Source organism: Mesorhizobium kowhaii (assembly GCF_042431665.1).
In the GTDB taxonomy this organism is placed as follows: Bacteria; Pseudomonadota; Alphaproteobacteria; order Rhizobiales; family Rhizobiaceae; genus Mesorhizobium; species Mesorhizobium kowhaii.
In genome coordinates this window covers 227013-272042 of the sequence record NZ_JBHLYT010000013.1, presented here as the reverse complement: position 1 = coordinate 272042, position 45030 = coordinate 227013, and the positions used below count along the sequence as shown (strand labels likewise).

44 protein-coding genes (1 of these 44 cut by a window edge) are annotated in these 45030 nt (G+C 63.8%); 23 read left to right on the top strand and 21 right to left on the bottom strand.

Annotation, left to right across the window (positions count from 1 at the left end; all coding sequences use genetic code 11):
* The coding region (locus tag ACFFNA_RS13425; RefSeq protein ID WP_378918851.1) for a TRAP transporter substrate-binding protein at positions 1–536 on the bottom strand (536 nt) is incomplete at its 3' end.
* Between the two features lie 265 nt (positions 537–801).
* Here ACFFNA_RS13425 and ACFFNA_RS13420 point away from each other — a divergent pair.
* Complete coding sequence (locus ACFFNA_RS13420) at positions 802–1575, top strand: gamma-glutamyl-gamma-aminobutyrate hydrolase family protein (RefSeq protein WP_378918872.1); 774 nt, start codon at positions 802–804, stop codon at positions 1573–1575.
* Here the strand turns inward: ACFFNA_RS13420 and ACFFNA_RS13415 are convergent, their stop codons facing one another.
* The 6 genes from ACFFNA_RS13415 to ACFFNA_RS13390 all read right to left on the bottom strand — a co-directional run bounded on the left by ACFFNA_RS13415 (position 1576) and on the right by ACFFNA_RS13390 (position 6423).
* Complete coding sequence (locus ACFFNA_RS13415; RefSeq protein ID WP_378918849.1) at positions 1576–1980, bottom strand: hypothetical protein; 405 nt, start codon at positions 1978–1980, stop codon at positions 1576–1578.
* 121 nt (positions 1981–2101) lie between these two features.
* Positions 2102–2689: a hypothetical protein gene (locus ACFFNA_RS13410; RefSeq protein ID WP_378918847.1), complete on the bottom strand. Its 588-nt coding sequence runs from the start codon at positions 2687–2689 to the stop codon at positions 2102–2104.
* Between the two features lie 16 nt (positions 2690–2705).
* Positions 2706–3689, bottom strand: coding sequence for a 2-hydroxyacid dehydrogenase (locus ACFFNA_RS13405; RefSeq protein WP_378918845.1), 984 nt, complete (start codon positions 3687–3689; stop codon positions 2706–2708).
* Positions 3686–4708, bottom strand: coding sequence for a LacI family DNA-binding transcriptional regulator (locus ACFFNA_RS13400; protein ID WP_378918870.1), 1023 nt, complete (start codon positions 4706–4708; stop codon positions 3686–3688). Before ACFFNA_RS13400 ends, ACFFNA_RS13405 begins: the two co-directional genes overlap by 4 nt.
* Before the next feature lie 66 nt (positions 4709–4774).
* Positions 4775–5659 carry a DMT family transporter gene (locus tag ACFFNA_RS13395; protein ID WP_378918843.1) on the bottom strand — a complete coding sequence of 295 codons (885 nt, stop codon included), beginning with the start codon at positions 5657–5659 and terminating at the stop codon, positions 4775–4777.
* A gap of 356 nt (positions 5660–6015) precedes the next feature.
* Positions 6016–6423: a PTH2-like family protein gene (locus ACFFNA_RS13390; protein ID WP_378918841.1), complete on the bottom strand. Its 408-nt coding sequence runs from the start codon at positions 6421–6423 to the stop codon at positions 6016–6018.
* 49 nt (positions 6424–6472) lie between these two features.
* Between ACFFNA_RS13390 and ACFFNA_RS13385 the strand changes: the two genes are divergently transcribed.
* On the top strand, positions 6473–7342 hold the full coding sequence (locus ACFFNA_RS13385) for an AraC family transcriptional regulator (protein ID WP_378918839.1): 870 nt from the start codon (positions 6473–6475) through the stop codon (positions 7340–7342).
* A 24-nt stretch (positions 7343–7366) separates the two neighbouring features.
* On the opposite strand, the gene ACFFNA_RS13380 is transcribed toward ACFFNA_RS13385, so the two are convergent.
* Both ACFFNA_RS13380 and ACFFNA_RS13375 read right to left on the bottom strand, forming a co-directional pair.
* The gene (locus ACFFNA_RS13380) at positions 7367–7837 is read right to left on the bottom strand and encodes a MarR family winged helix-turn-helix transcriptional regulator (protein WP_378918837.1); all 471 of its coding nucleotides are present in this window, start codon (positions 7835–7837) and stop codon (positions 7367–7369) included.
* 217 nt (positions 7838–8054) lie between these two features.
* On the bottom strand, positions 8055–8801 hold the full coding sequence (locus tag ACFFNA_RS13375; RefSeq protein WP_378918835.1) for an intradiol ring-cleavage dioxygenase: 747 nt from the start codon (positions 8799–8801) through the stop codon (positions 8055–8057).
* A 198-nt stretch (positions 8802–8999) separates the two neighbouring features.
* Between ACFFNA_RS13375 and ACFFNA_RS13370 the strand changes: the two genes are divergently transcribed.
* Both ACFFNA_RS13370 and ACFFNA_RS13365 read left to right on the top strand, forming a co-directional pair.
* Positions 9000–10055 (top strand): CobW family GTP-binding protein, encoded by a 1056-nt coding sequence (locus ACFFNA_RS13370; RefSeq protein ID WP_378918833.1) that lies wholly within the window; start codon positions 9000–9002, stop codon positions 10053–10055.
* Positions 10056–10338: 283 nt separating this feature from the next.
* Positions 10339–11313 (top strand): WD40 repeat domain-containing protein, encoded by a 975-nt coding sequence (locus tag ACFFNA_RS13365; protein ID WP_378918831.1) that lies wholly within the window; start codon positions 10339–10341, stop codon positions 11311–11313.
* A 15-nt stretch (positions 11314–11328) separates the two neighbouring features.
* On the opposite strand, the gene ACFFNA_RS13360 is transcribed toward ACFFNA_RS13365, so the two are convergent.
* Positions 11329–11793 carry a hypothetical protein gene (locus ACFFNA_RS13360; RefSeq protein WP_378918829.1) on the bottom strand — a complete coding sequence of 155 codons (465 nt, stop codon included), beginning with the start codon at positions 11791–11793 and terminating at the stop codon, positions 11329–11331.
* 14 nt (positions 11794–11807) lie between these two features.
* Complete coding sequence (locus tag ACFFNA_RS13355; RefSeq protein WP_111544967.1) at positions 11808–12014, bottom strand: hypothetical protein; 207 nt, start codon at positions 12012–12014, stop codon at positions 11808–11810.
* Positions 12015–12180: 166 nt separating this feature from the next.
* Between ACFFNA_RS13355 and ACFFNA_RS13350 the strand changes: the two genes are divergently transcribed.
* Both ACFFNA_RS13350 and ACFFNA_RS13345 read left to right on the top strand, forming a co-directional pair.
* Complete coding sequence (locus ACFFNA_RS13350) at positions 12181–13566, top strand: aspartate aminotransferase family protein (protein WP_378918827.1); 1386 nt, start codon at positions 12181–12183, stop codon at positions 13564–13566.
* Positions 13567–13612: 46 nt separating this feature from the next.
* Complete coding sequence (locus ACFFNA_RS13345) at positions 13613–14998, top strand: glutamine synthetase family protein (RefSeq protein WP_378918825.1); 1386 nt, start codon at positions 13613–13615, stop codon at positions 14996–14998.
* A gap of 18 nt (positions 14999–15016) precedes the next feature.
* Here the strand turns inward: ACFFNA_RS13345 and ACFFNA_RS13340 are convergent, their stop codons facing one another.
* The 4 genes from ACFFNA_RS13340 to ACFFNA_RS13325 all read right to left on the bottom strand — a co-directional run bounded on the left by ACFFNA_RS13340 (position 15017) and on the right by ACFFNA_RS13325 (position 19519).
* Entirely contained in the window at positions 15017–16276 is a 1260-nt protein-coding gene (locus ACFFNA_RS13340; protein WP_378918823.1) for a glycerate kinase type-2 family protein, read from the bottom strand.
* The gene (locus ACFFNA_RS13335) at positions 16273–16776 is read right to left on the bottom strand and encodes a heme-degrading domain-containing protein (protein WP_378918821.1); all 504 of its coding nucleotides are present in this window, start codon (positions 16774–16776) and stop codon (positions 16273–16275) included. The genes ACFFNA_RS13340 and ACFFNA_RS13335 overlap by 4 nt, the downstream gene beginning before the upstream one ends.
* Positions 16777–16986: 210 nt before the next feature.
* On the bottom strand, positions 16987–18300 hold the full coding sequence (gene guaD / locus ACFFNA_RS13330; RefSeq protein ID WP_378918819.1) for a guanine deaminase: 1314 nt from the start codon (positions 18298–18300) through the stop codon (positions 16987–16989).
* A gap of 1 nt (position 18301) precedes the next feature.
* Positions 18302–19519 carry a urate hydroxylase PuuD gene (locus ACFFNA_RS13325; RefSeq protein ID WP_378918817.1) on the bottom strand — a complete coding sequence of 406 codons (1218 nt, stop codon included), beginning with the start codon at positions 19517–19519 and terminating at the stop codon, positions 18302–18304.
* Between the two features lie 138 nt (positions 19520–19657).
* Between ACFFNA_RS13325 and ACFFNA_RS13320 the strand changes: the two genes are divergently transcribed.
* From ACFFNA_RS13320 to ACFFNA_RS13310, 3 genes are all read left to right on the top strand, one after another.
* Positions 19658–20578, top strand: coding sequence for a LysR family transcriptional regulator (locus ACFFNA_RS13320; protein WP_111544973.1), 921 nt, complete (start codon positions 19658–19660; stop codon positions 20576–20578).
* Positions 20579–20700: 122 nt separating this feature from the next.
* A complete protein-coding gene (locus ACFFNA_RS13315) occupies positions 20701–21717 on the top strand; it encodes an LLM class flavin-dependent oxidoreductase (protein ID WP_378918814.1) in 1017 nt (338 codons plus the stop codon).
* Positions 21714–22985 carry an LLM class flavin-dependent oxidoreductase gene (locus ACFFNA_RS13310; protein ID WP_378918812.1) on the top strand — a complete coding sequence of 424 codons (1272 nt, stop codon included), beginning with the start codon at positions 21714–21716 and terminating at the stop codon, positions 22983–22985. Before ACFFNA_RS13315 ends, ACFFNA_RS13310 begins: the two co-directional genes overlap by 4 nt.
* A gap of 13 nt (positions 22986–22998) precedes the next feature.
* On the opposite strand, the gene xdhC is transcribed toward ACFFNA_RS13310, so the two are convergent.
* From xdhC to uraH, 4 genes are all read right to left on the bottom strand, one after another.
* A complete protein-coding gene (gene xdhC, locus ACFFNA_RS13305; RefSeq protein ID WP_378918810.1) occupies positions 22999–24018 on the bottom strand; it encodes a xanthine dehydrogenase accessory protein XdhC in 1020 nt (339 codons plus the stop codon).
* Between the two features lie 62 nt (positions 24019–24080).
* Positions 24081–26432: a xanthine dehydrogenase molybdopterin binding subunit gene (xdhB, locus tag ACFFNA_RS13300; protein ID WP_378918808.1), complete on the bottom strand. Its 2352-nt coding sequence runs from the start codon at positions 26430–26432 to the stop codon at positions 24081–24083.
* On the bottom strand, positions 26432–27913 hold the full coding sequence (gene xdhA / locus ACFFNA_RS13295) for a xanthine dehydrogenase small subunit (protein ID WP_378918806.1): 1482 nt from the start codon (positions 27911–27913) through the stop codon (positions 26432–26434). Before xdhA ends, xdhB begins: the two co-directional genes overlap by 1 nt.
* Positions 27914–27916: 3 nt before the next feature.
* Positions 27917–28291, bottom strand: a complete 375-nt coding sequence (gene uraH, locus ACFFNA_RS13290; protein WP_378918804.1) for a hydroxyisourate hydrolase — start codon at positions 28289–28291, stop codon at positions 27917–27919.
* 203 nt (positions 28292–28494) lie between these two features.
* On the opposite strand from uraH, the gene puuE reads away from it, so the two are divergent.
* The 13 genes from puuE to ACFFNA_RS13225 all read left to right on the top strand — a co-directional run bounded on the left by puuE (position 28495) and on the right by ACFFNA_RS13225 (position 43033).
* Positions 28495–29913 (top strand): allantoinase PuuE, encoded by a 1419-nt coding sequence (gene puuE / locus ACFFNA_RS13285; RefSeq protein ID WP_378918802.1) that lies wholly within the window; start codon positions 28495–28497, stop codon positions 29911–29913.
* 10 nt (positions 29914–29923) lie between these two features.
* Entirely contained in the window at positions 29924–30787 is an 864-nt protein-coding gene (locus tag ACFFNA_RS13280) for a bifunctional allantoicase/(S)-ureidoglycine aminohydrolase (RefSeq protein WP_378918800.1), read from the top strand.
* Positions 30784–31287 (top strand): ureidoglycolate lyase, encoded by a 504-nt coding sequence (locus ACFFNA_RS13275; RefSeq protein ID WP_378918798.1) that lies wholly within the window; start codon positions 30784–30786, stop codon positions 31285–31287. Before ACFFNA_RS13280 ends, ACFFNA_RS13275 begins: the two co-directional genes overlap by 4 nt.
* Positions 31287–31880 (top strand): nucleoside deaminase, encoded by a 594-nt coding sequence (locus ACFFNA_RS13270; RefSeq protein ID WP_378918796.1) that lies wholly within the window; start codon positions 31287–31289, stop codon positions 31878–31880. The genes ACFFNA_RS13275 and ACFFNA_RS13270 overlap by 1 nt, the downstream gene beginning before the upstream one ends.
* 82 nt (positions 31881–31962) lie before the next feature.
* Entirely contained in the window at positions 31963–33948 is a 1986-nt protein-coding gene (locus tag ACFFNA_RS13265) for a CocE/NonD family hydrolase (protein ID WP_378918794.1), read from the top strand.
* Between the two features lie 154 nt (positions 33949–34102).
* On the top strand, positions 34103–35689 hold the full coding sequence (locus ACFFNA_RS13260) for an ABC transporter substrate-binding protein (protein WP_378918792.1): 1587 nt from the start codon (positions 34103–34105) through the stop codon (positions 35687–35689).
* A 14-nt stretch (positions 35690–35703) separates the two neighbouring features.
* Positions 35704–36663, top strand: coding sequence for an ABC transporter permease (locus tag ACFFNA_RS13255; RefSeq protein ID WP_378918790.1), 960 nt, complete (start codon positions 35704–35706; stop codon positions 36661–36663).
* A 9-nt stretch (positions 36664–36672) separates the two neighbouring features.
* Complete coding sequence (locus ACFFNA_RS13250; protein ID WP_184873154.1) at positions 36673–37497, top strand: ABC transporter permease; 825 nt, start codon at positions 36673–36675, stop codon at positions 37495–37497.
* The gene (locus tag ACFFNA_RS13245) at positions 37497–39152 is read left to right on the top strand and encodes an ABC transporter ATP-binding protein (protein WP_378918787.1); all 1656 of its coding nucleotides are present in this window, start codon (positions 37497–37499) and stop codon (positions 39150–39152) included. Before ACFFNA_RS13250 ends, ACFFNA_RS13245 begins: the two co-directional genes overlap by 1 nt.
* Positions 39153–39273: 121 nt before the next feature.
* Positions 39274–40113, top strand: a complete 840-nt coding sequence (locus tag ACFFNA_RS13240) for an alkaline phosphatase family protein (protein ID WP_378918785.1) — start codon at positions 39274–39276, stop codon at positions 40111–40113.
* 259 nt (positions 40114–40372) lie between these two features.
* Entirely contained in the window at positions 40373–40936 is a 564-nt protein-coding gene (locus ACFFNA_RS13235) for a sigma-70 family RNA polymerase sigma factor (protein ID WP_111544989.1), read from the top strand.
* Positions 40933–41601 (top strand): anti-sigma factor, encoded by a 669-nt coding sequence (locus ACFFNA_RS13230; RefSeq protein WP_378918783.1) that lies wholly within the window; start codon positions 40933–40935, stop codon positions 41599–41601. Before ACFFNA_RS13235 ends, ACFFNA_RS13230 begins: the two co-directional genes overlap by 4 nt.
* Positions 41591–43033 carry a S8 family serine peptidase gene (locus ACFFNA_RS13225; protein ID WP_378918781.1) on the top strand — a complete coding sequence of 481 codons (1443 nt, stop codon included), beginning with the start codon at positions 41591–41593 and terminating at the stop codon, positions 43031–43033. The genes ACFFNA_RS13230 and ACFFNA_RS13225 overlap by 11 nt, the downstream gene beginning before the upstream one ends.
* A gap of 132 nt (positions 43034–43165) precedes the next feature.
* On the opposite strand, the gene ACFFNA_RS13220 is transcribed toward ACFFNA_RS13225, so the two are convergent.
* Complete coding sequence (locus tag ACFFNA_RS13220; RefSeq protein WP_378918779.1) at positions 43166–43666, bottom strand: DUF8737 domain-containing protein; 501 nt, start codon at positions 43664–43666, stop codon at positions 43166–43168.
* 135 nt (positions 43667–43801) lie between these two features.
* Between ACFFNA_RS13220 and ACFFNA_RS13215 the strand changes: the two genes are divergently transcribed.
* On the top strand, positions 43802–44710 hold the full coding sequence (locus tag ACFFNA_RS13215) for a LysR family transcriptional regulator (RefSeq protein WP_378918777.1): 909 nt from the start codon (positions 43802–43804) through the stop codon (positions 44708–44710).
* A gap of 38 nt (positions 44711–44748) precedes the next feature.
* On the opposite strand, the gene ACFFNA_RS13210 is transcribed toward ACFFNA_RS13215, so the two are convergent.
* Positions 44749–45030 carry the 3' portion of a substrate-binding domain-containing protein gene (locus ACFFNA_RS13210; protein ID WP_378918775.1) on the bottom strand. It continues 741 nt past the right edge of the window, so the window shows 282 of its 1023 coding nt (coding positions 742–1023); its start codon lies off the right edge, out of view — the gene reads right to left on this strand; it ends in the stop codon at positions 44749–44751.

Below are 45030 nucleotides of genomic sequence, written 5' to 3'. Positions count from 1 at the left end.
TTGAGGCCGGACAGGTCGGCGACGGTGTTGATCTCCTTGCGGAACCAGCCACCCATCTGCACGCCGGTGTTGCCGCCCGGCAGGCCGAAAAGGCCCTGCGTGGCGAGAAACTCGTTGAACAGGTCGATGCCGCCGCCATGATAGTGCCAGGCGTTCATGCCGCGCGCGTTGAGCGAAAAGGGAACCGCCGCACCGAGCGCCCATGTCGGGTCCTTGCCCCAGTAATAATATGCCACCGTGTGGCAGGCCTCGACCGTGCCGGCCGTGGTGGCGTCGGCGGCCTGCAGACCTGGCACGAGTTCGCCGGCGGCAAAGACCTGGATCTGGAAGTTGCCGTCGGTGGCTTCCGACAGCATCTTGGAGAACACTTCGGCGCCGCCATAGATGGTGTCGAGCGACTTGGGGAAGGACGAGGCAAGCCGCCACGTCACCTTGGGATTGGACTGGGCTATTGCCGGCGCCGCAAGCGTGGCCGCCGCCGCTGCAGCACCGACACCTGTAACACCAGCCTTGCGAATGAATGAACGACGATCCATGAAGTTCCTCCCTTTTGGACCAACAGACCCGACGTTCGGGAAATCCTCGCTCCCGTGTCGGTTCGCTCGAAACAATACACGGGCAAGAAGTCGAGTCCAGCACGGCGGCCCGATTTGACGGCGAAGCCCAGCTGCCCTGCAACTATAGTCTAACAGCCCGTTTCGTGGCCCATGCGACATGCTGAAACTTGTCATGGAAAAATACCGGCGGATCGCCTATTTTGTGGGCAGGATACCCTTTGCCCAGATGGAAAACAGAGCCAAAATGCATCAGCCGCTCGTCGCCATATCGACCGACGTCCGTCAGTTCGACAACTACACCTGGCATGCCGCCCCGCAGCAATATCTGGAGGCGGCGATTGCCGGCGCCGGCGTGTTCCCGGTGCTGGTGCCATCGTTCGGCGACAGGCTCGACTTCGACGAACTTCTGTCGTCGGTCGACGGCGTCATGGTCACCGGCTCGAAATCCAATGTGCATCCCTCGCTCTACGGCGGCGATGCCAGTGAGGCCAATGGCCCCTATGACCCGGCGCGCGACGCCACCACGCTGCCGCTGATCCGCAGGGCGGTGGAGCGCGGCGTGCCGCTGCTCGCCATCTGCCGCGGCATCCAGGAGATGAACGTGGCGCTTGGCGGCACGCTGGGCACCGAGATCCACGAGCGCGAGGGTTCGCTCGACCACCGCGCGCCGGTGAGCGACAAACAGGACGAACGCTTCGCCATCCACCAGACCATTTCGATCAAGCCCGGAAGCTGTCTGGCCGGCGTGTTCGGTGCCGGCGACATCAAGGTCAATTCGTTGCACCGCCAAGCGATCGACCGGCTCGGCCCGAAGCTGCAGATCGAGGCGGTCGCGAGCGACGGCACGGTCGAGGCGGTTTCGGTGCGCGACTCACGCGCCTTCGCCGTCGGCGTGCAGTGGCACCCGGAATATTGGGTCAAATCGGACAGCAACTCGGCCAAGATTTTCCGTGCCTTCGGCGATGCCGTGCGGCTGCACGCCGTGGCGAAAGCCGGTGCGCGTGCCGCGGCGGAATAATCAGTCAGCAGGCTTCACATCACCGGTGGCCGCCAGCGACAGCAATGGCGCGGCCGGGGCATAGGATTCGTAACCGTCGCCGTCCGCAACGGCGACGGTGACGATCGGATCGACGCCGTTGGCGCTGAAGGCGACCGTGCCGTCCTGTTCCTCCCGCCAGAACTTTGCCCGTTCGATGCCAGGCAGGAGCCGGCGACAGTTCGGCGCCACCGTCAACAGCGACAGGTCATCCGAAACCGACGCACCGCGCGTGACCGCGCACTTGCCTTCGTCGCCATTGGCCACCAGCCTGTAGCTATTGGACGGCGCGACCTCATCGGCGGCACTTTCACCACTGCCGTCAAGAAACAATTGAACGCCGCCAAACAGCGCGACGGCGGCGATCACCACGGAAAGCATTTTCATCATTCTTCATCCATGCACCTGGACAGGATGAAGAATGATTTCAAAGGGTTAAGCGGACGTTAATTAGTGTGGCAATGCAGAGCATCAATGGCTGCCGAGGACGAAAACGGAACTCGTCGGACTATTGCGGGACAGCCGGCGAATAGCGATCGGAAAGAAGCTTGAAGAGCCATTCGCGCTCGACATCGGTGGCGGCCGAAGCGAGATCGACTCGCTGGGCACCAGCGTCGACTGTCAGGCGGTTGCATGTATCGCCCTCGCGGAGTCTCAGCGATTTGAGCTGCGTCCGATCGATTTTGAGTTCGGTCCGTTTCGGAAACAGAGCGGACCATGCAGAGAATGACCTGGAGATGGGCATCTTGAAGGGCGGCATTCCCGGATCGTAGACGAGACCAGCGACCTCGAGCTTTATTATCTCAGGCACGGATCTCTGGAAAACCCGGCGAATGGACAGCATTGCGAACAGGCCTCCGACAGTCCATGCGCAAAGCCAGAATACGAGAAATGCCGTTCCGCCTCCAACAGGCATTGTCAGAAGCCGACGGGCGGCGGAAACCTCACCCACAGCCCAGCCGCCTAGCCAGAAAAGAATGAATACGCCTGCCAGATAGACTGTAGCGGGCGGTTTTGGATAGGGAATCGAAACGATCTGTTCCCGGCCACTGGTGACAACCGAGATCGTGGAATTTTCGGGCGGCTTCACAGCCATCGAGTTTGCCTTTTGGCTAGCCGGCAGCCTTCACATTCACAGTCTCCGGCACCGGCGTCAGCGGCCGGCGCTCGGTAAACCAGGACACCAGATTGTCGACGCACAGATCCGCCATGGCGCGGCGTGTATGGTCCGAGGCCGAGCCGACGTGCGGCAACAGCGAGGTGTTCGGTGCGTCGAGCAGCGCCTTGGGCACGTTCGGTTCGTCGGCAAAGACATCGAGGCCGGCAGCGGCGATGGTGCCGTTGGCAAGCGCTGCCGCGAGCGCTGCCTCGTCGACCGTGCTGCCGCGGCCGATGTTAACGAAGACGCCGTTGGCGCCAAGCGCCGACAGGACTTCGGCATTGACCGTCTTCTCCGTCGAGGCGCCGCCGGGCGCCACCGAAATCAGCGTGTCGACCGCTTCGGCAAGGCCCTTCAGCGTCGGATGGTACTGGTAGCCCAAGCCTTCGACCTGGCGCCGGTTGTGATAGGCGACCGGCAAACCGAAGACTTCCAGCCGCCGGGCGATGGCCAGCCCGATGCGACCCATGCCGAAAATGCCGGCCTTGCGCCCACGCAAGGTCAGCCGGCTCAGCGGATAGTTGCCCTTGCGCAGCCAGCTGCCGTCACGCAGCCAGGTTTCGGCGCGCGGCAGGTCGCGGACGGCGTTGATCAGCAGCCCGATCGCGGTGTCGGCAACCTCTTCGGTCAACACGTCGGGCGTGTTGGTGACCATGATGTTTTTCGCGGCCGCATGGCCGACATCGACCGAATCATAGCCGACGCCGAAGGAGGCGATGAGTTCGAGGTTGGGCAATGCATCCATCATCGCCGCATTGATGCCGGCGAACGAAGCGATGCCGCGCACGTTGCTGCGCATCTCGTCAGTGACCAGCGCCGGATCGGCTCGTTCAATCCTGACCCGGTTGAAGGTGTGGTCTATGCGCTCAATCGCATGATCGTTGAAATCGCCCGGCACCAGGATGGCGACGGTCTGCAATTGTTCGGCCTTGGTCATGCACGCTCCACCGGCTTGCCGGTCGACTGGCGCACATGCAGTTCCGGCTTGATCAGTTCCTGTGACGGCCGCACCGTCTGCCCGTTCAACTTGTCCAGCAGCGCGCTGGCAGCGCGGCGTCCGACCTCGCGCTGGCCGTTCCAGACCGTGGTCAGCGCCGGCGTCGCGATCGCCGCCTCTTCGAGATCGTCATAGCCGGTGACCGAGATATCGACGCCCGGCACCAAGCCGGCGCGCGCGATGCCGTTCATCAGGCCGATGGCGACAAGGTCGTTCCAGCAGCAGGCGGCCGTGGGCTTGTCCTTCAGCGCCAGGAACTGCCCGGCGGCCTCGAAGCCGGCCTGCTTGGTGCGCGGGCCGGCGATGCGCCAGGACGGCCCGACCTCCAGCCCGGCCGCCTCCATGGCGTTGACATAGCCCTGGTATCGATCGCGGCCGGTCGAGGTCTGGTCGGTGCCGCCGATCATGGCGATGCGCTTGTGGCCGAGCGAGATCAGATGGTTGGTGGCGAGCCCGGTGCCATAGGCGTCGTCGCCGCGAAAGACCGGCACGTCGGCGCCCTCGACCGTGCGTGCGATCAACACCGCCGGCAGGCCGTTCTCCTCGGCCATCAGGATGTCGGAAGCCGGCGTGCCGATGGCCGGCGACATGATGACGCCGTCAGCGCCGAGCTGCAGCAGCGTATCGATGAAGGTGCGCTGCTTTTCGAGCTGGTCATAGTGGTTGGACAGGATGAAGGTCTGCCGGCTGCGGTCGAGCTCGCTTTCGATCGAGCGCAGGATCTCGGCAAAGAACGGGTTCATGATGTCGTGGACGACGACGCCGACGATGCCCGAACGCGAGGTGCGCAGGCTGGCGGCGCGTCGGTTGTAGATATAGCCGATGGCGCGCGCATGTTCCTTGATGCGGTCGCGTGTGGCGCCGGCGACCAGCGGGCTGTCGCGCAGCGCCAGTGACACCGTGGCCGTGGACACGCCGAGCGCATCCGCGATCGTCGAAAGCTTGATTTTCTGTGCCAGCGACCTGTGCTCCCCGACCGGCCTAAACAGTTTAAAGGCGGCGTTATGCCATCGATCGGCAGCAAATCAAAGTTTTTTTGCCAACGCCTCCGCTTCGACATCCGAGGCCGCGCGGCTCTGCAGCCGAAGCCGGTGCTCGCGATGAACGATGTAGAGGCCGCTGGCGACGATGATGGCGGCGCCGACCAGTGTCCAACGGTCGGGAAACTGCTTGAAGACGATCCAGCCTGAAATGATCATCCACACCATCTGCGAATAGGGATAGGGCGCCAATGCGGTGGTCGTCGCCAGCCGATAGGCCTGGACCAGCAGCCAGTGACCGACGCCGCCGAACACGCCAAGCATGAGCAGCACGAACCAGTGCCAGCCATCATGCGGCAGGGAGAACGAAAACGGCAGCAAGGGCAAAAGCAGCACCGCCGGCGCCAGTGCCGAGAACAGGATGAGGCTTTCCGACGTCTCGCTCGCCGACATGCGGCGCGTCATGATGACGTAGAAGCAGTTCGACAGCATCGAGCCGAGCGCAAAGAGATGCCCGATGCCGAAAACGCCGACACCTGGCCGGGTGATGATCAGAACCCCGGCGAAGGCCGCCAGGATCGCCAGCCAGCGCCGCCAGCCGGCCCATTCGCCAAGCAGCGGGCCGGCAAGTGCTGTGATCACCATCGGGCCGAAGAAATAGATAGAGGTGGTTTCGGCCAGTTGCAGGGAGCGCAGCGCCAGGATGTTGAACATGGTCGAGCCGAACAGGAACAGACCGCGCAGGACATGCGCCGGCAGGTTGACCGGGCGAAACCGCACCGGTTGGCGCCAGCCGCGCAGCAGCGTGCCGACCAGCACGACATGTACGGCAAAGCGCACCCAGGCGACGATGAGCACTGAAACGCCGGCCAGGACGAGATATTTGCTGCTGGTATCGAGAAAGGTGAAGAAGACGTAGGTGGAAAGCATGCAGAGGATCGCCACCAGGGGCGTTGCGCTTTCTGGATGTCTTTGGGGAGCACTCACTTGCAGGCCGGGTGGGAAGCTGGGCTGAAGCCCACCTTTGCGGGAAATGTCGCTTGGCGGCAAGCCAATTGTCGGCTGCCGCCGCGCCAAAGCCGGCTGGCACAACAACAGCCGCCGGCAGGCTTAGTCCTTGGGGCCAAGGTGTGTTGAGATTCAGGCCGAGCCGGAGTCGAAGACGGGCGCGAAGCGACCAAACAAGGTGGCTTTCGAGAACCGGAGCGGAGCGTACTTAAAGTACGTGAGCACCGGAAGCGCAGGACGCCGGTTGCAGGCCGGCATCAGCTGAATATCAACGCACCTTAGGCGTGCATGCGGGCACCCTTGGTGATCTTGTCGACCACCTTCTTCTCGGCGCGAAGCGCGATACCGACCACCTTGGCGTCATCCGGTGCGAATTCGGCGAAGACGGCACGGTTGGCCGCGTCGTGGCCGGTCGCGAACATCTCCTCGACATAGAGCGAGGTCGTCACCCCGCGCTCCAGCGTACGCCGGTGGATCGTGCCCAGCGCCGCCTGGTCGGCGGACAGCACGATGACCGGCTGGATCGACAGCGGATTGTAGAGATTGCCGGCGCGATCGCGATAGGGTTCGCCGATAATGTCCCGAAACTGGGCGACGATGCCGCTGGTCAGGAAGGCGGTGACGTTGAGTTTCTGCCAGACCGGCAGATCCTCCCTGAGCACGATTGCAAATTTCGTGTCGAACATGAGACATTGACCATTCGAGCTGTGCCCCAATGCGAGGCTGAAGGAGAAGATGTCACACGATCTAAACAGCCAGGCCTTCGAGGGTCTTGGACGTTTGTGCGTTGACGCGGCGGAGAACTGCATCATCTCCGCCTCCGACCCTGCCGGCATGGAGCGGATCGAGGCGCGGTTCCATGGCAGCGCCTTCGACCTGCATCGCCACGACACCTATGCGATCGGGGTGACGCTGCACGGCGTGCAGAGGTTTCGCTACCTCGGCGCGACGCGCCACAGCCTGCCTGGCCAGATCATCGTGCTGCATCCCGACGAATTGCATGACGGCGGCGCCGGCACCGAGGACGGCCTGCGCTACAGGATGCTCTATCTGGAACCGTCGCTGATGCTCGACTGCCTTGGCGGCGCGTCGCTGCCGTTCGTCAGGGACGGCGTGCTGACCGACGACAGCTTCTGCGCAACGCTGCTTTCGGCACTGGGGCCGCTGGAAGAGCAACTTGACGAGCTGTTCGTTGCCGACTTCCTCGCGCGGCTGATGCAAAGCCTGACCCGGCATGCCGGCCAGCCGGCGAAGCCGATGGCCAGAACGGCATGGCGGGCGGCTACGCTGGCGCGCGACTATCTTACGGAGAACTTCGGCCACCCGGTGCGTTCGGGCGAATTGGAAGCGATCACCGGGCTCGACCGCTATGCCTTGTCACGGCATTTCCGCGCCGCCTTCTGCACCAGCCCGCATCGCTTCCTGGTGATGCGCCGGCTTCAGAGCGCGCGGCGGATGATCGCCGCCGGCGAGCCCCTGGCGCAGATCGCCATCGAGGCCGGCTTCAGCGACCAAAGCCATTTTATCAGGCAATTCAAGAAGGCGTTCGGCATGACGCCGGGGCGCTGGTCGTCACTGATCCAAGGCACTGCCGCGGCGGCTTGATCGCCTGCCGCCGAAAAGTGGCGATCAGTCGTCGGTCTCGGCGTCGTCGTCGATCAACACCAATTCCCCGTTCGAGAGGTTGGCCTCGATGCGGGCAAGCAGCTTGAACAGCGCCTTCTGGTCCTTCTTGTCGAGGCCCTTCAGCGCCTGCTTTTCGGTCTTCTTCACCGATTTCTCGATGGCGTGGATGATGTCGCGGCCGGTGTCGGTGAGGAAAATATGAGCCTGGCGAGCATCGGCCGACGAGGCGCGCTTTTCCAGAAAACCCTGCGCCTGCAGCCGGTTGATGGTCTTGGTGATGGTCGGCGGGCGCACGCCGAGGCGTCCGGCGAGATTGCCCGGCGTCTGGCCGTCTTCACGGTCGAGCGCCAGCATGATCTGATCCTGGCCGGCATAGAAGCCGTGCGCCAGAAGCCGCGCCGCGAGCGCAGTTCTTGCCAGCCTTGCCGCCGAATGCAGCCGGCTCATTGTTGCAGTCTTGTCCGCCTTGGCCATGGTCATCCCTCTTCGGCCGTACCGGTGCGGTCAGCATAGACGCAGCCGGCCGGTTGGCAATCGACGATCAAAAAGATTCCGGCGCTCCAAACAGCTTTGCCGGCAAGCATTGCGGTGTCCGCCGTGGCTAATGCCAGATGTTTATTTCAGTTAGATGACAAACGACTTTCCGCGACCGGAGTTTTCGTTGCGGACGACGTGCGTGAGGGAATGTCGCTCAACCGGGCTTCACCGCGACGATCATCAGCGCCTGATAGGCATCCTCCACCTCGCGCAGTGCTGCCTGCGAGAGCGGTCCGGCCTGCCTGGCGATGCCGTCGCTGGCGTTCGAGGTGTCGCGCTTGCCGGGCCGATCATTGTATGGCGCGACAGTGGTGAAGATCTGCTCGCTGAGACTGTCGGGGAAGAACAACTGGCCGGTCATCACCGAACTGTCGTCGGGGAAGACCTTGAAATGGATATGGGTGGTGCGGCCGCGATACCAGCCGGGATAGATGGTGGCGAAGGAAACGATGCCGCTGGCATCGGTCTTCTGCCAGCCGCGCAGGAAGGTCTGGCCCGACGTGTCGACATCGCGGCCGTCACCTTGTCCCGGGTAGCCCGAATAGGCACCTTGCGCGTCGCAATGCCAGATGTCGACGCGGGCGCCGGCAAGCGGGCGGCAGGCCGCGTCGACAACCTGCAGCCTTACGGTGAGGGCAAGGCCCTTCTTGCCTTCGGTGACATCGGCACGTTCGAGTTTCGGGTCGAAATAGAACGGCCCTTCCGTCACCTCAGGTGTGATGGCGCAGACGCCCGCGCCGGTTTCGAACAGGGCCAGCCCGGCATAGGACGAGGCCTTGCCGGCCGAAGACTGGGTAGCGATTGCCGCGGCCGGCAGGAAGGCACCACCGCCGGCGGTCACCGCGATCAAGCCGAGTGCCTTGCGCCGGCTCAAGGAGAAGGAGGATGGCTTGCCGGACATATCGTGCCTCTCGAATTGGCCTCCCGCGTCCTGATCTAGGCTGCGATGGCGGCTCTCGCCAATGAAAATCCGGTAATGTCGGCAAGCCGGTTTGGCCCATCGGTTTGCCTCGTGCAAAAGCCCGGCACACATCCTATATGGAGCCGACAATCCCTTTTTCGAAGCCTTTTTCAAGGCGCAGATTCTTCGAGGCAAGCCATGAGCGACGCACTGACGCAGATCCCCGTAACCGTTCTCACCGGCTATCTCGGCGCCGGCAAGACGACGCTGCTCAATCGCATCCTGTCGGAAAGCCACGGCAAGCGTTATGCCGTCATCGTCAACGAGTTCGGCGAAATCGGCATCGACAACGAATTGATCGTGGAATCCGACGAGGAAATCTACGAGATGAACAATGGCTGCGTCTGCTGCACGGTGCGCGGCGACTTGATCCGTGTCGTCGAGGGGCTGATGCGCCGGCCCGGCCGTTTCGACGCCATCGTGGTCGAGACCACCGGCCTCGCCGATCCGGTGCCGGTGGCGCAGACCTTCTTCATGGACGACGATGTGCGTTCCAAGACCAGGCTCGACGCGGTGGTGACGCTGGTCGACGCCAAGCATCTGCCGCTGCGACTCAAGGATTCCAGGGAAGCCGAGGATCAGATCGCCTTCGCCGATGTCGTCGTGCTCAACAAGACCGACCTCGTCACCCCGGAAGAGCTCGCCAAGGTCGAAGCGACGATCCGCGCCATCAATCCGGCGGCGAAGATCCATCGCACGACACGAGCCGGCGTCGCCCTTTCAGAAGTGCTCGACCGCGGCGCCTTTGACCTGTCCAGAGCGCTGGAAAACGATCCGCATTTCCTCGAGGCGCATGACGATCACGATCATCATGACCACGATCACGATGGCCACGATCACCATGATCATGACGGGCACGACCACCATCATCACGCGCATCCTTCCGACATCCATGACGTGACGGTGCAGTCGGTGTCGCTGCGCGGCGGCGAAATGGACCCGAAGAAATTCTTCCCGTGGATCGAGAAGATCACCCAGATGGAAGGCCCCAATATCCTGCGGCTGAAGGGCATCATCGCGCTCAAGGGCGACGACGAGCGCTATGTCATCCAGGGCGTGCACATGATCATCGAGGGCGACCACCAGCGCGCCTGGAAGGACGGCGAGAAGCATGAGAGCCGGCTGGTCTTCATCGGCCGCGAACTCGACGCCGAGCGGCTGAAAAAGAGCTTCGACGCCTGCCAGGCTGCCTGATTTCGCCGTCCTTCTCCCTTCTCCCCCTTGTGGGAGAAGGTGGATTGGCGCGCAGCGCCAAGACGGTTGAGGGATGCTGGACGGAATGCAGGCGGTGCCAAGCTGGAACACCCCTCATCCGACCGAGCTTCGCTCGGCCACCTTCTCCCACAAGGGGGGAGAAGAAGAAGCCGCGCTGGCGCCCTCTTCTCTCCTTACGACGCTCCGAAGCACGGGTTGAGACCTATGGCCCAACCCCGTAAGGGTGAGTCGTAAGCAGAATCTCAAATGGAAATAGTCTCCCATGCCGACCGTCGCCCCGCTTGATCTCGAAGGCCATTGCATCGCCGCCGTCTTCCTCGGCGACGTGCCGCATTTCGCGATGGCCGACGGCGCCGTCCATCGGCTCGACTATGGTCACAAGACGGTGCAAGCCAATGACGGGCTGCTCGCCGCCTTCCACGATGCGGCCAATGACCGGCTGATCACCGGCGGCGAGGATGGCAAGGTGTTTGCCGTGAAAGCAGGCAGCGAGGCCACGGAACTGGCCAGTTCGGCCAGGAAGTGGATCACAAGCGTCGCTGCCGGACCGCAGGGCGCCATCGCCTATGCGACGGGCAAGACCGCCTTCGTGCGCTTCGCCGACGGCAAGGTCAGGGAATTTACCCATCCGCGTTCGGTCGAGGGGCTGGCGTTCTCGCCCAAGGGCATGCGCTTCGGCGTTGCCCGCTACAATGGCGCGACGCTGCATTTTCCGGCCGCCGAGGGCAAGCCGGTGGAGCTCGAATGGGCCGGCGCCCACACCGGCATCACCTTTTCGCCGGACGGCGCCTTCCTTGTCACCACCATGCAGGAAAACGCGCTGCATGGCTGGAAGCTCGCCGACGGCAAGCACATGCGCATGACCGGCTATCCCGGCAAGGTCAAAAGCCTGTCGTGGAGCGTGAAAGGCAAGTGGCTGGCGAGTTCCGGCGCGCCGGCGGCGATCGTCTGGCCGTTTTCGGGCAAGGACGGCCCGATGGGCAAAGCGCCGCTGGAACTCGGCACGCGCGGCAACGCCATGGTGACGGCGGTCGCCTGCCACCCGAGCCAGGATGTCGTCGCCGTCGGCTATGATGACGGCATGGTGATGGCGGTGCGCTTCGCGGACGCCAAGGAAGTGCTGTTGCGGCGACCAGGCAAGGGCGCGATCACCTCGATGATGTGGGACAAGGAAGAACGCCGCGTCGCCTTTGGCAGTGCGGCCGGCGATTGCGGTGTCATCGACATCACCGCGTAGTTTCAAAACAGCGGGTCACTCGGCGCCGCAGGAAACCTTGCCGGTCAGTTCGGCCGGCTTGCCGTCCTTGTCCGCGTCGGCGGCATTGTCATAGATGGCAAGCCTGTACTGTCCGTCATAGACGCCTTCGTCGCTGGCCTTGGTCAGAATCGTCAGTTCGACATAGTTGTAGGCATTTGCGACCTGATGCTCGTTGTAGATGTTCAGCCGCAGCTCCTTGTTGTCGAGCCAGTACTGGGTGAGGTTGGAATCCTCGAACGTGGTCTTGCGCAGGTCGTCAGCGACGGGCCGCCCGAGAATTTCAAGGGTGCCGCTGAAATTGAAGGTCGGGCCGCCCATGCCTCTGGTGACGCCGGCACCGACGTCGAACTTCACCGCCGTATCGTCGACGTTGCACCAGATGCCGCCGGATGCGGAAGCGGCGACCACCGAGCCAAGCAGCGCCAGCGCCGACATTATCACTGTGAAAACAACCGCCATTGGTCAATCCTCGGTCAGGATAGGTCTTCCATATCAGGGTAGCTACGATATATCTCGGCAATGATATCCACTTCTATTTTTCCAACAGTTATCCCAATGGCCTTGTGCAGACGCCGCATCTCCTCGGTATCCCAATCACTAGTTAATTTGACAATCTCAAGAAGACGCCTCGTGACATCAATACTTATGTCCTTTGCCTGAAGCGCAAATTCCCTATCCATTTTATGCTCCCCGCATTTGCTTGGCCCGACACCGATCCGCATTGACGCCGAGCTCGCGGGCCGGGTCAAGCGCCGGCCGCAGATCCTGAACCAATCCAGCAGGCCTTTGCGGCCAATTGCGATTCATCACGTCGATTGACTAAGGTGGCGGACCAAAGGGGTTTTCATGCACAGCAGCGACAGTTCAAGGACGTCCATCGGCGGCATCGATCGCGGCCGTGTTGCCGATCTGCTGGAGATCGAGGCGGCAGCCTTCCGCAAGGCGCGGCCGAAATCGCAGGCGAAGGTCAGCAATGGCCTGCTGCCGGGCTTCTTCGGTGGCGTGCCGATGCACTGGATGAATGACTGGCCGACACCGTTTCCGATCCTGGTCGATAGCGCCAGGGGCGCCACGATCACCGATATCGACGGTATCAGGCTCGACGATTTCTGCCTCGGCGACACCGGCTCGATGTTCGGCCATTCGCCGCCGCCGGTGGCGCGCGCCATCCGCCGCCAGGCCGGACGCGGCCTGACCTATATGCTGCCCTCCGAAGACGCGCTGGCCATCGGCCCGCTGCTGCAGCAGCATTTCGGCCTGCCGTTCTGGCAGATCGCGACGACGGCGACCGACGCCAACCGCTTTGCGCTGCGGGTTGCCCGCGCCGTCACCGGGCGCGAAAAAATCCTGGTCTTCAACGGCTGCTATCACGGCTCGGTCGACGAGACGATGGTGCGGCTCGTCGACGGCAAGCCGGTCAACCGGCCGGGGCTGGCAGGCGAATTCCGCGACCTGACCCGCACCGCCAAGGTGATCGAGTTCAACGACGTCGCCGCACTGGAAGCCGCCCTCAAGGACAAGGAAGTCGCCTGCGTCATCGCCGAGCCGGTGCTGACCAATTCCTGCATGGTGCTGGCTGACCATGACTTCCACGACGCGCTGCGCAGGCTGACGCGCGAAGCCGGCACGCTGCTCCTGATCGACGAGACGCATACGATCTCGACCGGCCCGGGCGGCTACACCAGGAAATACGGCCTGGACCCGGACTTCTTCGTGCTAGGCAAGCCGATCGCCGGTGGTGTGCCGGCGAGCGTCTGGGGCATGAGCGACGATGTCGCCTCGCGCTACGCCGCCTACAACAGGGAGAAGGAGCCGGGGTATTCCGGCATGGGCACGACGCTCTCGGCCAATCCACTGCAGTTCGCTGCGATGCGCGCCACGCTTGAAGAGGTGATGACCGAGGAAAACTACGCCCGCATGGACCATCTGGCGCGGCGGCTCGATGCCGGGCTGACCGGCGTGATCGACCGCTACCGCTTGCCCTGGCATGTCGCCCGCGTCGGCGCCCGTGTCGAGTTCATCTGCGCGCCCGGCCCGCTGCGCAATGGCGCCGAGGCTGAGATGGCGCATGCGCCGGAACTGGAAGCTGCTATCCATGTCGCGCTGGTCAATCGCGGCGTGCTGATCGCGCCGTTCCACAATATGATGCTGATCTCGCCGGCGACCACCGGTGCCCAGGTCAGCCGGCTGATCACCGCCTTCGGCGCGGTTGCGGCAAAGCTTGCGGCATGAGACAAGCGGCTAACAAATGGGCGCGCCAAGCAAAGCCGGACAGATCATGACCTCACCTTCGGGCTCGACGCCCACCGAGGCGCAAGCCTTTCTCGACGCCCATCCCGAGATCGAAGCCTTCGATATCGTGCTGACCGACGCCAATGGCGTCGGCCGCGGCAAGATCGTGCGCCGGCATGAGCTGAAAAGCATCTTCGAGGGCGGCCGGCATATGCCGATCTCGATCCTCGGCCTCGACATCACCGGCGAGGATGTGCACGAAACCGGTTTGATCTGGACCACTGGCGACGGCGACCTCAGGGCATGGCCGATCCCCGGCACGCTGGTACCGCTCTACGGTACAAATCCACCGCGCGGCCAGCTGCTGATGGCGATGTATCACCTCGACGGCCAGCCAATGTCGTCGGATCCGCGACTGGCGCTGGCACGGCAGGTCGATATCCTCGCGGCCAAGGGTCTTTATCCCGCTGGCGCCTTCGAGCTGGAATTTTTTCTCCTGGCCAATGAGCGCGACGCCGACGGCAAGGTGCAGCCGGCGCGCGCCGTGCTCGACGGCCGTGTCTCGGGCAAGACCGAAGTCTATTCCGTCGACCATCTGCACGGCATGGAGCCGCTGTTCTCCGACATCTATGCGGCGGCCAAGGCACAAGGCATTCCGGCCGAGACGGTGATTTCCGAATATGCGCCCGGCCAGTACGAATTGACGCTGAACTACCGCAAGGACGTGATGCGGGCGGCCGACGATCTGGTCATGCTGAAGCGGCTGGTGCGGGCGCAGGCGCGCCGCCACGGCGTCACCGCCTGTTTCATGGCCAAGCCGATCGAGAAATATGCCGGCTCGGGCATGCATTTCCATGTCTCGCTGCAGGACAAGGCCGGCCGAAACGTCTTTGCCGAATCTGGCGGCGAGAGCTGGTCGCTGCCGCTGCTGCAGGGGCTCGGCGGCCTGATCCAGACAATGGCCGAATCGATGCTGGTGTTTGCGCCGCACGCCAATTCCTGGCGGCGCTTCGTCTCGCAATCCTATGCGCCGGTGGCGCCGACCTGGGGTGTCAACAACCGTTCGGTCGCACTGCGCGTGCCGGCGGGCGACGCGAAAAACCGGCGCATCGAGCACCGGCCATCGGGCGTCGACGCCAACCCCTACCTGATCGCCGCGACGGTGCTGGCCGCCATCATCAAGGGTCTCGACGAAGGTCTCGATCCCGGCCCCGAGACCACCGGCAACGGCTATGAAGCGGCGGTCACGCGCACGACCATGCCGGTTGATTGGCGCGCCGCCATCGAAGCAGCCAGGGCGTCGAGCTTCCTGAAAGGCGCGCTCGGCGAAGACCTGCACCGAACTTTCGTGGCGATCAAGCAATCCGAATACCTGCGCGTGGCGCGCACGGTCAGCGAACTGGATTATCACCTCTATCTGCACGAGGTGTGAGCCAGATCGCCGACAGGTTCAGCGGATCAGGATCGCCCTGAGATCGTTGACATTGGTTCCCGTCGGGCCGGGCACGAAAAGATCGCCGACGGCATAGAAGGCCGTCCAGGCATTGTTGCCCGCAAGCATCGCCTTGGCGTCCACACCCGCCGCCCTCATGCGCGACACGGTCGAGCCGTCGGCGAAGGCGCCGGCATTGTCCTCCGAACCGTCGATGCCATCGGTGTCGGCGGCCAGCGCGTGGATGCCGTCCACGCCGTTGATACCAATGGCGAAGGCGAGCAGGAATTCCGAGTTGCGGCCGCCTTTGCCCTTGGCGCGCAAGGTCACTGTTGTTTCGCCGCCGGACAGGATCAGCACCGGCTTGGGGAATGGCCGGTTGCGCATCGCCACTTCGCGCGCGATGGCCGCATGGACGCCGCCAACCTCGCGCGCCTCACCCTCGATGGCGTCGGAGAGGATGACGGCTTCGACGCCTTGCCGCTTGGCTTCCGCCGCCGCCGCTTCAAGCGACACGCCGGCCGAGGCGATCAGATGCACCTCATTGCGTGAAAAGCGCGGATCACCAGGGTTTGGTGCATCGGCGGCCGGCGCGTTGATATGCGCCATCACCGCAGCCGGCAGCTTCATGCCATAGGCTGCGATCGACGCCAGCGCGTCTTGGCGGCTGCCGGTATCCGGCACGGTCGGGCCGGAGGCGACCAGGGCAGGATTGTCGCCGGGAATATCGGAAACGACCAAGGACACCACCCTGGCCGGCCAGGCGGCGGCCGCCAGCCGGCCACCCTTGATGGTGGAAAGATGCTTGCGGATGGTGTTCATCGCCGCTATCGGCGCGCCTGAGGCGAGCAGCGCCTCATTGACGGCAATCTCGTCGGCCAGCGTCAGGCTACCGGCGGGCGACGGCAGCAGCGCCGAGCCGCCGCCGGAAATCAGCGCCACGACCAGATCGTCTGAGGTCAGCCCGTGGACCTTTGCGAGCAGGCGTTGCGAGGCTTCCAGGCCGGCCGCGTCCGGCACGGGATGCGCCGCCTCGATGATCTCGATGCGCTCGCAGGTCGCACCATAGCCGTAGCGGGTGACGACCAGCCCTTCGATCGGGCCGTCCCAGACCTTCTCGAAGGCCGCCGCCATCTGCGCCGAGCCTTTTCCGGCGCCGATGACGATGGTGCGGCCCTTGGGCTTCGCCGGCAAATGATCCCGGATGGTTCGCTCCGGATCGGCGGCGGCGACCGCGGCGTTGAAGATGGAGGTCAGGAAGGTCTTCGGATCGCTCATTTTGCTTCCGGCGGCAGCGCGAGCTCTCGCCCATTGATGCCCAAATGGTTGCACAGTGCCTCGACCACGACGCCATGATCCTGGCGCTCCGGCAGGCCGGAGACGGCGATCACACCAATGACGCCGGCGCCTTTGACCGTGACCGGGAAACCACCGCCGGCCAGCACATAATCAGCAATATCCAGCCCTTCGCCCATCTTGAAGGTGCGATCGGGGCGCTGCTGTTCCAGCACCATGCGGTAGGTGCTTTTCAAGAACCGCTTGACGACATTGATCTTGCGCCGCGCCCAGTCAGGATTGGAAGCGTTCGAACCCGGCATTGCGGCATAGAACAGCGGCCGGTCGAAGGTCCTGATGTCGACGATAACAGGCAGGTTCTCAGTCAGCGCCCGGTCACGGATGGCCGAACCGATCTTGAAGGCCACAGCCTCGTCGAAGGCGGGAAAGACAAGGATCTCTTCCTGTCTCTTGATCAGTGCGATGTCGTCAGCAACGGCCATGTCGTTCCCCTGTCAACTTCGCCGCACGCTTTGACCGATGGCCGCCGCCGGGTCAAGCGTCGCAGACGGAAGGTATGTTGAGATTCAGGTGAGGCCGAGTCGAAAATGGTGGCTTCCGAGAACCGGAGCGGAGCGTACTTGAAGTACGTGAGCACCGGAAGCGCACGGAGCCGCCATTTGCAGACCGGCATCGCCTGAATCTCAGCATGCCTAAATCGCCATATCGGTCTTGGCTGCCCGACCCGCGACATAGACCTCGCGCACGGCGCGATCGTCGCCCAGCGTCTGCAAGAGAAACAGTTCCTGCGCCAGCGTCTCGACCGTTTCCATCCTGAGCCGCATCGCCGGCGTCGGCCTGGCGTCGAGCACGACGATGTCGGCGTCGCTGCCTTCATCCAGCGTGCCGATCTTGTCCACCACCGACAGCGCTTCGGCATTGCCGCGCGTCATCTGCCAGAAGGACTGGAACGGATTGAGCTTCTCGCCGTTCAGCGCGATCACCTTGTAGCCCTCGTCCATAGTGCGCAGCATGGAATAGTTGGTGCCACCGCCGACATCGGTGGCAGCTGCCATCCGGAACGGCTTGTCGCGGCGGCGAAAGCGCTGATAGTCGAACAGGCCAGAGCCGAGGAATAGGTTCGAGGTCGGGCAGAACACCGCCACCGAGCCGCTGTCCGACAGCGCATCCGCCTCACGGTCCGACAGGTGGATGCAATGGCCGAACAGGCTCTTTTTCCCCAGCAGCCCGTAATGCTCGTAGACGTCGGTGTAGTCGCGCGACCACGGATAGAGTTCTTGCGTAAAGGCGATTTCGGCGTGGTTCTCCGACAGATGCGTCTGCATATGCAGGTCGGGATGTTCGCGGCACAGCGCGCCGGCCATCTCCATCTGCTGCGGCGACGAAGTGATGGCGAAGCGCGGCGTGATCGCATAGTGCTGGCGCCCCTTGCCGTGCCATTCCTTGATCAGCGCCTTGCTGTCGTCGTAGCCGGATTGCGGCGTGTCGAGCACGCCGGCGGGCGCATTGCGGTCCATCATCACCTTGCCGGCGATGTTGAGCATGTTGCGGTCATGCGATTCGGCAAAGAAGGCCTCGGCCGACGCCTTGTGCACCGAGCAGTAGGCGGCCACTGTCGTGGTGCCGTGGCGCACCATCTCGTCGAGGAACAGCCGCGCGATGCGGCGGCCGTGCTGAGCGTTGGCGAACTTCGTCTCTTCCGGAAAAGTGTAGGTGTTCAGCCAGTCGAGCAGTTCGGCGCCATAGGAGGCGATGATCTGCATCTGCGGGAAATGCACATGCGCGTCGATGAAGCCCGGCAGTAGCAGATGCGGCCGATGGTCGATCTTTTTTACTCCCTCGCCGGCCTGTTTCTCGACGTCGGCGTAGGCACCGGCGGCGACGATCCGGCCGTCGCGGATCAGCAGGCCGCCATCCTCCTCGTAGCGCCAGGCGGAGTGGTCATCGATGGTTTGCGGCCAGCGCACGAAGGACAGCGTGCGGCCGCGCAGAAGTGTCGAGGTCATGCTATTTCCCTGCGCCTTCGAACCAGGCCACCAGCAGCGCCCGTTCCTTGTCGGTAATCTGCGAGACGTTGGCCGGCGGCATGGCGTGGCTGCGACCGGCCTGCAGATAGATCTCGCGGGCATGGTTGGCGATGTCGGCGTCAGTGTCGAGCATCACGCCCTGAGGCGCGTGGTAGATGCCCTCATAGACCGGCTCCGCCGCGTGGCACATCGAGCAGCGGCCGAGCACCGTATCGCGCACGGCCGGGAAATGCACCGATGCGACGTAGATCTGGGCGGCGGCGGAAGTCTTGGGTTCGCCGGTCAGCACCTTGGGTGCGGTCGACAGCCAGATGATGATGATGAACAGCACAAGGGCGCCCAGCCAGGTCCAGGTCGGGTTGCCCTTGCGGGCATGAACGCTGTTGAAATAATGCCGGATCAGCACCCCGATGATGAACACCAGCGAGGCGATGACCCAGTTGAACTGCGTGCCAAACGCCAGCGGGTAGTGGTTCGACAGCATCAGGAACAGCACCGGCAGCGTCAGGTAGTTGTTGTGCAAGGAGCGCTGCTTGGCGATCTTGCCGTATTTCGGATCGGGCTTGCGGCCGGCGATCAGGTCGGCAACGACGATCTTCTGGTTGGGGATGATGACCATGAAGACGTTGGCCGACATGATCGTCGCGGTGATGGCGCCCAGATGCAAGAAAGCGGCACGGCCGGTAAACAAATGGGTGAGCCCCCAGGCGATGAACACCAGCACGCAGTAGAGCACCAGCATCAGGCCGGTGTCGCTTTTTCCCAGCGGCGAACGGCACAGAAGATCATAGACCACCCAGCCGACGCCGATCGTCGCCATAGACAGCAGGATGCCGACCGGCACCGACATTGGCAGCACATTGGGATCGATCAGGAACAGATCGGCTCCGGCATAGTAGACGACGCACAGCATGGCGAAGCCCGACAGCCAGGTGGCGTAGGATTCCCATTTGAACCAGGTCAGGTGCTCGGGCATCTCGGCCGGCGCCACCAGATATTTCTGGATGTGGTAGAAACCGCCGCCATGCACCTGCCATTCCTCGCCGAAGGCGCCGACGGGCATGCCCGGACGCTGGCGCAGGCCGAGATCGAGCGCCACGAAATAGAAAGACGAGCCGATCCAGGCGATGCCGGTGATGACATGCAGCCAGCGCACGGCGAAGCTCAGCCAGTCCCAGAAAATCGCGAAATCCATCATTGAAGTCGTCCCTGCCGATGACGCGACTTTACGGTGTCGCGCGCAAACGGAAAGAGGCGAGGTGTGCGATGACTTTCAAAAAAAAATGGAAAATACTACAGTCGTTGCACGCAGCTGGATGAAAGCCACGAAATCCGCATGGCCTATCTCGACAACATCGCCGTCTTCGTTCGCGTCGTCGAACTCGGCAATCTGTCGGCGGCCGGCCGCGACATGCGCATCTCGCCGGCGGTCGCCTCCAACCGCATCAAGGAGCTGGAGAAGCATCTTGGCGTGCGGCTGTTCAACCGCACCACACGGCAATTGATGCCGACCGAACATGGCACGGTTTTCTATTCGGGCGCCAAGCAGGTGCTGGAGGCGATCACCGAAGCGGAAGCCGCCGTTTCCGCGCTGTCCGGCCAACCGCGCGGCACCATCCGCGTTACTGCACCCTTGGGTCTCGGCCGCCGGCTCGTGGCCTCCGGCATTCCCGATTTCCACGACAAATACCCTGACATCGAGGTGCGGCTGAGGCTCTCTGACCACAATGTCGACATCATGAAGGAAGGCATCGACGTCGCCTTCCGGCTCGGCATCATCGAGGATTCCAGCCTCAGGATGCGCGGCATCATGGAATGCGAACGCGTGCTGGTGGCGGCGCCGAAATATCTGCAAGCGCGCGGCGAACCAATGGAGCCGCAGGAACTCATCGGCAAGAAGCACGACTGCCTGATGCTGCGTTACTCCGGCGCGCGCGAATATGTGTGGACGCTGCAGACCCCCACCGGCCCGCAGAAATTCGAGGTGCACGGACCCTACGACACCGACGATGGTGACGTGCTGACCGGATGGGCGCTGTCCGGGCGCGGCATCATCAACAAGCCGCGCTTCGAGGTCGAGCCGTTCATCCGTGACCAGCGGCTGAAGGTGATCCTGAGCAGCACGCCACCAACGCCGGTGCAATTCGCCGCCGTCTATCCGCACAAGAAGCTGCAGGACCCCAAGGTGCGGCTGCTGCTCGACTTCATGGCCGAGCGCTGCCAGCGCCTGATCAACGACCTGCTTGCTGGCAAATAGGGGCTGGCCGGAAAGTGATGGCTGGCCGGCAAGTGACCGGTAGTTGGCCCAGCGCCAGCGGTTGCCATCGCTGGATGAGGCGAACATAGTTCCGATGGTATTTCGTCTTGCAGGGACCATCGATGGACAGCGGCGCCACAATGCATCTTGCCGTTTCGCCGTTTCCGGGAACCACCTATCCATCGTCCGGGGCCGAGCCGGAATTCAGCCTTCTGGCGCGGTTTGTGCAAAAGGCCGAAGCGGCCGGGCTGGATATGGTAATTTTCGCCGATTCCGCGCCGGCGTCCGGCAGCGATGCTGCAAACAGGCAGATGCCCTTCGAAGCGACGACCTTGCTGGCCGCACTGGCCACGGTGACAAGCAGGATCGGCCTGGTCGCCGCGGCCTCGACGGTCGCTCACCAGCCCTACAATCTGGCCCGCCGTTTCGCCTCGCTCGACATCATCAGCCATGGCCGCGCCGGCTGGAACGCGACCATGGCGCAAGCGCCACGCGAAGCAGCCAATTTCAGCCGGCCGGACGGATTTTCCGGCGACGATTTTCGCCGCCGCACGGAGGAATATATCGGCATCGTTCAAGGTTTGTGGAACGGCTGGGATGCGGACGCGCTCAAGTTCGACAAGAGCGACGGACGCTTCCACGATCCCGAAAAGATGCACCTGCTCGACCACAAGGGCGAATTCTTTTCGGTGCGAGGACCGCTGAACGTAGCGCGGTCGCCGCAGGATGCGCCGGTGCTGGTGCTGTCCGGTCTATCAGACATGGATATTGCCGCCCGCACCGCCGATGTCATCCTGCTGGAGGACGGGCCACTCGAGAGCACGAAAGCCCGGTATGACGATCTCAAACGCTGCGTTGCTGCCTGCGGACGCGACCCGGGCGCCGTGAAGGTGCTGATGAATGTCTCGCCCGTCACCCATGGTACCGCCAAGCCGACCGTCGCCGACAGCATGGAAAAACAATTCCGGTCGAAAAGCTGTGACGGTTTCAACATGTTGATGCCGGCTCAGCTTTCGGCGCTCGACAATTTTGTCGATCTGGTTTTGCCGGCGCTGCGGCAGCGCGGCCTGTTTCGAGAAAGCTATCGCGGCGCGACGTTGCGCTCGCATCTCGGGCTGACGGTGGGAGGCGCAGCATGACCGCCGCTCCCCGCCAGATGAAGCTCGGCGCCTTCCTGTGGGCAACGGGCCACCATATCGCCGCCTGGCGCCATCCCAAGGCACATGTGACGGCCGGCATCGACATCGACCATTACATCCAGCTGGCGCGCATAGCGGAGGCAGCGAAGTTCGACATGATCTTCTGCGAGGACGCTGCCGGCCTGCGCGAAGCCAATGTCGGCGTCGCCAGCCAGACGTCGCGCTCGATCGGTTTCGAGCCGATCAGCCTGCTTTCGGCGCTGGCGGCCCAGACCAGCTACATCGGTCTCGTTTCGACGGCCTCGACAAGCTACAACGAGCCCTACGGACTGGCGCGGACCTTCCTGTCGCTCGACCATCTGAGCGGCGGCCGGGCCGGCTGGAACCTGGTCACCTCGGCCAGTCCCATCGAGGCCGCCAATTTCGGCTCAACCGGATTGCGCCCGCATGCCGATCGCTACGAGCGGGCACGTGAGTTCGCCGAGGTGGTCACGGGGCTTTGGCGCGGCAAGCCCGGCGGGGCTTCCGGTTCCGGTCATGATGGCCAGAGCTTTTCCGTGCGCGATGCGCTTGACCTGCCGCGTTCGCCGCAGGGCGCACCGGTGATGGTTCAGGCCGGCGCTTCGGATGTCGGACGCGACCTTGCCGCTCGCACCGCCGATGTGGTGTTCACGGCGGCGCAGACTTTCGAGGAAGCGAAGGCCTTCTACGACGATCTCAAGGGGCGTCTGGCGGCCTATGGACGCGAGCCGGACGACATCAAGATCATGCCCGGTGTCGCGCCCGTGGTGGCTGAAACCACGACGCAAGCTCAGGAAAAATACGAGGAGTTGCAGGAACTTATCCCCGACGATGTCGGCGTTGCACTGTTGTCCAGCTATCTCAGCATTTCCGATCTATGGCGCTATCCGATCGACGGGCCGCTGCCGGAACTGCCGCCCAGCGAAGGCATGCAGAGCCGGCAAGCGCTGGTCATCGAGCAGTCACGTCGCGACAACCTGTCCATCCGCCAGCTGGCGCGGCATTTCGCTGGCGCGCGTGGTCATTGGCGCATCGTCGGAACGGCGGCCCAGGTCGCCGACGAGTTGCAGGCGCGGTTCGAAGGCAGTGCGGCCGACGGCTTCAACGTCATGCCCTCATATTTCCCCGGCGAACTCGATGCCTTTGCCACGCTGGTCGTGCCGGAACTGCAGCGGCGTGGCCTTTTCCGCAAGGACTACGAGGGCCGCACGCTGCGCGACCATCTGGGCTTGAAACGACCGGTGTAGCCGTGACGTAAACTTAGCCGGCCATGGCCTTGCGGCGCGAGGCCTGGTTGGCGGTTGATGCTGCGGCGTACCCAACCAGCGCCGTCATGATCTCGGCGGCCGCGAGCGCTGCGATGACAGGCGGGCGCTTGTCCCTCACGGCATCGCCGCCGATCGGCGAGACGAGGCGGGCAAATTCCGCTTCGCTGCCGTCCGCCGATTTGAGGAACCAGTTCTTGAACGTCGCCTTCTTGGTCTTCGAGCCGATCATGCCGACATAGGCCGTGTCGTCACGCTTCAACGCTTCGGCGACGATCAGGAAGTCCAGCGCATGGTCATGGGTGAGTATGGCGAAAGCGCTGCCGGCGGGTGCATCGCGCACCATCGCCTCCGGTATCGGCGTCAACCGCGTCTCGACGGTTTCCGGCATGCCTTCCAGCGCCTCGGCCCGCGTCTCGATGACGACGGCGTGCACGGGAAGAAGGGCCACAGAGGAGGCTAGCGCCTGGCCGACATGGCCGCCGCCGAAGATATAGATATAAGGCAGTTCAGCCTCTTCGGTTTCCGCCGCTGCGATCAGCTCGGCTGCCAGCGGGCTATCAACGAGCCTGATCAACACTTCGACACGTCCGCCGCAGCATTGACCGATCTCGGGTCCTAGCGGCACGTCGAGGGTCGCGCAGACTTCGTCAACTTCGATGCGGGTCTCTTTGCCTTCCCGCTTGTGGGGAAGGTCGGACGACGAAGTCGTCCGGGGTGGGAGTTCTGGAAACGCCGCTCCCCCACCCCGTTTCGCCAACGCCGCTTCGCGGCGTCGGCTCACGGACCCTCCCCACAAGGGGGAGGGTGAAGACCCTAGCATCTGCCGTGCCTTGTCGATGGCCATATACTCGAGCTGGCCGCCACCGATCGTGCCAAAGATCGACGCTTGCGAGACGAGCATGAAGGCGCCCTTCTCGCGTGGCGTCGAGCCTTTGGTGCCGGCCACTTCGACTAGGGCAACCCGGCCGGCATTGCCAAGAAAGGCTTTCAGGCTTTGCGCTTTCGAGTTCATCTTTCGCGTTCCCTAATGGGAAATGTAGGCTTTTTCGGCCTGAATTGCACGTCTCGCCGGTGTCAGGCGCCCGCTTTGACCTCGTTCTTCAGCCGCTCGATCGCCATCAGTACCCGTTCCGGCGTTGCAGGCGCATCGAGACGCGGACAGATCCTGTGGTCGGCGACGCTGGCCACCGCGTCCGACAGCGCGTGCAGCACCGACATGCCGAGCGGGAACGGCGGTTCGCCGACCGCCTTGGAGCGATGGATCGTCGGCTCGCTGGTTTCCGGCCAGTCGGCCAGCGTCACGTTGAATTTCTTCGGTCGGTCCGAGGCGAGCGGGATCTTGTAGGTCGACGGCGCATGCGTGCGCAGCCGGCCATTGCCGTCCCACCAGAGTTCCTCGGTCGTCAGCCAGCCCATACCCTGGATGAAGCCGCCCTCGATCTGCCCGAGATCGATGGCGCGGTTCAGCGAGCGGCCGGTCTCGTGCAAGATGTCGGTGCGCTCGACCATGTATTCGCCGGTCAGCGTGTCGACCGAGACTTCCGAGCACGAGGCGCCATAGGCGAAGTAGTAGAAGGGGCGGCCTTCGCCCTTGTCGCGGTTCCAGTGGATCTTTGGCGTTTTGTAAAAGCCCGCCGCCGAAAGCTGGATACGGGCCATATAGGCCTGTTTGACGAGGTCAGCGAAGGCGATCTCCTGGTTGCCGATGCGCACCCGGTTGGGCAGGAACAGCACCTGGTCGCGCGGCACCTGATATTTTTCGGCGGCGAAATCGGTCAACCGATCCTTGATCTGGCGAGCGCCATTCTGCGCCGCCATGCCGTTGAGGTCAGAACCGGAGGACGCTGCCGTGGCCGAGGTGTTCGGCACCTTGCCGGTCGTCGTCGCGGTGATCTTCACCTGATCGAGATCGATCTGGAACTCTTCCGCCACCACCTGCGCCACCTTGACGTAGAGGCCCTGCCCCATCTCCGTGCCGCCATGGTTCAGATGCACCGAACCATCGGTGTAGACATGCACCAGCGCGCCGGCCTGATTGTAGTGCGTGGCCGTGAACGAGATGCCGAACTTGACCGGCGTCAGCGCCAGGCCACGCTTGATGAAACGGCTATTGGCATTGAAGGCCGATATCTCGCGCCGCCGCCGCGCATAGCTGGAGCTTTGCTCAAGCTCGGCAACGATGCGCTGGATGATGTTGTCCTCGACCGTCTGATGGTAGGGCGTGATATTGCGGTCGCTGGTGCCGTAAAAATTCTTCTTGCGGATTTCGAGCGGATCCTTGCCGACGGCGAAGGCAACTTCGTCGATGACGCGCTCGGCGCCGACCATGCCTTGTGGACCGCCGAAACCACGGAAGGCGGTGTTCGACACAGTGTTGGTGTAGAGCGGCGCCGACTGGGCATGCACCGCCGGCCAGAAATAGGTGTTGTCGCAGTGGAACAGCGCGCGATCGGTCACCGGACCTGACAGGTCCGAGGAGAACCCACAGCGCGCCGCGAACATGAAATCGATGCCGAGAATGTTGCCCTCGTCATCGAAGCCGACTTCGTAGTCTATGAGGAAGTCATGACGCTTGCCGGTGGCGATCATGTCGTCGTCGCGGTCGGGCCGGATTTTCACGGCGCGATGGTGCTTTTTCGCGGCGATGGCGGCCAATGCCGCAAACTGGTTGCCTTGCGTTTCCTTGCCGCCAAAGCCGCCGCCCATGCGGCGAATTTCCACCGTGATGGCGTTGCTCGGCACGCCGAGCGCATGGCTGACCATGTGCTGGACTTCGCTCGGATGCTGGGTCGAGGAATAGATGATGACATCCTGGTCCTCGCCGGGCACGGCCATGGCGATATGGCCTTCGAGATAGAAATGCTCCTGACCGCCGACGCGCATCTGCCCTTTGAGCTGGCGGGGTGCGGCCTTGATCGCTGCCGCGGCATCGCCGCGCTTCAGGGTCAGCGGCGGCGTGACCAGTTTGTCCTTCCGGGGATCAAGCTCGCCGATGTCGGTAACGAAAGCCAAATCCTTGTATTCGACCTTGGCCAACCTTGTGGCGCGGCGCGCTTGCTCGCGGGTTTCGGCAATGACGCAGAAGATCGGCTGGCCGTAGAATTGCACCTTGCCGTCGGCCAGCACCGGCTCGTCGTGACGGCCAGTCGGCGAAATATCGTTTTCGCCCGGCACATCCCTGGCCGTCAGCACGTCGACGACACCGGGGGCGGTGCGCACCGCCGACAGGTCCATGCTGGTGATGGTGGCATGGGTGGCAGCCGAAAGCCCAAGGCAGCCATGCAGCGTGCCGGCCGGTTCCGGCATATCATCGATATAGACGGCAGTGCCGTTGACATGCTTGTGGGCGGAATCGTGGCGCTGGTCGGTGGCGACGCCGCCGGTGATCTTTTCAGCCCTGGGATTGGGGGTGGCGTGCTTGTTCATCATGCCGCCTCATGCCTTGAAACCTGGATCGGCTCCCTGGTGCCGCTGGTCTCGGCGAAGAAGCGCAGCAACAGATTGCGCGCCGCCAGGGCGCGATACTCGGCCGAGGCTCGCATGTCGGTCAGCGGGGTGAAATCCTTGGCATATTCGGCCATCGCAGCCTCAACCGTCTGCTCGGTCCACGGCTTGCCGAGCAGCGCCTTTTCGACTGCCGACGCCCGCTTCGGCGTCGCCGCCATGCCGCCATAGGCGATGCGCACATCGGCGACCGTGCCATCCTTGGCCAGCGTCAGGAAGAAGGCGCCGAGGGCTGCCGTGATGTCCTCGTCGCGGCGCTTGGTGATCTTGTGGACGGCGAATTTCGTGCCCTTGGCGGGAACAGGAACGTGCACCGCCTCGACGAACTCGCCTGATAGCCGGTCCTGCTTGCCATAGGCAATGAAGAAGGTTTCCAGCGGGATCGTCCGCCGCTTCTTGCCCTTGCGCAGCGTCAGGCGCGCGCCGAGTGCGATCAAGGGCGGTGGCGTATCGCCGATCGGCGAACCATTGGCGATGTTGCCGCCGATGGTGCCCATGTTGCGCACCTGTTCGCCACCGATGCGGTCGAACAGCGGCCCCAGCGTCGGGATGCGCTTGGCGAGCATCGAGAACGCCTCGGTGTAGGTGACGCCGGCGCCGATGGTGATGACGCCATTGTCTTCGGCGATGGTGCAAAGCCCGTCGAGATCGCCGATGAAGATCGCCGGCGAAATATCGCGCATGTGCCTGGTCACCCACAGGCCGACATCGGTCGAGCCGGCGACGATGGTGGCGCCAGGCTCCTTGTCCAGCACGGCGGCGAAATCGTCGACGTTGGCCGGCACGACGAGCCGCTTCTTGCCGGCGCCGATCTCGACCCGCGCGCCGTCACGCATGGCCTCCAGCCTTGCCGTAATCGCCTTGCGTTCCACCGCCAGCGGGTCTTTCGTCGCCTTGCCGTAGCTGGAAATGGCGCGGGCCGCGCGCATGATCGCCTCGTAGCCGGTGCAGCGGCAGAGATTGCCTTGCAAAGCCTTTTCGATGGCTTCATTCGACGGGTCTGATGATTTCATCCACAGGCCATAGAGCGACATGACGAAGCCCGGCGTGCAGAAACCGCATTGCGAGCCATGGAAATCGACCATCGCCTGCTGCACCGGGTGCAACTGGCCGGGACGGCCGCGCAGATGCTCGACGGTCACGACATGGGTGCCGTCCAGCGAGCCGAGGAAGCGGATGCAGGCGTTGACGCTTTCATAGACCAGCCCACTGGACGAGAGCTTGCCGACCAGCACGGTGCAGGCGCCGCAATCGCCCTCGGCGCAGCCTTCCTTGGTGCCGCGCAGCGAACGGTCGAGCCGCAGCCAGTCGAGCAAGGTCGCGTCTGATGCCACCGATGAAAGCACGACATCGCTGCCATTGAGAATGAAACGGATCTCGTTGCGGATGCTGACCTTGGCCATGCTTCAGCTCCCCCTGTAGGTCGAGTAGCCATAGGGCGAGACCAGCAGCGGCACATGATAGTGCACCGGTTCAGCCATGCCGAAGCGGATCGGTATCAAGTCGAGAAAGGCCGGTTTCGGCAGGCTCAACCCCTGCTGGCGCAAATAGTCGCCCGCGGCAAAGAGCAGTTCGTATTCGCCGGTGCGGAATTCCGCGCCGGCAAGCAGCGGCGCATCACAACGGCCGTCGGCATTGGTGACAACGGTCTTCAGATGTATCCGCGCGTCGCGCTCGAGGTGATAGAGCGCGATCGACAGCCCCGCCGCCGGCTTGCCGGTCGCCGTGTCGAGGACATGGGTCGTCAGACGCCCGCCATCGCCTATCGACGTTTCTGCCACTGGCCGCCTCCCATTTCCAATGTGAACGAACTGGCCCGGTACAGTCGAACATTACTGATGAATTGTGCGCCAATTAAAGGCGATGCATAAGTCCCGGTCGAGCGGAGTGCGACAAAAACACTTTCAAAAATTTTCGGGGGAATGCGCAAGCAGCCCTTTCGGTATCCTGATCATACTTCGGGCAATGCCCCGCGGGAGGAACGATGCGTTATATCAGAGACATGCGCGGCTATGGAGCCAATCCGCCGGATCCGAAATGGCCGGGCGGTGCGCATGTCGCCGTTCAGTTCGTCGTCAACTATGAAGAGGGCGGCGAGAACTGCGTGCTGCACGGCGACAAGGCATCGGAAGCCTTCCTCTCGGAAATCGTCGGCGCCGCACCCTGGGTGGGCCAGCGCCACTGGAACATGGAATCGATCTACGAATACGGCGCCCGCGCCGGCTTCTGGCGGCTGCTCAGGCTGTTCACCGAGGCCGAGGTGCCGGTGACCTGCTATGGCGTCGCCTCAGCACTTGCGCGCTCGCCCGACCAGGTCACGGCGATGCAGGAAGCCGGCTGGGAAATCGCCTCGCACGGGCTGAGATGGATCGACTATCGCGACCACAGCGCCGAGGACGAGCGCCGCGACCTCGAAGCGGCGATCCGCCTGCATTATGAGGTGACGGGCGCACGCCCGACCGGCTGGTACACGGGCCGCACATCGATCAACACCGTGCGATTGGCGGCGCAAGAAGGCGGCTTCGCCTATGTGTCGGACACCTATGACGACGAACTGCCCTACTGGTTCGAGCATGAGGGCGGCACGCAGCTCATCATCCCCTACACGCTTGATGCCAACGACATGCGCTTCGCCACGCCGCAAGGGTTCAATTCGGGCGACCAGTTCTTTGCCTATCTGAAGGACAGTTTCGACACGCTCTATGCCGAGGGCGAGGCCGGCCGGCCGCGCATGATGAACATCGGCCTGCATTGCCGCCTCGTCGGGCGGCCAGGCCGGGTGGCGGCGCTGAAGCGCTTCGTCGACTATGTGAAGTCGCACGACAAGGTCTGGCTGGCACGGCGCATCGACATCGCCCGCCACTGGCAAGAGAACCATCCCTATCGGCCGGCGGCATTGCGCCCCTCGAAGATGGAATTCGAGACGTTCGTCCACACCTTCGGCGGCGTGTTCGAGCATTCGCCCTGGATCGCCGAACGCGCCTACGAGCTGGAGCTGGGTCCGGCGCATGACACGTCGGGCGGCCTGCACAACGCGCTCTGCCGTGTCTTCCGTTCCGCCAGCGAGACCGAGCGGCTCGGCGTGCTCAACGCCCATCCCGACCTTGCCGGCAAACTGGCCAAGGCCAAACGGCTGACGGCGGAATCGACCCGGGAACAGGCCTCGGCCGGCCTCGACGCTCTGACCGACAAGGAACGCGAACTGTTTTCCAAGCTCAATGCCGCCTACGTCACCACCTTCGGCTTTCCTTTCATCATCGCGGTGAAAGGCAAGACCAGGCAAGAGATCCTGGCGGAATTCGAGGCGCGCATCGGCAACAGCCGCGGCGTTGAATTCGAGACCGCCTGCAAACAGGTCGAGCGCATCGCGCTGCTCCGCCTCAAGGACATGCTTCCGCAATAGGTTTGAACCCATGGATACAATCAGGATGCCCGACCGAACCTACTACGTGCCGCATGGCGGCCACCCCGGCCAGAGCGAGCTTCTGACCGGCCGCGCCGTCTTCACCGAGGCCTATGCCGTCATCCCCAGGGGGGTGATGCAGGACATCGTCACCAGCGCCCTGCCATTCTGGGACAAGACCCGCGTCTGGATATTGTCGCGACCGCTGTCCGGCTTTGCCGAGACGTTTTCGCAATACATTGTCGAGGTTGCGCCTGGTGGCGGCAGCGAGCGGCCGGAACCCGATGCCGGCGCCGAGGGCGCCCTGTTCGTGGTCGAAGGCGAGTTGACCGTTCTGCTCGCCGGCAAGAAGCATGTGTTGCGGCCGGGCGGCTTCGCCTTCCTGCCGCCGGCCAGCGGCTGGACGGTTCGCAACGAGAGCAAGGCCGATGTCCGCTTCCACTGGATCCGCAAGGCTTACGAGGCGGTCGACGGTCTCGACGCGCCGGAAGCCTTCTTCACCAATGAACAGGAAATCGCGCCAACGCCGATGCCCGGCACCGAGGGCCGCTGGGCGACGACACGTTTCGTCGATCCGGCCGATTTGCGCCACGACATGCACATGACCATCGTCACACTGGAACCCGGCGCGGTCATTCCGTTCGCCGAGACCCATGTCATGGAGCACGGGCTCTATGTGCTGGAAGGCAAGGCGGTCTACCGCCTCAACCAGGACTGGGTCGAGGTCGAGGCCGGCGACTATATGTGGCTGCGCGCCTTCTGCCCGCAGGCCTGCTATGCCGGCGGCCCGGGCAAATTCCGCTATCTGCTCTACAAGGACGTCAACCGCCATGCCAAGCTCGGCGGCGCCGGCATTGCAAGGCGGACGCCGTGACCCGCATCATCGCGCGGCCGCTGACCCGCGAAAACTTTGCCGCCTTCGGCGACGTCATCGACATGCGCGGCGACAACCACTACCCGATCAATGGCGGCAAGGCCGAGCGCTACCACGATCTCGCCACGGCGCAAGCGACAGGGCCGAACGCCCGCGTGCTGATCTCGATGGTGCGCGGCACGCCTTACGAATTGCCGCTGAAGCTGACCATGGTCGAGCGCCATCCCTTCGGCAGCCAGGCCTTCATCCCGCTGTCGCCGCGGCCGTTCCTGGTCGTCGTCTGTCATGACGGAGATGAGGGGCCAAGCGAACCGCAAGCCTTCATCACCGCGCCCGGACAAGGCATCAACTATTCGCGCAACCTGTGGCATGGCGTGCTGACGCCGCTCGGTGAGGCGCAGGATTTCCTGATTGTCGACCGTGGCGGCGACGGCTCCAACCTCGAAGAATTCCATTTCTCGCACGCCTACGAGATCCATCTCCCCGACGAGAGCCTGTAATGACCGACATTTCGCTGATCGACCGCCTGCTCGACGTCATCGAGCACGACATCGTGCCGAAGACGGCAGCAGGCGTTGCTCTCGGCAACAAGCTGTTCGGCGCGGCGATCCTGCGCAAGGACGACCGTTCGCTGGTGCTGGCCGAAACCAACAACGAGATGGAAAACCCGCTCTGGCATGGCGAGGTGCACTGCCTGAAGCGCTTCTACGAAATGCCGAAGGCTGAGCGCGTCGATACCAAAGACGCCATCTTCATCGCCACGCACGAACCCTGCTCGCTCTGCCTGTCGGCGATCACCTGGACCGGCTTCGACAATTTCTACTATCTATTCAGCCATGAGGATTCGCGCGACAGCTTCGCCATCCCGCATGATCTGAAGATTCTGAAGGAGGTCTTCACCCTCGATCCCGGCGGCTACAATGCCGAGAACGCCTATTGGAAGAGCTTTTCGATCCGCCGATTGGTGCGCTCGCTGCCGGAGGCCGAACGCCAGCGCCTGGAGACGCGCATCGGCAATATCTCGGCACGCTATGACGAATTGTCCGGCGCCTACCAGGCGAGCAAGGGCGACAACGACATTCCGCTGAATTGACGCGGATTGACCAGCCGAATTCGTCGGCTGGCCCACGACGCGATCCCATCGGCTCCATCATCTGGCGATCCTGGAGTCCCGCATGAAAACCGTCACCGAATTTCCCCGCAAGGTCGTCGAATTTCCCGACATGGGCATCGTCATGCCCGATGGCTGCCGGCTGTCGGCGCGGGTGTGGATGCCGGAAGATGCCGGCGACGACCCGGTGCCGGCGATCCTCGAGCACCTGCCGTACCGCAAACGGGACGGCACCATCTTTCGCGATCAGCTGACGCATCCCTATTTCGCAGGCCACGGCTATGCGTCGATCCGCGTCGACATGCGCGGCAATGGCGATTCCGAAGGGCTGATGGACGACGAATATTCCGAGCAGGAATTGCAGGATGCCTGCGACGTCATCGCCTGGGCGGCATCGCAGCCCTGGTGCAACGGCAATGTCGGCATGATGGGCATTTCCTGGGGCGGCTTCAATTGCCTGCAGGTGGCGGCCAAGCAGCCGCCGGCGCTGAAGGCTGTCATCAGCCTGTGTTCGACCGTCGACCGCTATGCCGACGACATCCACTACAAGGGCGGCTGCCTGTTGATCGAGAACTTCGGCTGGGCCTCGACCATGCTGTCCTATTCGTCACGGCCGCCGGACCCGTTGCTGGCCGGCGACAACCGATGGCGCGATCTGTGGCTGACCCGGCTGGAGAACCAACCCTTCTTGGCACCGCTGTGGCTGAAGCACCAGCATCGCGACGCCTATTGGAAACGCGGCTCGATCTGCGAGGATTATTCCGCCATCCAGGCCGCGGTGCTGTCGATCGGCGGCTGGCATGACGGCTACCGCAACACGATCTCGCACCTCGTCACCAACATCCCGTCTACGGTGAAGGGCATCGTCGGGCCGTGGATCCACAAATACCCGCACTACGCCGCCCCCAAGCCCGCCATCGGCTTTCTTCAGGAAGCGTTGCGCTGGTGGGACCGCTGGCTGAAGGGCATCGACACCGGTGTCGAGGCCGATCCGGCCTACCGCGCCTATGTCATGGACAGTGTCCGCCCGGCGCGCTGGCATCCCGAACGGCCCGGCCGCTGGGTGGCGGAGCAGGAATGGCCGTCGTCCACCGTCAAGACGCAATCGATCGATCTTATCCCCGACGGCAGCAAGCCCTCTATCGTCGCCTCGCCGCAGAGCTGCGGCCTCGCCGGCGGCGAGTATTTTCCGTTCACCTTCGGCCCCGAATTGCCCGGCGACCAGCGCCCCGACGACGCTTTGTCGGTGTGTTTCGACCAGCCGGAACTCGGTGAGGCGATCGACATCGTCGGCGCGCCCGAAGTCGAGGTGCGGCTGTCGTCCGACCGCCCGCAGGCAAACATCGCGATCCGGCTGTGCGATGTGCATCCTGACGGCGCCTCGGAACTGATCTCCTATGGCGTGCTCAATCTGACACATCGCAATTCGCACGAATTCCCCGAAGCGCTGGTGCCGGGCGAAACCGTGTCGGCGCGCGTGGTGCTCGATCAATGCGCCTATCGCGTGCCGGCGAGCCACCATCTGCGCATTGCCGTGTCGAATGCCTATTGGCCGATGATCTGGCCATCGCCGGAACCGGTGCGGCTGGCCTTGTCGGCGGCGACGCTGGCCTTGCCGCTGCGCCCCTTGGCGAGGGGCAACGAAGTGACGTTCGCCGAGCCGGAAGGCGCCACTCCCTGGGCGACCGAGACGATCCGTGCCGCCAATTCCGGGCGTCATGTCGATCGCGATGAGAAGACCGGAATTGTGACGCTTTCCATAACGGATGATTTCGGCGAAGTGCGCGATCTTGCCCACGGCCTGGCCCATGGCAGCATTGCCCGCGAGACCTGGACGATCCATCCCGACGATCCCCTGTCAGCCTCGGGAAAGACGCACTGGACGCAGACCCTGTCGCGAAATGGATGGTCGGTGCGCACCGAAACATTAGCCGAAATGCGATCGGACGCGCAAAACTTCATCGTCAGCGCCAGAATCGAGGCCTATGAGGGCGAAACTCTCGTTTTCGAGCGTAATTTCGAGGAAAGGGTGCCGCGCGCGCTCCTTTGAGCACGGATTTCGTTGGTCCAAATGCGACGTACGATTTACGCCACGGCATGTCGCATTCGGTCTTGCTTACCGCTTTCCCTTGCGGTCATTATTCTCCTCACAAGAAACAAGAAAAACGACCGCAGAGTCGAACCAACAGAGTGAGGAACTCAACATGTCAAACGAACTGGAATTCCTTAGCCGGCGAGTCGCTTCCGGCAAACTGAGCCGCCGCGATTTTCTCGGTCGGGCGGCAGCGCTTGGCGTCACCGCGACCTTCGCCAACTCGCTGCTTTCAGGCGCGGCGCGCGCGGCAGGTCCGGTCAAGGGCGGCACGCTGAAGGCCGGCCTGGTCGGCGGCGAATCCACCAATAGCCTCGATCCGGCGCTGATGATGACGCAGGTGCCGTTCGCCTTCGGCAAGTGCTGGGGCGAAATGATCGTCGAGCTCTCCCCCGACGGCAAGCTCGAGAACCGCATCGCCGAGGAGATCGGCGCGTCGGACGACGCCAAGACCTGGACGCTGAAAATCCGTGACGGCGTCGAATTCCACAATGGCAAGACCGTGACCGCCGAAGACGTCGCCGCCACGCTCGAGCGCCATTCGGACGAGAAGTCCAAGTCCGGCGCGCTCGGCTACATGAAGGGCATCGAGACCATCAAGGCGAGCGGCAAGGAAGTCGTGCTGACGCTGAAGGAGGCCAACGCCGACCTACCCTACCTGCTCAGCGACTATCACCTGATCGTCCAGCCGAATGGCGGCAAGGACAAGCCGGATGCCGGCATCTCGGCCGGCCCGTACGTGGTCAAGACCAACGAGCCCGGCGTGCGCCATGGCGGCGAGCGCTTCGCCAACTACTGGCAGGGCGACAAGATGGGTCATGCCGACCAGATCGAAGTCATCGTCATCAACGATGCGACTGCCCGCACGGCGGCCCTGCAGGGCGGCCAGGTCAACATGATCAACCGCGTCGAGCCGAAGATCGTCGACCTGATCAAGCGCCTGCCGGGCGTCACCATCCGCAACCACGCGGGCCCTGGCCACTACGTCTTCATCATGCATTGCAACACGGCACCGTTCGACAACAGCGACCTGCGCATGGCACTAAAGCTGGCGATCGACCGCGAGGAAATGCTGGACAAGATCCTGCGCGGCTATGGCTCGCTCGGCAACGACTTCCCGATCAATTCGTCCTATCCGCTGTTCACCGAGATCGAGCAGCGCAAGTACGACCCCGACAAGGCCAAGTTCCACTTCAAGAAGTCGGGCCATGATGGCTCCGTCCTGCTGCGCACCTCGGATGTCGCCTTCCCCGGCGCCGTCGATGCAGCACAGCTCTACCAGCAGAGCGCGGCCAAGGCCGGCATCACGCTGGAGATCAAGCGCGAGCCGGGCGATGGCTACTGGAACGAAGTCTGGAACAAGCAGCCCTTCTGCGCCTCCTACTGGGGCGGCCGCTCGACGCAGGACCAGATGTATTCGACAGCCTATCTGTCGACGGCGGACTGGAACGACACGCGCTTCATCCGTCCGGACTTCGACAAGATGGTGCTGGCGGCGCGCGCCGAACTCGATGAGGCCAAGCGCAAGCAGATGTACCACGACATGGCCGTCATGGTGCGCGACGACGGTGGCCTGATCCTGCCGATGTTCAACCAGTTCATCGACGCGACCGGCGCCAAGGTCGATGGCTGGGTCGATGATCCGCATCAGGAATTGATGAACGGCTACGCCCTGGCGAAGTGCTGGCTGCAGGCCTGAGCCGGCTTGCGGATATGTCTTCACCCATCCTGAAACTAATTGCCCAGCGCATTGCGCTGGGCATCGTCCTGTTGCTGGCCGTTTCGGTCCTGATCTTCGCCGGCACCCAGATCCTGCCCGGCGACGTCGCACAAGCCATTCTCGGACAATCGGCAACACCGGAATCGCTCGCCAACCTGCGCGAGCAGCTGGGCCTCAACGACCCCGCCTATATCAGGTACTTCCACTGGCTCGGCGGCGTCCTGACCGGCGATCTCGGCACAGCCATGTCGAGCGGCCAGGATATCGCGACGTCGATCAAGGGCCGGCTGTGGAACACGCTGTTCCTCGCCTTCTGGGCGGCGATCGTCGCCGTGCCGCTGGCGATCATCCTCGGCCTGATCGCCGTGCGCTACCGCAATGGCTGGGTCGACAAGCTGATCTCCGGACTGGCGCTGGCCTCGACCTCGTTTCCCGAATTCTTCATCGGCTATGTGCTCGTCTATTTCTTCGCCGTGAAGTGGCAGATCTTCCCCGGCATTTCGACCGTCTATGACGGCATGCCGTTCGGCGAGCGCATGCAGGCGATCGCCTTGCCGGCGACGGCGCTGACCTTGGTGGTGCTGGCCCACATGATGCGCATGACGCGCGCGGCGATCCTCAACGTCATGCAGTCGGCCTATGTCGAGACGGCGGAACTGAAAGGCCTGTCGGCCTTCAACGTCATCCGCAGGCATGCCTTCCCCAACGCGATCGCGCCGATCATCAACGTCGTCATGCTCAATCTCGCCTATCTCATCGTCGGCGTCGTCGTGGTCGAGGTGATCTTCGTCTACCCGGGCATGGGGCAGTATCTCGTCGACCACGTCACCAAGCGCGACGTGCCGGTGGTGCAGGCGGTCGGCCTGATCTTCGCCGCCGTCTACATCAGCCTCAACATCATTGCGGACGTAGCGGCGATCGTTGCAAATCCGCGTCTCAGACATCCAAAGTAGGGGGCGGATATGCTCGATATCAAACGCATCCCCATCCCCGCGCTGATCGGCATCGTGCTGACGGCACTGTTCGTGTTGGCGGCGCTCTTCGCACCCTGGATCGCGCCGCACGGCAATGGCGAAATCGTCGGCGACGTCTGGGAACCGATGTCGGCAACGCACTGGCTGGGCACCGACAATCTCGGCCGCGATCTCCTGTCGCGCATGATCTACGGTGCCCGCATCACTCTGTTCATCGCGGTGCTCGCCACCGCGCTGTCGTTCTCGCTCGGCGCCATCCTCGGCTTCTCGGCGGCGGTGTTCGGCGGCTGGTTCGACACGCTTTTGTCGCGCCTCGTCGACCTCCTGATGTCGATCCCGACGCTGATCATGGCTCTCGTCGTGCTCTCCGTGCTGCCGACCAACCTGGTAACGCTGATCCTGGTGATGGGTGTTCTGGACTCGACCCGAGTTTATCGTCTGTCACGGGCTGTCGCCGTCGACATCAACGTCATGGACTATGTCGAAGCGGCGAAGCTGCGCGGCGAAGGCAGCGCCTGGATCATTTTCCGCGAGATCCTGCCCAACGCACTGTCGCCGCTGGTTTCGGAGCTCGGCCTGCGCTTCATCTATGCCGTGCTGTTCCTGTCGACGCTGTCGTTCCTCGGCCTTGGCGTCCAGCCGCCGGATGCTGACTGGGGCGGCATGGTCAAGGAAAACAAGGACGGCATCGTCTTCGGCATAGCCGCCGCGCTCATCCCGGCGGCGGCAATCGCCATGCTGGCGATTTCCGTCAACCTGGTCGCCGACTGGGTGCTCAACCGGACGACAAGCCTGAAGGGAGGACGCGGGTGATGGCTGACAGCAAAGCGAAACCTGGCCTGCTGCTCGACATCCGCAATCTGCGCATCGAGGCCACTGTCTTCCCGCCTGGCGAGCCGCCGAAGAACATCGTGCTGGTGCACGATGTCTCGCTGACGCTGGAGAAAGGCAAGGTGCTTGGCCTGATCGGCGAATCCGGCGCCGGCAAGTCGACCATCGGCCTGTCATCAATGGGCTATGGCCGCGGTGGTGTGCGCATCACCGGCGGCGAGGTGATCCTCAACGGTCGCGACATCCTCAAGGGCGGCAAGGACGGTTTCCGCAAGCTGCGCGGCCGAGAGGTCTGCTATGTCGCACAATCGGCGGCAGCCGCCTTCAACCCGGCGCACAGGCTTATGGACCAGGTGGTGGAAGCCACCCTGCTGCACGGGACGGCGACGCGTGCCGAGGCCGAGAAGCGCGCCGTTGCGCTGTTCAAGAAGCTCAGCCTGCCGAACCCCGAAACCATCGGCGAACGCTTTCCGCACCAGGTCTCGGGCGGCCAGCTGCAGCGCGTGATGACGGCGATGGCGCTTTGCTCCGAGCCGGACCTGATCGTCTTCGACGAACCGACCACGGCGCTCGACGTGACTACGCAGATCGACGTGCTGGCGGCGATCAAGGACGCCATTCGCGACACTCATGTGGCGGCGCTCTACATCACCCACGACCTTGCCGTTGTCGCCCAGGTCTCGGACGAGATCATGGTGCTGCGCCATGGCCGGCTGGTTGAATGGGGCGGCACCCGGCAGATCATCAAAGAGCCGCGCCAGGAATACACCAACGCGCTGGTGTCGGTGCATGAGATCGAGCACGCCGAGCAGAAGCCCGGCTCAACGCCGTTCCTGTCGGTGAAGAACGTCACCGCCGCCTATGGCCGCAGCCACATCAAGGTGCTGAAGAACGTCTCGGTCGACATCTATCCGGGCCAGACGCTGGCCGTGGTCGGCGAATCCGGCTCCGGCAAGTCGACGCTGGCGCGCGCCATCACCGGCCTCTTGCCGCCCGAGGAAGGAACCGTCACCTTCGACGGGCGCCCACTGGCAAACCGGCTGGCCGATCGGCCGAAGGAAGACCTTCGCCAGCTGCAGATGATCTACCAGATGGCCGACGTGGCGATGAATCCACGCCAGACCGTCGGCACCATCATCGGCCGGCCACTCGAATTCTATTTCGGCATACGCGGCCGCGAGCGCGACAAACGCGTCGCCGAACTGCTCGACAAGATCGAGATGGGCAAGGGCTTTTCCGACCGCTACCCGGCCGAGCTTTCCGGCGGCCAGAAGCAGCGCGTCTGCATCGCCCGCTCGCTCGCCGCCAAGCCGAAGCTGATCATCTGCGATGAGGTGACCTCGGCGCTCGATCCACTCGTGGCGCACGGCATCCTGAAGCTGCTGCTCGAGCTACAGAAGGAGGAGAACGTCGCCTATCTGTTCATCACCCATGACCTCGCCACGGTGAAGTCGATCGCCGATTCGATCGCGGTGATGTATCGCGGCGAAGTGGTGCGCTATGGCCCGAAGAGCAAGGTGCTGGCGCCGCCCTTCGACGCCTATACCGACCTTCTCCTGTCATCGGTCCCAGAGATGGAGATCGGCTGGCTGGAAAAGGCGATCAAGGGACGGCGCATGGCCAGCGCGGGGAATTAGAGCAATTCCAAGTGTGAAACGGTAATGCGCTAGGCGAATGCTGGCTGAACGCCTGACGAACCTGGCTGTCAGGCCCGGGAACTTATCCCTACCCCTGTGACAAGACTGCAAGGAGCCGCCCATGGCGCTCAAGACCAAATTTTTGCTGATCATCCTTGACGGCGTGCCCTACAGGAACTGGCGCCGGCTGATGGGCAATCTCGAAGGCTGGGTGCAATCGGGCGAGGCGAGCGTCTGGAAGATGCGCTCCGTGCTGCCGTCGACCTCGGCCTGCTGCTATGCCTCGATCCACACCGGGGTTTCGCCACAGGTGCACGGCATCCTGTCCAATAAGAACCGGTTCCGCGTCGAACAACCCGACATCTTCTCCGAAGTCAGCAAGGCCGGTGGCAAGACGGGTGCGGTGACCCATTCCTATTGGTCGGAATTCTTCCGCGCCCATCCGTTCGACCTGGTCGAGGACATGGAATTCGACGAGCCGGGCGGACCGATCACGCATGGCCGGTTCCACACCATGACCGGCTACAATCTTCGCAACCAGATGACGCCGAGCGACGTCGACCTGTTCGCGACGCTGACCATGCTGACCAGGCGCCACGGCATCGACTACGGCATCCTGCACACCTGCACGCTGGACTCGATGGGCCACCGCTTCGGCCATGACTGCCACGAGATGGACCATGCGGTCTATGCGATGGACGGCATGCTGGCCGCCTTCCTGCCGCGCTGGATCGAGGCCGGCTACGAGGTCATGGTCACCGCCGACCACGGCCAGACCGATCGCGGCCATCATGGCGGCCATGACGACGAGATGCAGGATTTCGCGCTGTATTATTTCGGCGCCGGCAAAGGCCCGCAGGCCGAGACGTTGCTCGACCAGCTGCAACTGGCGCCGACCATCTTGAGCCGCCTCGGCGTGCCCGTGCCGGCGACGATGAAGGCGAAGCCGTTTTTGAGTTGAGCGGGCGCCTTCCCTTCACGCTTGTGAGGAGGGTGGATTGTCGCGAGGCACCAGCGTCGCCCGCCCTACGCTATGGCTTCGGGCGTTCGTCACTTCAATCGACAAATCGTTGTCGATTGACCCGCCTTCGGCGCGACGTTCCTCACCTCTGGCAACCGCCCCGCTCTTGAGTTAGCCTCCGCAAATTCCTTGGCGGAGGATGAACCTTTTTGGACCGATCAGCGACAGAGCAGACAGGAGCCAGGCGGCTCGACCGGCTATGACGGCGACGGAGACCGATCGCGCGCTTGTCGACCGGGTCGCGAAGGGCGACCGTGCCGCCGTGCGGCTCCTGTTCATGCGTCACCACGCGCGGGTCTACCGCTTCGTGGCGCGCCAGACGGGATCGGAAATGATGGCTGACGATATCGCGAACGAGGTGTTTCTCGAACTGTGGCGGCAAGCGCCAGGCTTCGAGGGACGCTCCGAAGTCTCGACATGGCTGCTCGGCATCGCCCGGTTCAAGGCGCTGTCTTCGCTGCGCAAGAAGAAGGAAGACTGGATCGACGACGAGGCCGCCGCCGCGGTGCCCGACAGCGCCGACACGCCGGAAGTCGTCACCATGAAGGAAGACAAGGCTGCCGCCTTGCGGCGCTTCGTCGACGCCTTGCCGGAAGAGCACCGCACGGTGATCGATCTTGCCTATTATCATGGGCAGTCGGTGGGCGAGATCGGCGAGGTGCTCGGCATTCCGGTCGCGACCGTCAAGACCCGGATGTTCTACGCCCGCAAGAAACTCGGCGAGGCCCTCAAGGCCGCCGGTTACGACAGGGGCTGGCCATGAGCGCCGCTGAAAAGATGTCACGCCGCGACGAAATGGAAACGCTGTTGCCGTTCTATCTGAACGGCTCGCTGGAAGGCTCGGACCTGGAAGCCGTCGAGGAGTGGCTGGCCAGCGATCCGGCGGCGATGGCCGCCCTTGGCGAGGCCGAGGCCGAATTTTCCGGCACCACGGCCGCCAACGAAGCGATCCGCCCGCCGGCCGATGCGCTGAGCCGCTTCGCCAGGGCGTTCGACGCCGAAGCCGGGCCAGCCCGCGCGCCGGCAAACTCGTCTTGGCTGGCGCAGGCCTGGGGCCGCTTCATGGCGGTGCCGGCCGGTGTCGCCTGGGCTGCGGCCGCGGTACTGCTGGCGCTGATCATGGTGCAGTCGTTTGTTCAGCCCGGCGGCAAGGGTAAGGATTTCGAGATTGCGGGTGCGGAAGGCGATCTGGCGAAAATGCCGTTCGCCCTGGTCAAGTTCAAGCCGGATGCAAAGATGTCGGATGTTTCCGGCTTTCTCGGCAGCAACGGGCTGAAGATCGTCGGTGGACCGACCGCCGATGGCGTGTTCCGGCTTGGCATTCCCGCTGCCAACGCAGCCGACTACACCAAGCAGCTTGGCCTTATTGCCGCCCAGCCTTTCACCGAGACTGTGATCGAGGGAAGGAAACCGGTTGATGGCGGCTGAGGCGGCGGTCATTCGATGTGCGGCAATGCTGGCGGCGGCGATGACAATCGCCGCCGTGCCTGCGTCGGCGCAGACCAACGCCCCCAATCCCCACGGCGCGAAAATCGACTGCAGCGACGCGAGCAATGCGGCAGGCGCTGACTGCGCCAAGGACGGCAGCGACACAAAGGGGGGATCGGGCGCGTCACAGACCGGCGTCGTCTTTCTGCCGGCCCTGATCGTCGACCTGTTCCCCAATCCTGTCGCCCCCCCGGCACCGATGCCAACACCACGGCCGGAGCCGGCGACGCCGCCTGCCAACAATCAAGCCGGCCCCCCTCCAAGTGGCCCGATCGTCTCGCCGACCGATCTCATCGCCGTTCAGCCGCCGCGCGCGGTGGTCGGCGATTTCGTGCCCGACGAGGTGCTGGTGACGGTCGACGGCGATGCCGGCGCCGTGCAGCAGATCGCCGCGTCCTTCGGTCTCCAGGTGCGCTCGCAGCGCCAGTCGCGGCTGCTTGGCACCACGCTGGTGCGCTTCGGCATTCCCGATGGCCGCCCTGTCGGCGTCGTGCTCGCGCAATTGGCCGCCGACGGCCGCACACAGCGGCGCGAACCCAATCATGTCTATTCGCTGCAGCAGGCCGCCAGCATCGTCAACTATGCCTTCGAGCGCATCGCGCTCGACTCCAAACAGGCCAGCGGCGAAAACGTCCGCATCGCGGTGATCGATACCGGCATCGACGACAGCAATCCGGCGCTGTCCGGCGTCATCGCCGGGCAGTTCGACGCCATGCCCGACGTTCCGATCGAAAAGCGCGATCATGGCACGTCGGTCGACGGGCTGATCGCCGGTGTCGGCGCGCTGGAGGGCATGGCGCCAGGCGCCAGGATCTACCACGCCCGCGCCTTCGAGGGTGGCAAGTCGACCATGGACGTCATCCTGTCGGCGCTCGACTGGGCGGCGAGCCAAGACGTTCGCATCATCAACATGAGCTTCGTCGGGCCGAAGAACGACCTGCTCGGCGTCGCCTGCAGCAATGCGCGGGCGCTCGGCATCATGCTGGTCGCGGCCGCCGGCAACAACGGGCCTAAGGCGCCCTATGGCTACCCGGCCGCGTTCGACGGCGTCATCGCGGTGACCGCCACCGACGCCAGGGACGGGCTGATGCCGCAGGCCAATCGCGGCGCCTATGTCTTCATCTCGGCGCCTGGCGTCGAGATGGTGGCGCCGAGCGGCGCCGGCTCGGACGTGGTCACCGGCACCTCGTTCGCGGCGGCGATCGTGACCGGCGCCATCGCCAATCTCATCCATGCCGCGCCCGACCGCTCGGCCGACGGCATCGAGAAGGCGCTGGCGGCAACGGCCAGGGATCTCGGCCCCAAGGGGCGCGACAATGATTTCGGCTACGGCCTGCTCGACATCAAGGCGGCTGAGTCTGCGAAGGACTAGTCCGCGACGGCTCAAGTCGCCGTTTGCCTAGAGCGGTTCATCGTTTCAAGGAAACGCCGACCCGCTCTATCTGTTTGTTTTGACGCAATTCCCTAAGGGAACGCGCTACGCGCTTTTCCCAGGAAAACCGTTTCACACTTTTCCTGGAATTGCTCCAGGACGTACCAGAAAATAGAATGCGACGATGTGCGTGATCATCAGCAGCGGTACGTAGATGATCGGGATCGCGTAGGTGGCGCCCAGTTCCCCCGCGCGTGCGGGAAGGCCGAGCTGGACGGCGTGGTAGTAGTCGACGATGAGGTCGACCGTGCCTACGAGATTGAAGGCGACGACGAACGCCCAGAAGAGCTGAGGTATCCTCACCGTGAGCAGCGCCAGCATGGCCAGCACCCCGGTTGCGAAGTCGCCATAGGCGGCGAACATGGCGAAGCCGGCCGGCAGATTGGGACTTACGACGCCCGGAACGAGGAAGACGAGCCCGAAGAAGCGGAAGCTGTGCAAAGTTGCAATAACGCGTTGCGCCGCGACCCGGTCCATCGACCTCAGCCACGGGAGACCGTATGCACCGAGGCAAAGCAGCCACGCGACATAGCCCAGAACGAGATGGGTTTGGAACACGACTTCCGTGGACATCTGGCCTTCTCTCAACAGTTGGTTCACGCGGCCTCGGACATCGCGCTTGGGACGCAGGCAGCCGCTCTGGCAGCTTCAATCGATTACCTAAGCCCGCTTCCATAATTCGACTATCCGCTGTAATCACAACAGCCCATGAAGCAGAACTACACAGTCCGACACGGTGCGCTGGAGGGCGTCGAGGCGTTCCTGGCTGTCGCCAGGCACCGCAACTTTCGCCGTGCCGCCGCGGAGCTCGGCGTGACGCCGTCCGCGGTGAGCCAGGCGGTGCGCGCGCTGGAAGCTCGCATGGGCACGGCGATGTTTGTCCGCACGACGCGGAGCGTCGGCTTGACCGAGCCTGGTCAGCGGTTCCTCGACCGTGCCGGCCCAGCCTTCGAGGAGCTCGTCGCGGCCGGCGAGGCGGTGCGCGATGCCGGCCAGCGGCCGACCGGGCTGCTGCGCCTGTCCGTGCCCCGCGCCGTCGTGCCGTTGATCCTGGAGCCGATGATCGCGTCGTTCTGCCGAGCCTATCCCGAGATCGAGCTGGAGATCGCCGCGAGCGACGAGATGGTCGATCTCGCGACCGGAGGGTTCGATGCCGGCATCCGGCTCGGCCAGTTCATCGCGGCCGACATGGTCGCGGTGCGGCTCACTCCGCCGTTCGCGTTCGTGGTCGTCGGCAGCCCTGACTATCTCGAGCGCCACGGCCGCCCCGAGCGTGTCGACGACTTGCGCCACCACGCTTGCCTGCGCTTGCGCCGTTCGAACGGCGCCATTGCGCCCTGGGCCTTCGTCGACGGCAACGGGGCGATCGAGGCGATGGTCTCAGGGCCGATGATCGCACACGACTATCCGACGTTGCTTGGGGCCGCGATGCAAGGCGTCGGGCTGGCGCAGACGCCTCGACCTGTCGCCGAACGTCCGATCGCCGAGGGAAAACTCGAGCCGGTGCTGGACGGCGTCGCCGCCTCGACGCCGGGCGTCTTCCTCTATCATCCCGGCAAGCGCCAAGTCCTGCCGAAGCTGCGCGCCTTCATCGATCACCTCAAATCCGCGGCCTGAGACAATCCGACCAACTGTCTTTCCGACTTGTTCGGTCCTCAGGCCGGCGCGCCGGCGACCGATCCCCTGACCACCAGGTCGACCGGCCAGACCTCGCCACGAACGCCCTCCTCCAATCCCGAAATCCGTGCCGCCAGCCGCTCGGCGACGCGCGCGCCAGCGAGACGGATCGACGAGCGCGTCGTCGACAGCGGCACGGAGAAATTCTCCGGCCTCAGCCAGGGAAAGACGTCGTCGTGGGCGATCAGCGACACATCGCCAGGAATGGTCAGGCCGAGGTCGCGCACCGCGCGCACGACGCCCAGCGCCATGATCAGGCT

What these genes read in the sequence shown, in the direction of transcription:
- ACFFNA_RS13420 (WP_378918872.1), top strand. Translation starts at nt 802, where the DNA reads ATGCATCAGCCGCTCGTCGCCATATCGACCGACGTCCGTCAGTTCGAC.
- ACFFNA_RS13415 (WP_378918849.1), bottom strand. Translation starts at nt 1,980, where the DNA reads ATGAAAATGCTTTCCGTGGTGATCGCCGCCGTCGCGCTGTTTGGCGGC.
- ACFFNA_RS13410 (WP_378918847.1), bottom strand. Translation starts at nt 2,689, where the DNA reads ATGGCTGTGAAGCCGCCCGAAAATTCCACGATCTCGGTTGTCACCAGT.
- ACFFNA_RS13405 (WP_378918845.1), bottom strand. Translation starts at nt 3,689, where the DNA reads ATGACCAAGGCCGAACAATTGCAGACCGTCGCCATCCTGGTGCCGGGC.
- ACFFNA_RS13395 (WP_378918843.1), bottom strand. Translation starts at nt 5,659, where the DNA reads ATGCTTTCCACCTACGTCTTCTTCACCTTTCTCGATACCAGCAGCAAA.
- ACFFNA_RS13390 (WP_378918841.1), bottom strand. Translation starts at nt 6,423, where the DNA reads ATGTTCGACACGAAATTTGCAATCGTGCTCAGGGAGGATCTGCCGGTC.
- ACFFNA_RS13385 (WP_378918839.1), top strand. Translation starts at nt 6,473, where the DNA reads ATGTCACACGATCTAAACAGCCAGGCCTTCGAGGGTCTTGGACGTTTG.
- ACFFNA_RS13380 (WP_378918837.1), bottom strand. Translation starts at nt 7,837, where the DNA reads ATGGCCAAGGCGGACAAGACTGCAACAATGAGCCGGCTGCATTCGGCG.
- ACFFNA_RS13375 (WP_378918835.1), bottom strand. Translation starts at nt 8,801, where the DNA reads ATGTCCGGCAAGCCATCCTCCTTCTCCTTGAGCCGGCGCAAGGCACTC.
- ACFFNA_RS13370 (WP_378918833.1), top strand. Translation starts at nt 9,000, where the DNA reads ATGAGCGACGCACTGACGCAGATCCCCGTAACCGTTCTCACCGGCTAT.
- ACFFNA_RS13365 (WP_378918831.1), top strand. Translation starts at nt 10,339, where the DNA reads ATGCCGACCGTCGCCCCGCTTGATCTCGAAGGCCATTGCATCGCCGCC.
- ACFFNA_RS13360 (WP_378918829.1), bottom strand. Translation starts at nt 11,793, where the DNA reads ATGGCGGTTGTTTTCACAGTGATAATGTCGGCGCTGGCGCTGCTTGGC.
- ACFFNA_RS13355 (WP_111544967.1), bottom strand. Translation starts at nt 12,014, where the DNA reads ATGGATAGGGAATTTGCGCTTCAGGCAAAGGACATAAGTATTGATGTC.
- ACFFNA_RS13350 (WP_378918827.1), top strand. Translation starts at nt 12,181, where the DNA reads ATGCACAGCAGCGACAGTTCAAGGACGTCCATCGGCGGCATCGATCGC.
- ACFFNA_RS13345 (WP_378918825.1), top strand. Translation starts at nt 13,613, where the DNA reads ATGACCTCACCTTCGGGCTCGACGCCCACCGAGGCGCAAGCCTTTCTC.
- ACFFNA_RS13340 (WP_378918823.1), bottom strand. Translation starts at nt 16,276, where the DNA reads ATGAGCGATCCGAAGACCTTCCTGACCTCCATCTTCAACGCCGCGGTC.
- ACFFNA_RS13335 (WP_378918821.1), bottom strand. Translation starts at nt 16,776, where the DNA reads ATGGCCGTTGCTGACGACATCGCACTGATCAAGAGACAGGAAGAGATC.
- guaD (WP_378918819.1), bottom strand. Translation starts at nt 18,300, where the DNA reads ATGACCTCGACACTTCTGCGCGGCCGCACGCTGTCCTTCGTGCGCTGG.
- ACFFNA_RS13325 (WP_378918817.1), bottom strand. Translation starts at nt 19,519, where the DNA reads ATGATGGATTTCGCGATTTTCTGGGACTGGCTGAGCTTCGCCGTGCGC.
- ACFFNA_RS13320 (WP_111544973.1), top strand. Translation starts at nt 19,658, where the DNA reads ATGGCCTATCTCGACAACATCGCCGTCTTCGTTCGCGTCGTCGAACTC.
- ACFFNA_RS13315 (WP_378918814.1), top strand. Translation starts at nt 20,701, where the DNA reads ATGGACAGCGGCGCCACAATGCATCTTGCCGTTTCGCCGTTTCCGGGA.
- ACFFNA_RS13310 (WP_378918812.1), top strand. Translation starts at nt 21,714, where the DNA reads ATGACCGCCGCTCCCCGCCAGATGAAGCTCGGCGCCTTCCTGTGGGCA.
- xdhC (WP_378918810.1), bottom strand. Translation starts at nt 24,018, where the DNA reads ATGAACTCGAAAGCGCAAAGCCTGAAAGCCTTTCTTGGCAATGCCGGC.
- xdhB (WP_378918808.1), bottom strand. Translation starts at nt 26,432, where the DNA reads ATGAACAAGCACGCCACCCCCAATCCCAGGGCTGAAAAGATCACCGGC.
- xdhA (WP_378918806.1), bottom strand. Translation starts at nt 27,913, where the DNA reads ATGGCCAAGGTCAGCATCCGCAACGAGATCCGTTTCATTCTCAATGGC.
- puuE (WP_378918802.1), top strand. Translation starts at nt 28,495, where the DNA reads ATGCGTTATATCAGAGACATGCGCGGCTATGGAGCCAATCCGCCGGAT.
- ACFFNA_RS13280 (WP_378918800.1), top strand. Translation starts at nt 29,924, where the DNA reads ATGGATACAATCAGGATGCCCGACCGAACCTACTACGTGCCGCATGGC.
- ACFFNA_RS13270 (WP_378918796.1), top strand. Translation starts at nt 31,287, where the DNA reads ATGACCGACATTTCGCTGATCGACCGCCTGCTCGACGTCATCGAGCAC.
- ACFFNA_RS13265 (WP_378918794.1), top strand. Translation starts at nt 31,963, where the DNA reads ATGAAAACCGTCACCGAATTTCCCCGCAAGGTCGTCGAATTTCCCGAC.
- ACFFNA_RS13260 (WP_378918792.1), top strand. Translation starts at nt 34,103, where the DNA reads ATGTCAAACGAACTGGAATTCCTTAGCCGGCGAGTCGCTTCCGGCAAA.
- ACFFNA_RS13255 (WP_378918790.1), top strand. Translation starts at nt 35,704, where the DNA reads ATGTCTTCACCCATCCTGAAACTAATTGCCCAGCGCATTGCGCTGGGC.
- ACFFNA_RS13250 (WP_184873154.1), top strand. Translation starts at nt 36,673, where the DNA reads ATGCTCGATATCAAACGCATCCCCATCCCCGCGCTGATCGGCATCGTG.
- ACFFNA_RS13245 (WP_378918787.1), top strand. Translation starts at nt 37,497, where the DNA reads ATGGCTGACAGCAAAGCGAAACCTGGCCTGCTGCTCGACATCCGCAAT.
- ACFFNA_RS13240 (WP_378918785.1), top strand. Translation starts at nt 39,274, where the DNA reads ATGGCGCTCAAGACCAAATTTTTGCTGATCATCCTTGACGGCGTGCCC.
- ACFFNA_RS13235 (WP_111544989.1), top strand. Translation starts at nt 40,373, where the DNA reads ATGACGGCGACGGAGACCGATCGCGCGCTTGTCGACCGGGTCGCGAAG.
- ACFFNA_RS13230 (WP_378918783.1), top strand. Translation starts at nt 40,933, where the DNA reads ATGAGCGCCGCTGAAAAGATGTCACGCCGCGACGAAATGGAAACGCTG.
- ACFFNA_RS13225 (WP_378918781.1), top strand. Translation starts at nt 41,591, where the DNA reads ATGGCGGCTGAGGCGGCGGTCATTCGATGTGCGGCAATGCTGGCGGCG.
- ACFFNA_RS13220 (WP_378918779.1), bottom strand. Translation starts at nt 43,666, where the DNA reads ATGTCCACGGAAGTCGTGTTCCAAACCCATCTCGTTCTGGGCTATGTC.
- ACFFNA_RS13215 (WP_378918777.1), top strand. Translation starts at nt 43,802, where the DNA reads ATGAAGCAGAACTACACAGTCCGACACGGTGCGCTGGAGGGCGTCGAG.